The organism is Mesorhizobium sp. B2-7-2, from assembly GCF_006440775.1.
Classification (GTDB): domain Bacteria; phylum Pseudomonadota; class Alphaproteobacteria; order Rhizobiales; family Rhizobiaceae; genus Mesorhizobium.
In genome coordinates, this window is record NZ_VFTZ01000013.1 from 109,356 (window position 1) to 165,503 (window position 56,148).

At 64.2% G+C, this 56,148-nt stretch carries 53 protein-coding genes and 1 pseudogene (2 of these 54 running past the window's edge); 32 read left to right on the top strand and 22 right to left on the bottom strand.

Annotated features, from left to right (window positions below):
• The 3 genes in view from fmt to truA are tightly spaced (at most 23 nt apart) and all read left to right on the top strand, a layout consistent with a single transcriptional unit that may run on beyond the window.
• On the top strand, positions 1–726 hold the 3' portion of the coding sequence (gene fmt / locus FJ425_RS18790; RefSeq protein WP_140725274.1) for a methionyl-tRNA formyltransferase. It extends 210 nt beyond the left edge of the window; the window shows 726 of its 936 coding nt (coding positions 211–936); its start codon lies beyond the left edge, outside the window; it ends in the stop codon at positions 724–726.
• Positions 723–1,229, top strand: coding sequence for an N-acetyltransferase (locus FJ425_RS18795; protein ID WP_140700564.1), 507 nt, complete (start codon positions 723–725; stop codon positions 1,227–1,229). The genes fmt and FJ425_RS18795 overlap by 4 nt, the downstream gene beginning before the upstream one ends.
• A gap of 23 nt (positions 1,230–1,252) precedes the next feature.
• A complete protein-coding gene (truA, locus tag FJ425_RS18800; RefSeq protein ID WP_140725277.1) occupies positions 1,253–2,017 on the top strand; it encodes a tRNA pseudouridine(38-40) synthase TruA in 765 nt (254 codons plus the stop codon).
• A gap of 342 nt (positions 2,018–2,359) precedes the next feature.
• On the opposite strand, the gene FJ425_RS18805 is transcribed toward truA, so the two are convergent.
• The gene (locus FJ425_RS18805; RefSeq protein WP_140725391.1) at positions 2,360–2,965 is read right to left on the bottom strand and encodes a transporter; all 606 of its coding nucleotides are present in this window, start codon (positions 2,963–2,965) and stop codon (positions 2,360–2,362) included.
• Positions 2,966–2,967: 2 nt separating this feature from the next.
• Positions 2,968–4,167 carry a succinyl-diaminopimelate desuccinylase gene (gene dapE, locus FJ425_RS18810; protein WP_140725280.1) on the bottom strand — a complete coding sequence of 400 codons (1,200 nt, stop codon included), beginning with the start codon at positions 4,165–4,167 and terminating at the stop codon, positions 2,968–2,970.
• A 171-nt stretch (positions 4,168–4,338) separates the two neighbouring features.
• Here dapE and FJ425_RS18815 point away from each other — a divergent pair, with 171 nt between their 5' ends.
• A complete protein-coding gene (locus tag FJ425_RS18815) occupies positions 4,339–5,373 on the top strand; it encodes a 2-dehydropantoate 2-reductase (protein WP_140725283.1) in 1,035 nt (344 codons plus the stop codon).
• On the opposite strand, the gene FJ425_RS18820 is transcribed toward FJ425_RS18815, so the two are convergent.
• From FJ425_RS18820 to dapD, 3 genes are read right to left on the bottom strand one after another with little or no spacing between them, the layout of a single operon-like run.
• The gene (locus tag FJ425_RS18820) at positions 5,282–6,049 is read right to left on the bottom strand and encodes a hypothetical protein (protein WP_140725285.1); all 768 of its coding nucleotides are present in this window, start codon (positions 6,047–6,049) and stop codon (positions 5,282–5,284) included. The two genes, FJ425_RS18815 and FJ425_RS18820, sit on opposite strands and share 92 nt — an antisense overlap.
• Before the next feature lie 6 nt (positions 6,050–6,055).
• A complete protein-coding gene (locus FJ425_RS18825) occupies positions 6,056–6,427 on the bottom strand; it encodes a DUF805 domain-containing protein (protein ID WP_140544856.1) in 372 nt (123 codons plus the stop codon).
• Positions 6,428–6,451: 24 nt separating this feature from the next.
• Positions 6,452–7,306: a 2,3,4,5-tetrahydropyridine-2,6-dicarboxylate N-succinyltransferase gene (gene dapD, locus FJ425_RS18830; protein WP_140725288.1), complete on the bottom strand. Its 855-nt coding sequence runs from the start codon at positions 7,304–7,306 to the stop codon at positions 6,452–6,454.
• 144 nt (positions 7,307–7,450) lie between these two features.
• Between dapD and FJ425_RS18835 the strand changes: the two genes are divergently transcribed.
• Positions 7,451–8,290, top strand: a complete 840-nt coding sequence (locus tag FJ425_RS18835) for an LOG family protein (RefSeq protein ID WP_095769522.1) — start codon at positions 7,451–7,453, stop codon at positions 8,288–8,290.
• A gap of 121 nt (positions 8,291–8,411) precedes the next feature.
• On the opposite strand, the gene FJ425_RS18840 is transcribed toward FJ425_RS18835, so the two are convergent.
• Complete coding sequence (locus FJ425_RS18840) at positions 8,412–9,035, bottom strand: response regulator transcription factor (protein WP_246673605.1); 624 nt, start codon at positions 9,033–9,035, stop codon at positions 8,412–8,414.
• Positions 9,036–9,326: 291 nt separating this feature from the next.
• Positions 9,327–10,004, bottom strand: coding sequence for a sensor histidine kinase (locus tag FJ425_RS18845; RefSeq protein WP_140725291.1), 678 nt, complete (start codon positions 10,002–10,004; stop codon positions 9,327–9,329).
• A gap of 265 nt (positions 10,005–10,269) precedes the next feature.
• Here FJ425_RS18845 and FJ425_RS18850 point away from each other — a divergent pair, with 265 nt between their 5' ends.
• The 3 genes from FJ425_RS18850 to FJ425_RS31590 all read left to right on the top strand — a co-directional run bounded on the left by FJ425_RS18850 (position 10,270) and on the right by FJ425_RS31590 (position 11,792).
• Positions 10,270–10,686, top strand: coding sequence for a hypothetical protein (locus FJ425_RS18850; RefSeq protein ID WP_181170835.1), 417 nt, complete (start codon positions 10,270–10,272; stop codon positions 10,684–10,686).
• Between the two features lie 192 nt (positions 10,687–10,878).
• A complete protein-coding gene (locus FJ425_RS18855; protein WP_140547477.1) occupies positions 10,879–11,331 on the top strand; it encodes a hypothetical protein in 453 nt (150 codons plus the stop codon).
• Complete coding sequence (locus tag FJ425_RS31590; RefSeq protein WP_181175967.1) at positions 11,331–11,792, top strand: hypothetical protein; 462 nt, start codon at positions 11,331–11,333, stop codon at positions 11,790–11,792. Before FJ425_RS18855 ends, FJ425_RS31590 begins: the two co-directional genes overlap by 1 nt.
• Positions 11,793–12,475: 683 nt before the next feature.
• Here the strand turns inward: FJ425_RS31590 and FJ425_RS18865 are convergent.
• Positions 12,476–13,183, bottom strand: coding sequence for a pyrimidine 5'-nucleotidase (locus FJ425_RS18865; RefSeq protein ID WP_140725294.1), 708 nt, complete (start codon positions 13,181–13,183; stop codon positions 12,476–12,478).
• A gap of 150 nt (positions 13,184–13,333) precedes the next feature.
• Between FJ425_RS18865 and FJ425_RS18870 the strand changes: the two genes are divergently transcribed.
• From FJ425_RS18870 to FJ425_RS18875, 3 genes are all read left to right on the top strand, one after another.
• On the top strand, positions 13,334–14,095 hold the full coding sequence (locus tag FJ425_RS18870) for a GGDEF domain-containing protein (RefSeq protein ID WP_140700554.1): 762 nt from the start codon (positions 13,334–13,336) through the stop codon (positions 14,093–14,095).
• 278 nt (positions 14,096–14,373) lie between these two features.
• Positions 14,374–14,532 (top strand): hypothetical protein, encoded by a 159-nt coding sequence (locus FJ425_RS31595; RefSeq protein WP_181175969.1) that lies wholly within the window; start codon positions 14,374–14,376, stop codon positions 14,530–14,532.
• The gene (locus FJ425_RS18875; RefSeq protein WP_140725297.1) at positions 14,529–15,968 is read left to right on the top strand and encodes a GMC family oxidoreductase; all 1,440 of its coding nucleotides are present in this window, start codon (positions 14,529–14,531) and stop codon (positions 15,966–15,968) included. Before FJ425_RS31595 ends, FJ425_RS18875 begins: the two co-directional genes overlap by 4 nt.
• A gap of 639 nt (positions 15,969–16,607) precedes the next feature.
• On the opposite strand, the gene phhA is transcribed toward FJ425_RS18875, so the two are convergent.
• Positions 16,608–17,444 carry a phenylalanine 4-monooxygenase gene (gene phhA, locus FJ425_RS18880; protein WP_140725300.1) on the bottom strand — a complete coding sequence of 279 codons (837 nt, stop codon included), beginning with the start codon at positions 17,442–17,444 and terminating at the stop codon, positions 16,608–16,610.
• 135 nt (positions 17,445–17,579) lie between these two features.
• Between phhA and FJ425_RS18885 the strand changes: the two genes are divergently transcribed.
• Positions 17,580–18,056 (top strand): Lrp/AsnC family transcriptional regulator, encoded by a 477-nt coding sequence (locus FJ425_RS18885; protein ID WP_095769494.1) that lies wholly within the window; start codon positions 17,580–17,582, stop codon positions 18,054–18,056.
• A gap of 102 nt (positions 18,057–18,158) precedes the next feature.
• Positions 18,159–19,423 (top strand): annotated as a pseudogene (locus FJ425_RS18890) (cobalamin-dependent protein).
• Between the two features lie 31 nt (positions 19,424–19,454).
• Here FJ425_RS18890 and argB read toward each other — a convergent pair.
• Positions 19,455–20,348, bottom strand: coding sequence for an acetylglutamate kinase (gene argB, locus FJ425_RS18895; RefSeq protein ID WP_140725303.1), 894 nt, complete (start codon positions 20,346–20,348; stop codon positions 19,455–19,457).
• A 716-nt stretch (positions 20,349–21,064) separates the two neighbouring features.
• Positions 21,065–22,579, bottom strand: coding sequence for an amidase (locus tag FJ425_RS18900; RefSeq protein WP_140725308.1), 1,515 nt, complete (start codon positions 22,577–22,579; stop codon positions 21,065–21,067).
• Between the two features lie 203 nt (positions 22,580–22,782).
• On the opposite strand from FJ425_RS18900, the gene FJ425_RS18905 reads away from it, so the two are divergent.
• From FJ425_RS18905 to msrB, 4 genes are all read left to right on the top strand, one after another.
• Complete coding sequence (locus FJ425_RS18905; RefSeq protein ID WP_140725311.1) at positions 22,783–23,322, top strand: sigma-70 family RNA polymerase sigma factor; 540 nt, start codon at positions 22,783–22,785, stop codon at positions 23,320–23,322.
• Positions 23,319–24,026: an anti-sigma factor gene (locus FJ425_RS18910; protein ID WP_140725394.1), complete on the top strand. Its 708-nt coding sequence runs from the start codon at positions 23,319–23,321 to the stop codon at positions 24,024–24,026. The genes FJ425_RS18905 and FJ425_RS18910 overlap by 4 nt, the downstream gene beginning before the upstream one ends.
• A 207-nt stretch (positions 24,027–24,233) precedes the next feature.
• Positions 24,234–24,791 carry a fasciclin domain-containing protein gene (locus FJ425_RS18915; protein WP_140635841.1) on the top strand — a complete coding sequence of 186 codons (558 nt, stop codon included), beginning with the start codon at positions 24,234–24,236 and terminating at the stop codon, positions 24,789–24,791.
• A 231-nt stretch (positions 24,792–25,022) separates the two neighbouring features.
• On the top strand, positions 25,023–25,526 hold the full coding sequence (gene msrB, locus FJ425_RS18920) for a peptide-methionine (R)-S-oxide reductase MsrB (protein ID WP_071069177.1): 504 nt from the start codon (positions 25,023–25,025) through the stop codon (positions 25,524–25,526).
• Positions 25,527–25,765: 239 nt separating this feature from the next.
• Here the strand turns inward: msrB and FJ425_RS18925 are convergent, their stop codons facing one another.
• The gene (locus FJ425_RS18925; protein WP_246673606.1) at positions 25,766–27,349 is read right to left on the bottom strand and encodes a DHA2 family efflux MFS transporter permease subunit; all 1,584 of its coding nucleotides are present in this window, start codon (positions 27,347–27,349) and stop codon (positions 25,766–25,768) included.
• Positions 27,350–27,496: 147 nt separating this feature from the next.
• The gene (locus FJ425_RS18930; protein WP_140725314.1) at positions 27,497–28,690 is read right to left on the bottom strand and encodes an HlyD family secretion protein; all 1,194 of its coding nucleotides are present in this window, start codon (positions 28,688–28,690) and stop codon (positions 27,497–27,499) included.
• Between the two features lie 132 nt (positions 28,691–28,822).
• Here FJ425_RS18930 and FJ425_RS18935 point away from each other — a divergent pair, with 132 nt between their 5' ends.
• The gene (locus FJ425_RS18935) at positions 28,823–29,521 is read left to right on the top strand and encodes a TetR/AcrR family transcriptional regulator (RefSeq protein WP_140635835.1); all 699 of its coding nucleotides are present in this window, start codon (positions 28,823–28,825) and stop codon (positions 29,519–29,521) included.
• Positions 29,522–29,751: 230 nt separating this feature from the next.
• Positions 29,752–32,211 (top strand): DNA translocase FtsK, encoded by a 2,460-nt coding sequence (locus FJ425_RS18940; protein ID WP_246677959.1) that lies wholly within the window; start codon positions 29,752–29,754, stop codon positions 32,209–32,211.
• Between the two features lie 118 nt (positions 32,212–32,329).
• Here the strand turns inward: FJ425_RS18940 and yihA are convergent, their stop codons facing one another.
• The 7 genes from yihA to FJ425_RS18975 form a co-directional block, all read right to left on the bottom strand.
• Positions 32,330–32,998, bottom strand: a complete 669-nt coding sequence (yihA, locus tag FJ425_RS18945) for a ribosome biogenesis GTP-binding protein YihA/YsxC (RefSeq protein ID WP_140725317.1) — start codon at positions 32,996–32,998, stop codon at positions 32,330–32,332.
• Between the two features lie 14 nt (positions 32,999–33,012).
• Positions 33,013–33,651: a CatB-related O-acetyltransferase gene (locus tag FJ425_RS18950; protein WP_140635831.1), complete on the bottom strand. Its 639-nt coding sequence runs from the start codon at positions 33,649–33,651 to the stop codon at positions 33,013–33,015.
• A 223-nt stretch (positions 33,652–33,874) separates the two neighbouring features.
• Positions 33,875–34,579 carry a DNA polymerase III subunit epsilon gene (gene dnaQ / locus FJ425_RS18955; protein ID WP_140546255.1) on the bottom strand — a complete coding sequence of 235 codons (705 nt, stop codon included), beginning with the start codon at positions 34,577–34,579 and terminating at the stop codon, positions 33,875–33,877.
• Between the two features lie 182 nt (positions 34,580–34,761).
• Positions 34,762–35,367: a dephospho-CoA kinase gene (gene coaE, locus FJ425_RS18960; RefSeq protein WP_140725320.1), complete on the bottom strand. Its 606-nt coding sequence runs from the start codon at positions 35,365–35,367 to the stop codon at positions 34,762–34,764.
• Complete coding sequence (locus tag FJ425_RS18965) at positions 35,367–36,200, bottom strand: shikimate dehydrogenase (protein WP_140725323.1); 834 nt, start codon at positions 36,198–36,200, stop codon at positions 35,367–35,369. The genes coaE and FJ425_RS18965 overlap by 1 nt, the downstream gene beginning before the upstream one ends.
• A complete protein-coding gene (locus FJ425_RS18970; RefSeq protein ID WP_140725327.1) occupies positions 36,193–36,792 on the bottom strand; it encodes a Maf-like protein in 600 nt (199 codons plus the stop codon). The genes FJ425_RS18965 and FJ425_RS18970 overlap by 8 nt, the downstream gene beginning before the upstream one ends.
• Positions 36,793–37,034: 242 nt before the next feature.
• Complete coding sequence (locus tag FJ425_RS18975; protein WP_140725332.1) at positions 37,035–37,856, bottom strand: pyruvate, water dikinase regulatory protein; 822 nt, start codon at positions 37,854–37,856, stop codon at positions 37,035–37,037.
• Between the two features lie 401 nt (positions 37,857–38,257).
• Between FJ425_RS18975 and hemE the strand changes: the two genes are divergently transcribed.
• The 3 genes from hemE (at position 38,258) to rho (ending at position 41,282) form a co-directional block, all read left to right on the top strand.
• A complete protein-coding gene (hemE, locus tag FJ425_RS18980) occupies positions 38,258–39,286 on the top strand; it encodes a uroporphyrinogen decarboxylase (protein ID WP_140725335.1) in 1,029 nt (342 codons plus the stop codon).
• Entirely contained in the window at positions 39,283–39,837 is a 555-nt protein-coding gene (hemJ, locus tag FJ425_RS18985) for a protoporphyrinogen oxidase HemJ (RefSeq protein ID WP_140725338.1), read from the top strand. The genes hemE and hemJ overlap by 4 nt, the downstream gene beginning before the upstream one ends.
• A gap of 179 nt (positions 39,838–40,016) precedes the next feature.
• Positions 40,017–41,282, top strand: coding sequence for a transcription termination factor Rho (rho, locus tag FJ425_RS18990; RefSeq protein WP_095769513.1), 1,266 nt, complete (start codon positions 40,017–40,019; stop codon positions 41,280–41,282).
• A 173-nt stretch (positions 41,283–41,455) separates the two neighbouring features.
• Here rho and FJ425_RS19000 read toward each other — a convergent pair whose 3' ends face one another.
• Positions 41,456–43,471: a thioredoxin domain-containing protein gene (locus FJ425_RS19000; RefSeq protein ID WP_140725344.1), complete on the bottom strand. Its 2,016-nt coding sequence runs from the start codon at positions 43,469–43,471 to the stop codon at positions 41,456–41,458.
• Between the two features lie 130 nt (positions 43,472–43,601).
• On the opposite strand from FJ425_RS19000, the gene mnmE reads away from it, so the two are divergent.
• From mnmE to FJ425_RS19035, 7 genes are all read left to right on the top strand, one after another.
• Positions 43,602–44,909, top strand: coding sequence for a tRNA uridine-5-carboxymethylaminomethyl(34) synthesis GTPase MnmE (gene mnmE / locus FJ425_RS19005; protein ID WP_140725348.1), 1,308 nt, complete (start codon positions 43,602–43,604; stop codon positions 44,907–44,909).
• 610 nt (positions 44,910–45,519) lie between these two features.
• Positions 45,520–47,394, top strand: a complete 1,875-nt coding sequence (gene mnmG, locus FJ425_RS19010) for a tRNA uridine-5-carboxymethylaminomethyl(34) synthesis enzyme MnmG (protein WP_140725350.1) — start codon at positions 45,520–45,522, stop codon at positions 47,392–47,394.
• A complete protein-coding gene (rsmG, locus tag FJ425_RS19015) occupies positions 47,391–48,047 on the top strand; it encodes a 16S rRNA (guanine(527)-N(7))-methyltransferase RsmG (protein WP_140725353.1) in 657 nt (218 codons plus the stop codon). The genes mnmG and rsmG overlap by 4 nt, the downstream gene beginning before the upstream one ends.
• Before the next feature lie 17 nt (positions 48,048–48,064).
• Positions 48,065–48,862, top strand: coding sequence for a ParA family protein (locus tag FJ425_RS19020; RefSeq protein ID WP_095769880.1), 798 nt, complete (start codon positions 48,065–48,067; stop codon positions 48,860–48,862).
• Positions 48,863–48,925: 63 nt separating this feature from the next.
• The gene (locus tag FJ425_RS19025) at positions 48,926–49,819 is read left to right on the top strand and encodes a ParB/RepB/Spo0J family partition protein (protein WP_140725356.1); all 894 of its coding nucleotides are present in this window, start codon (positions 48,926–48,928) and stop codon (positions 49,817–49,819) included.
• Positions 49,820–50,310: 491 nt separating this feature from the next.
• Positions 50,311–50,937 carry a DUF1326 domain-containing protein gene (locus FJ425_RS19030; RefSeq protein ID WP_140637172.1) on the top strand — a complete coding sequence of 209 codons (627 nt, stop codon included), beginning with the start codon at positions 50,311–50,313 and terminating at the stop codon, positions 50,935–50,937.
• 31 nt (positions 50,938–50,968) lie between these two features.
• Positions 50,969–51,754, top strand: a complete 786-nt coding sequence (locus FJ425_RS19035; RefSeq protein WP_140637170.1) for a DUF2182 domain-containing protein — start codon at positions 50,969–50,971, stop codon at positions 51,752–51,754.
• 530 nt (positions 51,755–52,284) lie between these two features.
• Here FJ425_RS19035 and holA read toward each other — a convergent pair.
• Positions 52,285–53,328 (bottom strand): DNA polymerase III subunit delta, encoded by a 1,044-nt coding sequence (holA, locus tag FJ425_RS19040; RefSeq protein ID WP_140725358.1) that lies wholly within the window; start codon positions 53,326–53,328, stop codon positions 52,285–52,287.
• A gap of 450 nt (positions 53,329–53,778) precedes the next feature.
• Between holA and FJ425_RS19050 the strand changes: the two genes are divergently transcribed.
• The 3 genes in view from FJ425_RS19050 to FJ425_RS19060 are tightly spaced (at most 17 nt apart) and all read left to right on the top strand, a layout consistent with a single transcriptional unit that may run on beyond the window.
• A complete protein-coding gene (locus FJ425_RS19050; RefSeq protein ID WP_140725363.1) occupies positions 53,779–55,011 on the top strand; it encodes a 3-methyl-2-oxobutanoate dehydrogenase (2-methylpropanoyl-transferring) subunit alpha in 1,233 nt (410 codons plus the stop codon).
• Between the two features lie 2 nt (positions 55,012–55,013).
• On the top strand, positions 55,014–56,027 hold the full coding sequence (locus tag FJ425_RS19055) for an alpha-ketoacid dehydrogenase subunit beta (RefSeq protein ID WP_140636575.1): 1,014 nt from the start codon (positions 55,014–55,016) through the stop codon (positions 56,025–56,027).
• 17 nt (positions 56,028–56,044) lie between these two features.
• Positions 56,045–56,148, top strand: the beginning of a protein-coding gene (locus FJ425_RS19060; RefSeq protein WP_140725366.1) for a dihydrolipoamide acetyltransferase family protein. 1,273 nt of this gene lie beyond the right edge of the window; the window shows 104 of its 1,377 coding nt (coding positions 1–104); its start codon is at positions 56,045–56,047; its stop codon lies beyond the right edge, outside the window.

Genomic DNA, 56,148 nt, shown 5'->3' on the forward strand with positions numbered 1-56,148 from the left:
GAGGTTGAGCAGCAGGCTTTTGCCGGCTTGCAGGCCGATGTCGCGGTGGTCGTCGCCTACGGCCTGCTGCTGCCAAAAGCCGTTCTGGACGCGCCAAGGCTGGGCTGCCTCAACGGCCATGCCTCGCTTTTGCCACGCTGGCGTGGTGCTGCTCCCATCCAGCGCGCCATCATGGCCGGCGATACCGAGACCGGCATGATGGTCATGAAGATGGAAGAGGGTCTGGACACCGGCCCGGTGGCGATGGTTGAAAAAGTCGCCATCGCGCCCGACATGACGGCCGGCGAATTGCATGACCGCCTGATGGTTCGGGGCGCGTCGCTGATGGTTGAGGCGCTCGCGCAGTTGGGGATAAATTGTCTGACATTTACCCAACAGGCAACGGCAGGGGTGACCTACGCCCGAAAGATCGATAAATCGGAGACACGCGTAGACTGGACGCGGCCTTCTGGCGAAGTCCACAATCACATTCGCGGCCTCTCGCCCTTTCCGGGCGCGTGGTGCGAGGTCGACATTGGCGGCCGCATGGAGCGGCTGAAACTGCTTCGCTCGACGCTTTCGGATGGCGTCGGCGAGTCGGGAGGAATTCTCGATGACCGGCTGACGGTCGCCTGCGGGACAGGCGCGGTCAGGCTGGTCGAAGTTCAACGGGCGGGCGGAAAGCCTGCCGCCGCGCAGGAGTTTTTGCGCGGAGCCAAGATCGAAAAAGGAACGAAACTCACATGAGCATGATGTCGATACGCGCGGCGACGCCGCGGGATCGCGAGGCGATCCGCCTCGTCGAAGAACATGCCTTTGGCCAGCAGGCGGAAGCCGGCCTGGTCGACGCGCTTGTCACCGGCGGCGATGCCGTCGTCGAGCTGGTTGCAGAGGAAGACGGGCAGGTCGTCGGCCATATTCTGTTCTCGCGACTGTTCGTTCAGAACGGCACCAAGCAGTTCGCCGCCGTCGCGCTGGCGCCGCTGGCGGTCGAGCCGTCGTTCCACGGTACCGGCATCGGCGGCGCGCTGATCCGCGAGGCGCATGTACGGCTCAAGGAAGCCGGCGAGACGCTGGCCGTGGTTTTGGGCGATCCGACCTATTATGGCCGCTTCGGCTACAGCCATGCCCGCGCCGGGAAGTTCGAGAGCGAGTACCAGGGCGAGGCGCTGCAGGCGCTGGCCTGGGGCGACGCGCCCGAGACCGGCAGGCTGGTCTACGCTTCCGCCTTTACCGCTTTAGCCGCCTAGGCGAGCGGCAAGCGCCGCAGGACATGCCGCGTTTTCGGCTCGATATCGAATATGACGGCAGCCAATTCGCCGGCTGGCAGCATCAGGCCGACCAGCCCTCGGTGCAGCAGGCGATCGAGCAGGCGATCGAGAAATTCTGCGGTGAAGAGGTAAGAATACGTGCCGCCGGCCGCACCGATGCCGGCGTGCACGCCACCGCCCAGGTCGCCCATGTCGACCTGGCCAAAGCGTGGTCGGGCGACAAGGTGCGCGACGCCGTCAACGCGCATCTGCATGCGGCCGGCACGCGTGTCGCCATCCTGAAAGCTGGCGTCGTCCCCGACGGTTTCGACGCGCGGTTTTCCGCCACCGGCCGCCACTATCTCTATCGCATCCTCAATCGTCGGGCGCCGGCGGCGCTGGAAAAGGGCAAGGTCTGGTGGGTGCCGAAGCGGCTCGACGCCGAGGCCATGCATGAGGCGGCCAAGGTGCTGCTCGGAAAGCATGACTTCACCACCTTCCGCTCCACCCAGTGCCAGGCCGAAAGCCCGGTCCGCACGCTTGACCGCCTCGACGTCAGCCGCGATGGAGACTGCATCGAGCTGCGCAGCTCGGCGCGCTCTTTCTTGCACAACCAGGTTCGCTCTATGGTCGGCTCGCTGAAGCGCGTCGGCGACGGCTCCTGGAGCGCCGCCGATCTCAAGGCAGCACTCGAAGCGCGCGACCGCGCCGCCTGCGGCCAGGTTGCGCCGCCGGACGGGTTGTTTCTTGTCGGGGTGGACTATCCGGAGACAGAGACGGCCAGGTGAAGGCCTCTCATTCTGCCAGTGACGCGAGGCAATCGTTTCAGCTTCCAACTTGTGCTGGAGACGGCCAATTGTCCCGCGTCTGCACTGCCCCTCATCGCCCTGCCGTGGCACTTCTCCCCGTATAGTGACGGGGAGAAGGGGCTGGCCGCAGCGCCGACTTCCTTCCTGCACCGTTAGCAATTGGCGAAGCCGCGGATGACAGCGCCCCTCTCCCCGTCACTATACGGGGAGAGGATGCACCGGCAGGCAGGTGAGGGGCAGCGCTGACTTTGAATGGTGAAAAACGAGGATGGATTCAAATCCGAAGCGACTGTTCTGGAAACAGCCGCCCTCGCTGCGACGTCAACCCGTCGTGCCGTCCGGTATGTCGATGCCGAGCAGCGCCTGCAGGCCAAACAGGACCAGCAGCGAGGCGATGAACATGCCGACGAACACGGCCGTGCCCACCGCGGCGCCTTTGCCGATGGTTGTATTGGTCATGCGCCATGTCAGCACCATCGACAGGGCGAACAGCGCCAGCGACAACAGGCTGGCGATCTCGCTGCTGGAGGGGAGGAAGAGCCGGAGCAGCGCCGAGGGCAGCATCAGCCAGGCGATGATCGCCGACGCCCAGTTGGACGCGACGACATAGTGGACGAAGCGGCCGCCGATGCCGGCGCGCGGCGCCACCAGCGCAAGCGCCACCAGCGGCAGCACCCAGGAGCCGATATCGACGGTCGCCAGCCTTATCAGCATGCCGAGGCGCCCGGCGAAGGCATCGGGGTCGCCGACCTCATTGGCTATCCCGACCCAGCCGACGATCAGCGCCGGCGCCGCCACGACGATGGCAAAGAAGGAATTCCAGAAACCGTCGGCCGAAAGGTCGAGCAGGCGCAGGCCGTCGGCCTTGCCGAACATCAGCCGCCAGGCGCCGGTCAGCGAAGCATAGGTTTCGTCCGTCGAAAGCATGGTCACGAAAGGCCTTGTCCGAACCAGTCTTCGATAAAGCGTTCGTAGATTTGCGTCAGCGTCTCTAGGTCGGCAAGCGCGACGCGCTCGTCCACCATATGCATGGTCTTGCCGACCAGCCCGAACTCGACCACCGGGCAATAATCCTTGATGAAGCGTGCGTCCGACGTGCCGCCGGAGGTGGAGAGCGCCGGCCTCTTGCCGACCACTGCCGTGACCGAACCGCTCAGCGTATCGATGAGCTTGTCGTCGCGGGTCAGGAAGACATGGCTCGGCCGATCGCGCCAGACAAGCTCGTAGTCGACCGGCGCCTTCTTGCCCGGCCGGTATTTCTTACGCCCGGCGGCCTGGTCGAGCCTGTTGTGGATCTCGGCCTGGACCGATTCGGCGTCCCAGGTGTCGTTGAAGCGGATGTTGAAAATGGCCGTCGCCTTCGTCGGGATGACGTTGGTCGCCGCGTTGCCGACATCGATCGACGTCACTTCGAGGTTGGTCGGCTGGAAATCCTTCGTGCCCTTGTCGAACACCGGATGGAGCAGCGCGTCGACAAGGCTCATCAGGCCACGCACCGGATTGTCGGCAAGCTGCGGATAGGCGACATGGCCCTGGCGACCGTTGGCGGTCACGCTGCCCGACAGCGAACCGCGCCGGCCGATCTTGATCATGTCGCCGAGCGCGTCGGGATTGGTCGGCTCGCCGACGATCGAGGCGTCCCACTTCTCGCCCTTGGCCGCCGCCCAGTCGAGCAGCTTGGTGGTGCCATTGATGGCCGGGCCTTCCTCGTCGCCGGTGACGAGCAGCGACACCGAGCCTTTCGGGCCGCCATTTTTCGCCACCTGGCGCGCAACCGCGGCGACGAAGCAGGCGATGCCGCCCTTCATGTCGACGGCGCCGCGGCCGTACATCTCGCCATTGGCGATTTCGGCGGCGAAGGGCGGATGCGTCCAGGCCGCCTCATCGCCCACCGGCACAACATCGGTATGGCCGGCAAACATCAGATGCGGGCCGTTGCCCGAGCGCCGCGCATAGAGGTTTTCGATGTCCGGCGTGCCGTCTTCCGAGAAGATTGGACGCTCGACCGAGAAGCCGAGCGGCTTCAGCATGTCTTGCAGCGCCGCGAGCGCGCCACCCTCGGCGGGCGTCACGGACGGGCAGCGGATCAGGGCGGCAAGATTCGCGGCGGGATCGGTAGGCAATGTCATGGGCAAAGCGATAGTCGAAAGCGTTTGTCGTGTCACGGTGGCAGATGATCGCCGCTCATGCCGCCGACAATATGGTTTTCATGACGTATAAATGCATGTCGCCCGGAAGTGCAGCGGTCTGGGAGAACGACCTGCATAATGGCGAATTGCGAGCCGAGCGAGGACGAAAGCATGGCCAGCCAAGCAAGGACCATCGCGATTGCCGGCGCCGGCAGCATCGGCTGCTATGTCGGCGGCTGCCTGGCGCTCGCCGGGCGCAAGGTCGTCTTCCTTGGCCGCGACCGCATCGTCGCGGCCATGCGCGAAAGCGGGCTGCGCGTCAGCGATCTCGACGGCCGCGACCGCCGCATCGAAGCGCAAGCGATTTCGGCCACCGACGATCCGGCGGCAGCACTCGCCGGCGCGGATGTCATCCTGGTGACGGTGAAGAGCGGCGCAACCGGGGAGATGGCCGGGCTGGTCGCCGCCCACGCGCGCGCCGATGCCGTGGTGGTCAGCCTGCAGAACGGCGTCGACAATGCGGACAGGCTGCGCGCCGCGCTCCCTGGACGGCCGGTGCTGACCGGTATGGTGATGTTCAACGTCGTCCTGTCGCCCGATGGCGAGGCGCCGTTGCGTGCGCACCGCGCCAGCCAGGGCGAGGTGATGATCGACGACGGCGTCGACGGCCTTGTCGATCTGCTCGACGTCGACGGGCTTGCCGTCGAAGCGCGCGCCGACATGAAGGCAGTGCAGTGGGGCAAATTGCTGATGAACCTCAACAATGCCCTCGTCGCGCTTTCCGACCTGCCGCTGGCAAGACAACTGGCCGACCAAAGCTGGCGCGTCATCCTGGCTGGCCAGATCGACGAGGCGCTCGCCGCGCTGCGAGCGGCGGGCATTGCGCCGGCGCGCATCACCGGCCTGCCGCCGTCGCTGCTGCCGAAAGTGCTGCGGCTTCCCGACTGGCTGTTCGGGCTTCTGGCGCGCCGCATGCTGGCGATCGACCCTCAAGCCCGCTCGTCGATGTGGGACGACCTGAAACGCGGCCGCCCGACCGAGATCGACGAATTGCAGGGCGCGGTCATTCGCCTGGCCAGGCAAACGGGCGTCCCGACGCCGCTCAACGAACGCGTCACCGCGCTGGTGCGTCAGGCGGAAGCGGAAAAGCGCGGTCCGCCCGGTCTCGGGCCGGAAGCGGTCGGCGGCGGTCCTCGATCAGCGTGATCTTCTGCCAGATCTTGCGCGACAGGTTGGAGCTCAGATTCTCGATATCGTTGACGGCGTTGACGACGACATCGTCATTGACCGATTGCGCGAACAGCGCCGCGACCTTGCCGGCGATCGACAGCATTTCGGAGCAATAGTCGAGATAGCGAGCCAGGTCGGCCGCATCGGTGATGCGGGCGGGCGAGTGCGAAGTTGGCTTGAAATCGGCCGACAAGGTCGCCGGATCCTTGGTCAATTGATGCATGTCGATGACATGGATCAGCGAGCGCAGCCCGTGCAGCTGCCGGAAAACCTTCTTGCGCTTGATCCGCTCCTCGGTGCGGATCAGCGCCAGCAGCCCGAGCACTGCCAGGATGACCGTGTTGATCGTCGCCTCGATGCCTTGCATCGACTGCACGGCGTCGTCGGCGCCCGAAATGCGGTCGAGCGGCAGGATGGTGCCGACGAACAGGAATATCGCCACGCCGGCGACGAAGGCCGCGACGATGACGCCGCGCAACCACCAGATCGGCGCTTCCAGTTCCCTGGCGGCCTTGGCGAGATCTCGCGACAGCGACACCAGTTCGGCGGCAACGGCGCGCAGGCCTCTTTCCGGGAAACGCTCCGCGACGCGCTCCTCCAGCCTTTGGGCGGTCTCGATGATCCGCGTCGGATCGAGCGTGCGATAGCGCATGCGACCTCAGCTATCGCCCGGCGCGTTGGTGCGCCTGCCGTAGCGGTTCGGTCCGGGATCGCTGCGGAAACAGGCGAGGATGATGAGCAGGATGGGACCGATGATGAGCGAGATCAGCGCAAAATAGGTCGGCTTGCCGAAATCATGGAAGCGCTTCGCCGTCACCGCGAACGTGGCCCAGGCTGAGATCAGCAGCACGCCCCAGCATATCATGGCCCAATTCTGGCTGGCGGTCGTGTTCAGCTCCACCCGCGCGAACTGGTAGAACGGGAAAAACTGGACAAGGACCAGCAAAATCCCGGCCAGCGCATAGGCGACCGGGCTCAGCCGCCCCGAAAGGCTGAAGAACAGCCAGAAGAATTGCGATCTTTCAGCCAATGGCGTCCGCTCCGTCGTGGACGATCAATCGCGCAGCAATTCGTTGATCGAGGTCTTGGAGCGGGTCTTGGCGTCGACGCGCTTGACGATGACAGCGCAGTAGAGGCTCGGGCCCGGCTCGCCATTGGGCAGCGGCTTGCCTGGCAGCGATCCGGCGACGACCACCGAGTTCGGTGGCACCTCGCCGTAAAAAACCTCGCCGGTGGCGCGGTCGACGATCTTGGTCGACTGGCCGATGAACACGCCCATGCCGAGCACCGAGCCTTCGCGCACGATGCAGCCTTCGACCACTTCGGAGCGCGCGCCGACAAAGCAATTGTCCTCGATGATGGTCGGGCCGGCCTGCATCGGCTCCAGCACGCCGCCGATGCCGACGCCGCCGGAAAGATGCACGTTCTTGCCGATCTGGGCGCAGGAGCCGACCGAAGCCCAGGTGTCGACCATGGTGCCGGTATCGACATAAGCCCCGACATTGACGAAGGACGGCATCAGCACGGCTCCCGGCGCGACATAGGCCGACCGGCGCACGATCGAGGACGGCACGGCGCGGAAGCCTGCCTTCTCGAAGTCGACGGCGCTCCAGCCGTCGAACTTGGACGGCACCTTGTCCCACCACACGGCCTGGCCGGGACCGCCCTTGATGATCTCCATCGGGTTCAGCCGGAAGGAGAGCAGCACCGCCTTCTTCAGCCACTGGTTGACGTGCCACTTGCCGTCGTCCTGCCGTTCGGCGACGCGGGCGACGCCGCGGTCGAGCAGGTCGAGCGCCGACTGGATGGCGTCGCGCGTCTCGCCGCGCGTCGCGGTCGAAATCGTGTCGCGCTCCTCGAAGGCCTTCTCGATGGTCTTTTCGAGGCTCGCCAGATCGGGCTTCGACATGATTTCGCTCCATTACCAAGCTGTTAAGGGGCCACGCCTTAACCTGTTTAAAAGTCGCGCGGACCCTATGTTAAGGCTCAATGGGGGTCAATCGCGCCTGCGGCACGGGACGGCGCAAGTGAAGGAATTGGACGGGTGGATTCGATGACTCCCATGGAAAAGGCAGGGTGGACGCCGCTGCCGCATTCGGACGAGGATCTGGAGCGCTCGAAAGGCGTGCCGGATACCCCGCAGACGCGTGCCGAGACCTACCGGCTGGCCTGGAACGATCCCGAGTTCATGACGCGTCGCGAATTGCGCGCCGTGCGGCTGCAGCTCGAGCTTCTGAAGCCGGAAATGATCCTGGCCGAACGCGGCATTCATTCGACCGTCATCCTGTTCGGCGGCGCCCGCCTGCCGGAACCCGGCGGCGAAGCCTGGGCGGCCAAGAACGAGACGCAGAAGAAGAACCTCGAGGCGAACAGCAAATATTACGAGGAAGCGCGCAGATTCGCGCGTCTGTGCTCGCAGCAGTCGGCCACCTCCTATTATCGTGAATATGTCGTCGTCACCGGCGGCGGGCCCGGTGTCATGGAGGCCGGCAACCGCGGCGCCGACGATGTCGGCGCGCCGTCGATCGGCTTGAACATCGTGCTGCCGCATGAGCAGGCGCCCAACGCCTATGTCACACCGGAGCTGTGCTTCAACTTCCACTACTTCGCCGTCCGCAAGATGCATTTCGTCATGCGCGCCAAGGCGGTCGCGGTGTTTCCGGGCGGCTTCGGCACGATGGACGAGTTCTTCGAGACGCTGACACTCATCCAGACGGGACGAATGGAGCGCGTCCCGGTCATCCTGTTCGGCAAGGCGTTCTGGCAAAGGGCGATCGATCTCGATTTCCTCGCCGAGCAGGGCACAATCTCGCCCGGCGACCAAGACATCATCGATTTCGTCGACACGGCCGAAGAGGCCTGGGAGATCATCCGCCGCTTCTACAAGTTGTAGGAACTGATGAATTGAAGAACTGAAGAATTGGGGAAAAAGGACCTCCGGATCGTTCGTCAGTTCTTCAATTCCTCAGTTCTCCAATTCCTCTACCCCGGGACGGCATCCCGGCCCGGTCTGCCTACACCGGCAGCTCGACCAGCCAGCCATTCGAGTGCGCGAAACGCACGATGGCCGCCCGGGAGTGCAGCGCGAGCTTCTCGGTTGCCCTGGTGCGATAGGTCTCGATCGTCTTTATGCTGAGGTTGAGCCGGGACGAGATTTCCTTGTTGCTGTAGCCGAGCGCCACCAGCTGGATGACCGACCGTTCCCGTTCGCTGAGATTGCCGGGATCGCCCTGGGTGGCGCCGCGCGGGCTTAATATGCGCGCGGCGAGCGCCGGATCGACATAGTTGTCGCCGGCCAACACGCAGCGGATGGCCTGCAGCAGGTCCGTCGCCGTCGACCGCTTGACCACGAAGCCGCGGCCGCCGGCCGCAAGCACCTGGCGCAGGCAGCCTGGGTCCTCATGCGCCGTCAGCGCTATGCAGCTCACCTCGGGAAAGCGTTCGCCAAGCCGTTCGATCAGCGTGACCCCGTTGACGCCCGGAAGCGATATGTCGACCACGGCGACATCGGGTAGCGTCTTGCCGATCCCTTCAAGGGCATCCTCGGCATTTCCGGCCAGTCCGACGATCGTCAGATCGTCCTGGCTGTCGATCATCGCGCCGACCCCCGACAGGATGATCGGATGGTCATCGACCACGAATATGCGCCTGCAGCACACCTTAACCTCCATCAGTCTGCCAAAGGCCCTGTCACGCGGAAAGGGTCCTCTTGTCCTTGATGGTCTAGGCAACTGGCCCGCCTGGCGCGGGACGCCCGTCTGTTCTGGCGGCCTGAACGGCCGCAACGGGTAAGCCATCCCCCGCCTAACCCAATGAAGCCGGACTGTAAGCCACCGCTAATGTCCGGGATGTGCAGCGCTTCACGTAACCCCACCTGACGCCGAAGATGCCGTTTCATACTGTTCGCGTCTTGTCGGCCGGACCGTCGATCAGCCGGCCAGAGGCACATCGGCGTAAATGGTGGTCCCCTTGCCCCTGGCGGTTTCAACCGACAATTTGCCACCGACCAGCGCCAGCCGCTCCCTCATTCCGGCAAGGCCCAAATGGCCCGGACCGGGTTCGGCGCCGGCGTCGAAGCCGCGGCCGTCATCCTCGATCGTCAGGCGCATCCGATCGTCCTGGATGTGCGCCGTGACGCTGACGCGGCTCGGCGCGGCATGCTTGCCGATATTGGTGAGCGCTTCCTGCGCAATGCGGTACAAAGTGAGCGCGATCTCGGCAGGCGGCGGGCTCGACAGGGCTGCAAGATCCATCTCGCATGCAATGCCGAGTTGACCGCAAAGCATGGTAGTCAGGTCCTCGACCGAAGCTCTGAGGCCTTGGCGATCGAGGTCCGCGGGTCGCAGGCTCCAGGCGGCGTCATGCACCCTGGCGCTCAGCTGGTCGATAAGCATCGCGGCGCGCTCGAGGCGGGCGTCCATCTCCGGCGAGCCGGCGCGAACGATGTGCAATTCGAGCGCGACGCTGGCGAGCAGCTGGCCAAGATCGTCATGCAGCTCGCGCGACAGGCGCAGGCGCTGCTTTTCCTGCACGGCAACCAGATGCCGCGCCAGACCACGGCGCTTTCCCGAGCTTTCACCTTTGCCGGTGTCGATGCCACCCTCCATCGACTTCTTTTCCCGTCAACGCCGCGCCCGCGAGAAGTGGCACAACAGTTGATGCTCCGCGCAATATACACCCGGCATATGCCTTTATGCCTGTCAGTTTTTTCCCGATTGCTTCAACTTTTCCTGACACGGGGTCAGCAGAAAAACCGGCCGCTCCTGCCGATCAGCCCGAATTCATGGGCGCTATTTCCGCGTGCATCCTTAGAGCGTCCTCCCGGTCATCTTGAATTGGCCGGGAAGCTCAACACCAACCAAGGAGAACGTCATGAGAAAGATCATCCTGGCCGCGGCCGTGCTGTCGGCTTTGACCGGTTCGGCATCCGCCTTTTCGGTCGGTAGCGGCAACGGCAACGGCAACGGCAATGTCGGCGTCGGCAACGGCAATGGCAACGGCAATGCCAATACCGGCGCCTTCAACGGCAACTTCAACGGCAACGGCAATTTCGGCTTCGGCAACGGCAACGGGAACGGCAACGCCAATATGGGCGCCTTCAACGGCAACTATAACGGCAATCTCAATGCCGGCGCCGCCAACGGCAACGGCAACGGCAACGGCAATTTCGGCCTCGGCAACGGCAACCTGAACGGCAACGGGAACTGGGGCATCGGAAACGGAAGCGCCAACGGCAACGGCAACGCCGGTCTCGGCAACGGCAACGGAAACGGCAACGGGAACCACTAGTCCCCGCCCAACCGCCGGCGTCGCCAAGCTTCGGCTTGGAAAGACGCTGATGGCTCTGGGACCGTCGAGCCAAGCGCCCGTCCCCCGCGCAAGGCTACCGCGACATGTCGCCGGCGGTCCCAGTCCTTTTCGCCCAATCCTTTTTGAAACAGATCCCAATTTCAAAAGCTAAGCCATGGAAGGAGCTCGCAGATGAAACGCTACGTCATACCGGCGCTATGCCTGGGGTTGTTGAGCGCAACCGCAGCGAAGGCTGACACCACGACGGGCAGCCAGGCCTTCGGCATGTCGGCTGTCCAGGGAGCGGTCGGCAAATACGGCCAATCCATCGGCGCGAACGTCAGGGGCATGAACCCGCTCGGCAATTTCGGCGGCAATGTCGGCTACAAGAACAGCGGTACGGGCAATGTCGGCGCCTTCAACAGCGGCACCGGCAATGTCGGCGCTTTCAACGGCAACTCCAACACCTCGCCGACAAGCGGCAACGGCAACATTGGCGCCTTCAACGGCAACTCCAACACCGGCCAATACAACGGCAACAGCAACATCGGTGCCGGCAACGGCAACTTCAACGGCGGCAACTTCAACGGAAACGGCAATGTCGGCGCCTTCAACGGCAACTCCAATGGCCGGGGAAACCGCTGATGACCGGCTTGAGCACATCCACCCGGCCTCGCAGGCGCCGGGTGGCGGCGAGGCTGCTTGACGGCAACGGCCTCGCGCTCGGCACGCTGCTTGCCGCGTTCCTGGCCGCCGACGCCTCGACCCTGGTCAGGATTGCCGACCTGCCAATCGGGGCCGGTGTCGCCAACGGTCTTGGCAATACCGGAAATTTCAACGGCAACGGAAATTCCGGCAACTTCAACGGCAATGGCAACAGCGGCAATTTCAACGGCAACGGCAATGCCGGAAGTTTTAGCGGCAACTTCAATGGCGGCAGCTTCAACGGTAACGCCAATTGCAGCAACGGCCACGGCAACGGCCACGCGTCGGACGGCAACGGCAACGGCACGAGAGCAGCGGGCAATCCGGACCTGTGCCGGTTCTTGAAGGAGCTGAACGGCCGGCTGGGACTGCCGCCCGGCACGATTCCGGATTTCGATTAGGTCCTCGATACAAGGTCGCAGGACTATCGATAGGCCAGATGTTCACTGCTCATTCGATGAAATCAGCGCAAACGCTGGCGATTGGCCGAAGCCTCTCAACCTCGTCATTCCAGGGCGGAGCAGCCGCGAAGCGGCGTCGCGGAGACCCTGGAATCCATTTCCGTGACCTTGATCAACGTGCAGCGGAGCAGAATTCTGCATCGCGGCAACGCTCATGCGTCACGGAATGGATCCTCGGGTCTGCGCGCGTCGCTACGCTCCTTGCTCCGCCCGTGGATGACGAGGCCGGACTGTTTCGGCCAATCTCCAGCGCATGCCACCTGACAACGCAAACAGAGCCGACCTGTCAAAATTCCTGTGACAGCAGGCCCCGCGGGCAGGCGAGATTATCGCCGTTCATGTCCGTGAAAGTCAGCGCAAACGCTGGCGATTGGCTGAAGCCCCCAGCCTCGTCATTCCAGGGCGGAGCAGCCGCGAAGCGGCGTCGCGGAGACCCTGGAATCCATTTCCGTGACCTGGGGAGTGGAATGCCGCGGAGCAGAATTCTGCACCGCGGCAACGCTCATGTGTCACGGAATGGATCCTTGGGTCTGCGCGCGTCGCTTCGCTCCTTGCTCCGCCCGTGGATGACGATTGCGATGAGCGTTTCGCCAACCGCTAGGGCATACCTATGCAAACACCGTTCAGGCCACGACGTCGACGATCGCGGTCAGGAAGCCCGCGAGGTCGTCGGTGACGAAATCGACATCGTCCTCGTTTGCAGGGTCGCGTTCCCAGATCTCCGAGAAGGTCGGCTCGAAATTGCGCGGCACCACCAGCACCGTCGTCATGCCGAGCGTTTTCGGCACGGCCAGATTGCGCGCCAGATCCTCGAACATCACCGCATTGTGTCCTGTCACCGAGTGCAATTCGGCAAAGCGCTCATAGGTCTGGCGCTCCGGCTTGGGATTCAGCCCCGCCGCGACGATGTCGAAGATGGCGTCGAAATGTTCCAGTATGCCGAGCTGGCGCGCGGTGCGTTCGGCGTGCCTGCGGTCGCCATTGGTGAAGATAAACTTGCGCCCGGGAAGCTGGCGGATCGCCGCGCCCAGCACCGGATCCGGCACCAGCCGCGAATAGTCGATGTCGTGCACCTTCTCGAGGAAATCGTCGGGATCGATGCCGTGCCGCTTCATCAGCCCGTTCAGCGTCGTGCCGTATTCCAGGTAGAGCTCCTTCTGCAGCTTGCGCGCGTCGTCGCGCGAAAGCGTCAGCAGCTCGCCGACATAGGCGGTCATCTTCACGTCGATCTGCGCGAACAGGTTCGAGTGATGCGGATAGAGCGTGTTGTCGAGGTCGAACACCCAGTCCGTGACATGGGCAAAGCGGGCGGGATCGGGTGTCGTTGTCATGGATTTCTTATGGCATGCCGGCCAGGAGTTTATCCACAACTTATACGCGTCACGAATTGCGAAAATGGCGTGTCGCTTCAAATTTTAAAAGTCCCGGAAAGGTCGCCTTTAACGCTTGCTGGCACAGAAGCTTTCCGTTGGGAGCAAGTGATGAGTCGCATATTTCTGAGGGCCGCTGCCGTGGCGTTCGCTTCGGTCGCCGTCTCGCTGTTGTTGACGCTGATTGTGGTTCCGGCAATGGGCTTTGCTATGAGCCGCACCGTCTGGCTGGCCTCGACGGTTTGCCCGCTCGTGCTCGCCTGGGCCGCCAGCGCCAGCAGCTTCTGGCAGAGCGGCCGGCTGAAGAATGCCCATCGCGAGCTTGCCCGGGCCCATGCGCAGCTCGCGGCGGCGCACAGGCGCCTGTCGGAAAAGGCAAGCCGCGACGACATGACCGGCATGCTCAACCGCGAGACCTTTTTCGCCGCGCTCGACGGCTCGCGGCGCAAGAGCGATCGCGGCGCGCTGCTCATCATCGACGCCGATCACTTCAAGAGGATCAATGACAGCTACGGTCATCTGACCGGAGACGAAGCGCTGCTTTTGATTGCCGGCGCCATCGAACGCGGCATTCGCAGCGGCGACGTGCTCGGCCGCATCGGCGGCGAGGAATTCGCGGCTTTCCTGGTCGGCGCCAGCGAACCGGAAGCCAAGCATATCGCCGAACGCATCCGCCGCGAGGTCGAGCTGATCCGTTTCCGCCCGGTCGACGAGCGGACCGTGCCGCTCACGGTGTCGATCGGCGGCGTCTGCTGCGGCGAGAGCGCGACGGTTTCGGATTTGATGCGCGCCGCCGACCGCAGGCTTTACGCGGCAAAGAACCGCGGCCGCAATCTTTCGATCCTCGACCGCGAACTGCCCGAGGCGGCATGAAGCCTCGCCGCAGGCGTCATGCATGTCGCCCAAAAGTGCGCAGCGGTTTTGGGACAACGACATGTATCAAAACAAAAATTCAAAAAGCGCGGCGCCTGAATCGGGTTCAGCGCGACGCGCTTTAGGAATGCCCTAACCATGTCCATATTCAACCGCGCTAAGCTTCCTGGTGTAACGCCGTTTTCACCTGGGTCTGGCACGGAATTGGCCTCCCAGGCGGTATGTGTGCCGTTGAGGAACGGCATGCGTGGATCGAGGCCCCTGTCGAGAGACGTGTCATGAGCAGGTTCATGAGAAAAATGTCGCGCCGCGCGATCGTGCAGGCGCTGCTCGCGCTGCCCGCCCTGTCGCTGTTCCGCAGCCAGCAACCCGTGGCCGACGCCGACGACATCGTCGAGGTCAATGGCTGGATCCTGCGGCGAAGCGACCTCGCATGATCTTCGACAGCTACGAGGCCTACAAGCAGGCCGGCTTCAGACCCAAGGCGTGCATTCTCGGCTCCGGCCCGGCCGGCATGACGATCGCCAGGAAGCTCGGCTCAGCCGGCATCCCGGTCGTCGTCCTCGAAGCGGGTTCGCGCGAGTTCAGCGACGAGTCGCAGGATTTCTACCGCGGCAAGACGGTCGGCGATTTCTATTTCGACCTCGACATCACCAGGCTGCGCTTCATGGGCGGCTCGTCCAACCACTGGGCCGGCTGGTGCCGCGTGCTCGACAGCCAAGACTTCGAGCCCAAGGCCTGGGCGCCGGACACCGGCTGGCCGATCGGCCGCGCCGACATCGAGCCCTATCTTGGCGAGGTCCACGATATCCTCGAGCTTCCAGCCTTCCGTCCCGACGTCCCGGTTTCGGACGACATCCGCTGGGTGCAGTTGATCAAGAGCCCGGCGGTTCGCTTCGGCGAGAAGTTCGCCGACGAGCTCGACAAGAGCAGGAACATCGCCGTCGTGCTCAACACCTATGCGACCGAGCTCACCGGCGACGGCAAGCGCGTCACCGGCGCGAAGCTCTGGTCGAACGGCCAGGATGCCGGCACCTTCGCGGCGGACTATTTCGTCACCTGCACCGGCGGGCTGGAGAACTCGCGGCTGCTGTTGTGGTCGAATGAGCGCTCGAATGGCGGCGCGGTGCCGAACGCGGCGGCGCTCGGCCGCTACTGGATGGAGCATCCGACGTTCCAGGGTGGCAATGCCATCCTCGCCAATTATTCGGAGTTCGAGGTCGACGCCTCGAGCGAAGCCTTCTTCTCGCCGACGCTTGCCGCGATGGAGCGGCTGCAGATCATGAATTTCGGTATCCGCCTGATCGAGTCGCCCTATCCCAATGTCAAGAAATTGATCGCCGATCTCGCCTGCACGGCGCCCGACATGGCGGAATGGATGTCTTCCCAGCTGGACCAGAGGCTGCACTGCGCCGCCCAGCTTTACGTCGCCTGGGAGCAGGCGCCGCTTGCCTCCAACCAGATCGCGCTGTCGAAGGCCGACGTCGACCACGCCGGCGTGCCGCGCATCGAATTGCACTGGAAGAAGTCGCCGCTCGAGCGCCGCACGCTGCTCGAAGGCCTCAGGCTTTTCGGCACGACCATGGCGCAGAAGAATCTCGGCCGCGTCCGCATCGACGACTGGATCGGCAATGGCGGCGATTACCCGACCAATGAGGAAACGGCCGGCCACCACCATATGGGCGGCACCCGCATGGGCACCGACATCTTGAAGAGCGTCGTCGACGCCAATTGCAAGGTGCACGGCATGGACAATCTCTATGTCGGCGGCTCGTCGGTGTTCTGCACGTCGGGCCAGTGCAACCCGACGACGACCATCACCGCGCTTGCCTGCCGCCTGGGCGAGCATCTGGGCAAGGTGATCGTCGTCTGATCTCGACCGTGCTGCGCATTCATCAATGCGGCACACGCCTGCAGAGCGATCAGCTGGCCAGGATCAAGCCCGAGCCTGACAAGGCATAGCCAGAGGATCAGCGCAGGATTTTGAAAAATTGCCGTTTGTCGACGGGCACGATTTTCACCGTTCCTTTCGGTGAAATCAGCGCAGACGCTGGCGATTGGCGGAAGCCTTCCAACCTCGTCATTCCAGGGCGGAGCAGCCGCGAAGCGGCGTCGCGGAGGCCCTGGAATCCATTCCTTGACTCTGATCAAAGAGTGCCGCTGAGCAGAATTCTGCACCGCGGCAGCGCTCATGCGACACGGAATGGATCCTCGGGTCTGCGCGCGTCGCTTCGCTCCTTGCTCCGCCCCGTGGATGACGACTGGGTGGGCGTTTCGGCTAACCGCCAAGGCATGGCATCTGCCAACGCAAACATGGCCAACCGGTCAAAATCCCTGTGCTGGGGAACTAATTGCAAAAAGCACAAAGCGGCTCAGCAGCCTGCCGGCAGCTGAACCGCCCTGGATGTCGGTTGGGCGAGAACCGACCTCAGAGCAATTCCAGGAAAAGTGCGTTGCGGTTTGGGCTCGGCGACTTCGCCGTAGCCTCCGTCCGGAATTGCGTAAACAACACTCAGACCGTCGCCGGGTCGAGCGCCGGCTGGCCCTTGAACCGCGCCACGATGCCGGCAAGGTCGCGATTGGCGAAAGCGTCGCGCAGCGCATCGAAGGACGGCAGCACGAAATAGGCGCGCTGGAACTTGTCGATCTCATAGCCGGTGCGCATCACCGTCTCGAGATCGAACGGCACGTGGTGGGCGTCCTTGCTCTCGACCGCGAATTGCAGCTCGGTGAAGGACGACATCAGCCCGGCGCCGAAAGCTTTCAACGGCTGGCCGGCTTCCTGGATGAGGCCGTATTCGGCGCTGTACCAGTAAAGCCTCGTGATCATCTCGTCGCCGCCGAGCGCGATCAGATCTTCCGCCTTCCGGCCATACATCTGCATGAAATCGGCGAACACCGGCTGGGTCAGGATCGGCACATGGCCGAAGAAATCGTGGAACATGTCCGGCTCGACGATGTAGTCGAGCTCGTTCTTCGTCCGCAGCCAGTTGGTGACCGGGAAGCGCCGGTTGGCGAGATGATCGAAGAATGGGCCGGCGGGAATGAGGCCGGGCACCGCCACGATCTCCCAACCCGTCAGCCTGGCGAGCTTTTCGCTGACGGCATCGAAATCCGGAATCCTGTCGAGCAGCCCGAGCGCCGCGACGCCGTCGAGATATGAGCGGTGCGCGAGCTTCCGCGTCAGCTTCGTCTGGCGATCGCAGAGCGTGCGCCACACCGCCTGTTCCTCGGCGGAGTAGCCGTAGCCCTGCGCCACGGTGAAATCGCTGCGGCAGACCGAATAGTCGCCCCGCAGGCCCTGCGCCGCGCATTCGGCGGCATAATCGGCAACGCTGATCGTCATCATATCCTCCTCAAGATCGTGATCCGGGGATCGTGAAGGGGAGTTTAGAAGCGACCGCTGAGGCAAATCAGCTTTGTTTATGGCACGCCAGCTGATTTGGAGGTAAAAGCACTCAGATCAACGCGAGCCTGAGAAAAAATGCCTCAATTCGACGATTTCGAGATAAGGATGCTCGATATCCTGCAGCGCGACGGCCGCAAGCCCGTCTCGGAGCTGGCGCAGGAGATCGGCCTGTCGACCACGCCTTGCGCGCGCCGCTTCGAGGCCTTGCAGGAAGCCGGTATCATCAAGGGCTTCGCCGCGGTGCTCAGCCGCCGCGCCGTAGGCCTGACCGTCGAGGTGTTCATCCAGGTGCGACTGGTCAGCCACAGCGACGGCTCGCCCGAAAGCTTCATCGCCGCCGTGCAGCGCATGGACGAGGTCTCGTCCTGCTGGACGATGACAGGCGATTACGATTTCCTGCTGCATGTCTTGGTGCCGTCGGTGGACGATTTGAACGCCTTCGTCATGCACCGGCTGATGCGTCTGCCCGGCGTGCGCGACGTCCACACGCAACTGGTGCTGCAGAACATCAAGGGACCCGGCCACGTGCCGCTCAGCCATCTACGGCGCTGATCCGGTCAAATCTGGCGAAAAGCTGCGTGGAAACTGCTGAACCGCGCCAAGGCGGCTTCGACATAGGCGACTAGCACAAGCAGACCAACATGGAGGTCCGCCTTGAACATCGTGCTGATCAATCCGCCGCATACCGCCATCGGCAGCCGTGTGCCCGACGACCACCTGCCGCCGCTCGGTCTTTTGGCTATCGGCGGGCCGCTGATCGATTCCGGCCATCAGGTGCGCCTGGTCGACGCCGAGTTCGGGCCGATGCCGCTTGCGGCGCTAGTAGACGAGGCGCTGCGCGGCGATCCGGATTTCGTGCTGATCGGCCATTCCGGCTCGACCTCGGCGCATCCGACCGCTTTGCGCATAGCCGAGATGATCAAGGCCCGCGCGCCGGAGGTCATCGTCATCTATGGCGGCGTCTTCCCGACCTATCATTGGCGCGATATCCTCGCTGCGACCGACGTCTTCGACTTCATCGTGCGCGGCGAGGGCGAGGCGACCGTGACGGCGCTGGTCGAGGCGATCGAGATGCGCCAGCCGGTGGCGAGCGTTGCCGGCATCGCCTATCGCGACGATTTCGGCCACCCTGTCGCGACGCAGCCGGCGATGACCATAGCCGACCTCGATGCTTACCGCGTCGGCTGGGAGCTGATCGATCATCGCCGCTACTCCTATTGGGGCGGCAAGCGGGCGGTGGTCATGCAGTTCTCGCGCGGCTGCCCGCACCTGTGCAACTATTGCGGCCAGCGCGGCTTCTGGACCCGCTGGCGCCATCGCGACCCGGTCAAATTCGCCAAGGAGATCGCTTGGCTACACCGCGAGCACGGCGTCGATCTGATCAATCTGGCCGACGAGAACCCGACTTCCTCGAAAAAGGCCTGGCGCGCCTCATCGCCTACGATCCGGACCAGATCCAAGCGCTCTATGTCACGCCGCATCGCTGGACGCCGTTCTTCCGCATCGCCAAGGATCGCAAGGTGATCCAAAAGGACGTACGCATGTGGGATTACAAGCACCAGGTTCTGCACATGACCCGGCTGAAGCCATGGATGCTGTTCTTCGCCGTCAAGCTGATCGAGGTCGCGGTGCAGGCGCGGCCTAAGGCGCTGGCGCGCATCCTGTTCCACCCCGATCCCGAGCAGCGCCATTCGATGCGCTGGTACACCAGGATGGGCCGTCGCGTCTGGTTCCGCGAGGTCTGGGGGTTTCTCGCCCGCGATGGCCGCGTCACGGATGGGCCGACATTAGCCGAATTCTGGGGCGCGCCGCAGGACGCCGAGGAGGAATCGATGATCGTCGGGCGCCAGCCACGCAAGTCCGTCGCGCCGGTCATCGAAGATCGACGCGCGCCGGCGGCAAGAAAGTTAGCCGGCTGAATATGACGGCCATTGAAATGGTGAACTTGCCTTACGGAACGATCAGCGTGCCGGCGCCGTGCTCGGTGAAGAGTTCGAGCAGAACGGAGTGCGGCGTCTTGCCGTTGAGGATGACGACGCCCTCGACGCCGCGCTCGATCGCCTCGATGCAGGTCTCGACCTTCGGGATCATGCCGCCCGACACCGTGCCGTCCTTGATCAGCGTCCTGGCCTCGGCGACCGTCAGCTCGTCGATCAGCTTCTTGTTCTTGTCGAGCACGCCGGGCACGTCGGTGAGGAAGAGCAGACGCGAGGCGCGGCAAGCGCCGGCGATCGCACCGGCAAACGTGTCGGCATTGATGTTGTAGGTGTGGCCGTCGCGGCCGGGAGCGACCGGCGCCAGCACCGGGATCATCTCCGAGCGCGCCAAAAGATCGAGCAACGTGCGGTCGACCTCGACCGGCTCGCCGACAAAGCCGAGATCGAGCACCCGCTCAATGTTGGAATCCGGGTCGATCATGGTCTTGCGAGCCTTTTCGGCGAACACCATGTTGCCGTCCTTGCCGCAAAGCCCGATCGCCCACTCGCCCTCGGCGTTGATCAGCGCCACGATCTCCTTGTTGATCGAGCCGGCCAGCACCATCTCGACGATCTCGACCGTCTTCTGATCGGTGACGCGCAGGCCGCCCTCGAACTTGGATTCGATGCCCATCTTGGTGAGCATCGCGCCGATCTGCGGCCCGCCGCCATGCACGACGATCGGATTGACGCCGGATTGTTTCAGAAGCGCAATGTCGCGGGCGAACGCCTTGCCGAGCTCGGTATCACCCATGGCATGCCCGCCATATTTCACCACCACGGTCTTGTTCTCGTAGCGCTGCATATAAGGCAGCGCGCGAGAGAGCAGCGCGGCCTGCATTTCGGCGGTGGCGGCGATGTCCGTCATCGGTGTCGATCCCAGCTAGCGTGAATGGCGGCCTCTTAGCTGGAATTGCCGCAGGCCGCAAACGGCTTTGCGGTCACAATAACGATATCTGCCAGTTCCCCAGCACAGGGAATTCGACCGGCGGCCGTGTTTGTGTTGGCAGGTGGCATGCCTTGGAGATTGGCCGAAACGGCCCAACCTCGTCATCCACGGGCGGAGCAAGGAGCGAAGCGACGCGCGCAGACCCGAGGATCCATTCCGTGACACATGAGCGCTACCACGATGCAGAATTCTGCTCCGCTGCACGTTGATCAAGGTCACGGAATGGATTCCAAGGTCCGCGCGACGCCGCTTGGCGGCTGCTTCGCCCTGGAATGACGAGGTTGGGAGCCTTCAGCCAATCGCCAGCGTTTGCGCTGATTTCACGGACACAATGACGAAATCTGCTTAGTTCGCCAGCACAGTAATTTTGCCCGGGCGGGCCGTGTTCGTGTTGGCAGTTGGCATGGCTGGAGATTGGCCGAAACGCCCAGCCAGTCGTCATCCACGGGCGGAGAAAGGAGCGAAGCGAAGCGCGCAGACCCGAGGATCCATTCCGTGACACATGAGCGCTACCACGATGCAGAATTCTGCTCCGCTGCACTCTTTGACCAACGTCACGGCATGGATTCCAGGGTCTGCGCGACGCCGCTTAGCGGCTGCTCCGCCCTGGAATGACGAGGCTGAACCGGCAGTTTTCAAAATCCCTGCGCAGAACCGCCGGGCACCTTGAGCGGCGCCCGCCGCTTCAGCCATCCCGAAAGCTTCTCCATCTGCGCCGCGAAGGACAAAAGCGTCTCCTCGTCGCCGGGCCGGCCGGCGGCCTGGATGCCGAGCGGCAGGCCGTCCGCCGTGACATGCACCGGCAGCGCGACCGACGGCTGCCCGCTGACGTTCTGGATCGCCGGCCAATGGGTGAACCACAGGCTCTTGTCCATCAGCTGGCCGAACACCGCCTTGACCTTCAGCAAGCGGGTGAGATGCAGTTTGTCGAGCAGGTTCTCGATGAATTCGTCGGCGCCCTTGGGGTCCATCGAACCGCAGGCCAAGGGCGGATGCGCGATCAGCGGCATCAGCACGGCGTCGTAGCGCGCGGTCTCTTCGATCAGCCGCCGCGCCGTGGCGTTGAGCCGCTGCACGCCCTCGTAAACCTCGCCGGCCGACAACATTTCACCGAGACGGGTGAGCACGCGCGTTGCGCGCTCGACCTCGCCGGTCACCGGGCGGCCGACGCGCTGCGCCTCGGCCCGCATCGTGCCGGCAACGGCCGCGGCGACACTCTTGCAGAAATCGGAAATGAAATCGCGGCCGATGAAAGGCAGGTCGATCTCCTCCACCGTGTGGCCGCCTTCGCGCGCCAGCGCCACCGCGGTGTCGAGCGCCGCAAGCGTTTCGGCCGAGATCGGCAGGCCGAGCGGCGACTTGCGGTAGACGGCGAGGCTGAGCTTGCCGGGCTCGCGCGCCGCGGCTGCGGCAAACGAGCCTTTCGGCGCGCGGGCAGCATAGGGCGAGAGCGGATCGGCGCCATGTGTGAGGTCGAGCAGCAGCGCGGTATCGCGCACCGAGCGGCTGACGGCATGGTCGACGACCATGCCGTACCAGCTTTCGCTGACGAGCGGCGTCAGCGGCACGCGGCCGCGCGAGGTCTTCAAGCCGACCAGCCCGCTGCAGGCCGAAGGCACGCGGATCGAGCCGCCGCCGTCGGAAGCATGCGCCGCCGGCACAACGCCCGCGGCGACGAGCGCCGCCGAGCCGCCGGAGGAACCACCGGTCGTATGCCCAGTATTCCAGGGATTGCGGGTGATGCCGAAGCGGGCCGACTCCGTCATCAACCTGAGCCCATGCTCGGGCGAGGTGCTGGTGACGATCGGGATCAAGCCGGCGGCCAAATAGCGCTCGACCATCACCGAGTCGAAATCGGCGGTGAAGGGCGGGATGCGGCTGCCGCCATGGATCGGCACGCCCTTGATGCCGATGCCGAGATCCTTGAGCGCGAAGGGCACACCGGCCAGCGGCAGCGTGCGGTCGACGGTCTTGGCCCGTGCCCGCGCGGCGTCGTAAAGCGGCGTGGCAATCGCGTTGATATCTGGGCTTGTCGCTTCGGCGCGCGCGATCGCCGCATCGACCAGCTCCTGCGGCGCGATTTCCCCTTTGTGGACGAGCTCGGCAAGGCCGGTCGCATCCTGCTCCCAAAGCACGCGTTCGATCGACATCCGCATCCCCCCGGTTTTTCGAGAGGCTAGAGCAATTCCAGGAAAAGTGTGAGCTGTTTTCCGTTTGGAATTGCGTCGGGCAAGGGGCAAGGATTTGCTTGGCAACGATCCAGTGTCGAGACGCCTGGGATCGGCCCGCGGCCGCTGGTGGACAACGCTTCCGCCGCCGTTGCAATTAAATCGCAATCTTCTAATTTGCCTGCATGGGGCCTCAGGACATCAGCAAGCTGATCGTCCGGACTTCGATGAAGGACCGGGCGGCGTTCGATCTGCTCTACAAGCAGACCAGCGCGAAACTTTTCGGTGTCTGCCTTCGTGTATTGCGGGACAGGGGGGATGCGGAAGAAGCGCTGCAGGAGGTCTTCGTCAAAATCTGGACGAAGGCAGATCGGTTCGCGGTTTCCGATCTGAGCCCGATTTCCTGGCTGGTGGCCGTCGCGCGCAACCATGCGATCGATCGCATCCGGTCGCGGCGCAGTCCTTCCGCCAACATCGATATGGCCCTCGACGTCGCCGATCCGGCGCCGGGACCCGAGGCCATGGCTGTGGCGGGCGGCGAGGCCGAACGCATCTACCATTGCCTCGACGAACTGGAACAAGACCGGGCGGCGGCCGTCCGGGGCGCCTATCTGGGCGGCGAAAGCTATGCCGAGCTGGCGGAGCGCTTCAAGGTTCCGCTGAACACGATGCGGACCTGGCTGCGGCGAAGCCTGCTGAAACTGAGAGAATGCCTGGAAAGATGACGCTGGCAGAGGACAACGGACCGGAACGTGGAGGCGACGATCTGCTCGCCGCCGAGTACGTTCTCGGCGTTCTGGCAGCCGACGAGCGCCAGATCGCTTCCCGTCGCATCGATGCCGAGACGGCGTTCGCCCGCCTGGTCGATGCCTGGGAAGCCCATTTCGCGCCCATGGCCGCCGCCTATGCCGCGGTCGAGCCGCCGGATTCGGTGAAAGTGGCAATCGACCGCCGCCTGTTCGCTTCGTCCGCGTCCAGCGGCGGCCTGTGGGCGAGCCTTGTCTTCTGGCGCGGCCTCGCCGCAGCGGCCATCGCCGCTTTGGCCGTCTATGTCGCCCTGCCTTACGTCAACCCGCCGGTCAAGCCGCCCGAGACCAGGCTGGTCGCCTCTCTGGCCGCCGACAACAGCAACGTCAAATATCTTGCCGTCTATGACGCCACCCGCCATGAGGTCGGCCTGTCGCTGGTCTCCGGCGACCGCGGCGCCGGCAAGGACTTCGAGCTGTGGATGATCGAGGGCAAGAACGCGCCGGTTTCGATGGGCGTCATCCCCGCCGGGCCGACCGCGCGCATGGCGGTGACGCCCGCCGTCCAGCAGAAGCTGGCGCAAGGCGCCGTGCTCGCCGTCAGCCTCGAGCCCTCTGGCGGTTCGCCGACCGGCCAGCCGACCGGTCCGGTCGTCGCCGCGGGTGACCTGAAGGGCATCTGACCCTGGTCAGCCGGTTATCGAAGACTAACTGAAGTCTATATCCTGCCTTTGCCAGGCGAGACAAGTTCTCTGTCGCCATCGGCGACGCAGACGCAATAAAGCACTGGAATAAAAAATCGCGCGCCCTTCATGAAACTAACGTTTTTCGGACTCGTATCTCCTCGCGTTCCCAAGGATGGGAAGAAACAACCCGAGGAGACTGACACCATGCGTAAGCTCGCCACCCTTTTGCTTGCCTCTACACTTGGCCTTTCGGCGCTCGGCGCCGTTGCCTACGCTGCCAATCCGATGGTCGGCGGCGCGCCGATGTATGCCAAGAAGAACATCATTGAGAACGCCGTCAATTCGAAGGACCACACCACGCTGGTCGCCGCCGTCAAGGCCGCCGGCCTGGTCGACACGCTGCAGGGCGCCGGTCCGTTCACCGTCTTCGCGCCGACCAACGAGGCCTTTGCGGCGCTGCCCGCCGGCACGGTCGACACGCTGCTCAAGCCCGAGAACAAGGACAAGCTGACCAAGGTGCTGACCTGCCACGTCGTCGCCGCCAAGGCGCTGGCGGCCGACGTCGCCAAGATGGCCAAGGCCGATGGCGGCGCCCATCAGGTCAAGACCGTCGGCGGTTGCGAGCTGACGCTGAAGGCGGAGAAGGGCAAGGTCACCGTCACCGACGAGAACGGCAATGTCGCCCATGTCACCATCGCCGATGTCCGCCAGTCGAACGGCGTCATCCACGTCATCGACAAGGTTCTCTTGCCGAAGATGTAACAAAGCGGACCCGGCCGGCGAAGACATGGCTGAGCGCCGGCCGCGACATCCAAGATCCGCGCCGCCGGCAAGGATTGCTCCGCACCATCCCGCAAGGGCGGCGCGGAGCAGCATCCGGAACGTTCCAGGAAGGTTCTGTCCGGAATTGCTCGAACGAGGAGATGGGGCGTCACCGGCTTTTGATTTCCGGCCCGGGCTCTATCTTGGCAAAATGCGTCAGGAGGAACGGCCATGAACCGTCGCGATTTTCTCTGGAGCGGGGCCGCCGCCACCGCTCTCATCGTCGGATCCGCAGCGATGCTGCGTGCCGGCGGACCGAAACCCGCTCTCGCCGCCGAGACGTTCGAAGTCACCAAGACCGATGCCGAATGGCACGCCATTCTGTCGGACGAGGCCTTCGACGTGCTGCGCAAGCAAGGCACCGAATATCCAGGTACCAGCCCGCTGCTCAACGAGCATCGCAAGGGCATCTTCGCCTGTGCCGGCTGCGACCTGCCGGTCTATTCGTCCGAGACGAAATTCGATTCCGGCACCGGCTGGCCGAGCTTCTACCAGGAGATCGCCAATTCCATCGGCAAGACCGTGGACAATTCTCTCGGCATGACCCGCACCGAGGTCCACTGCCGGCGCTGCGGAGGCCATCTCGGTCATGTCTTCGACGACGGCCCGCCGCCCACCGGCCTGCGCCACTGCATCAACGGCGTGGCGCTAAGCTTCAAGCCGGCTTCAGCCTGAGGTGGGTTGATGTTCAGGTGAGGCCGGCCTGCAAATGGCGGTTTCCTGCGCTTCCGGTGCTCACGTACGTTAAGTACGCTCCGCTCCGGTTCTCGGAACCCACCATTTTCGACTCGGCCTGACCTGAATCTCAACCCACCTTGCAGTCGCTTTCAATCTCTCCAAAGAGAATGACCCCGGAAATCGTCACCGATTTCCGGGGTCACGCGTTGAGGACGCCAGGCGGGGGTTCCGGCTCCTCAATGGCCTCCGCCGCCACCGCCGCCCTGCGGGGCCGGCTTGTTGATGAACAGCACGAAAAATCCGAGCGAGGCGAACAGCACCGTCAGCATCACGAACACGTCCATGAAGGACAAAAGCGCCGCCTGCTGGTGCACCATGCCGGACAGCTTCGAGATCGCAGCGCTTGCTGCGTCGAGACCGGCGGTCTGCTCGAAATTCTGCGTCATGTTCTGCAGCCTGGTCTGCGCGGTCTCGCTGCCCCACTGCACATGCTCGGAGAGCCGCGCATAGTGGAAGGCGTTGCGGTCGATCAGCACCGTGTTGATCACCGCGAGGCCGACGGCGCCGCCGAGGTTGCGGGTCAGGTTGAACAGGCCCGACGCGTTCTTCAGCCTTTCCGGCGGCAGCGTGCCGAGCGCGATGTTGTTGATCGGCACCATGCACAACATCATCGAGCAGCCGCGCAGGATCTGCGGGATCAACAGCTCATAGAAATCCCAGTCGGCGGTAAGATGCGTCATCCACCAGGTGCCGGTGGCGAAGCCGACGAAGCCGATCATCATCATCAGCCTGAGGTCGATCTTGTTCGACAGGATGCCGGCAACGGGCGCGGTGAAGAACATCGCCAGGCCGCTGACGAACAGCGCCTCACCGATCATCATCGAATCGTAGCCGCGGATACGCCCCAGGAACACCGGATAGAGATAGGTGAGCCCGTAGAGGCCGATGCCGACGACGAAGGAGAACAGCGAGCCGAAGGCGAAGTTGATGTTGCTGAAGGCCCTGAGGTCGACGATCGGCTCCTCGGCGGTGAAGACGCGCCAGAAGAAGATGACGCCGCCGATGGTCATGATGATGGCGCAGGCGAACACCGCCGGCTCCTGCAGCCAGTCGTGGTTCGGGCCTTCCTCCAGCACATATTCCATGCAGCCGAGGAAAGCGGCCATGCCGATCAGGCCCCACCAGTCGAACTTCGAGAACAGTTTCAGGTTGGGCTTGTCGAAGTCGATCAGCGACCAGGCTGCCGTCGCCACCAGGATGCCGGGCACGACATTGATCAGGAACAGCCAGTGCCAGGACATGGCGTGGCTGATATAGCCGCCCACCGTCGGGCCGATCGTCGGCGCCAGCGTCGCCACCAGGCCGATCATCGGCGAGACGATGGCGCGCTTGGAGGGCGGAAAGATGGTGAAGGCGGCCGCGAAGACGCTGGGGATCATACCGCCGCCGATAAAGCCCTGGATGGCGCGGTAGACGATCATCTGGTCGATATTGGTGGCGGTGGCGGCGAGCGCGCTGGCCGCGGTGAAGCCGGCCGCCGCGGTGGTGAACAGCACGCGCGTCGACAGCATGCGGCTGAGAAAGCCGGACAGCGGGATCATCACCACCTCGGCGATCAGGTAGGCGGTCTGCACCCACGGGATCTCGTCGGAGCTGGCGCTCAGGCCCGCCTGGATTTCCGAGAGCGAGGCCGAGACGATCTGGATGTCGAGGATCGCCATGAACATGCCGAACACCATCGCCAGGAAGGCGACGACGCGGCGCACCGGCATATGGTCCGCGGGCAGGGCCGGCGCGGCGGCGACCGGACGTCCGGGCATTGATCCTGCGGTGATGGTTGCGGTTGCCATGTCATGGCCTCCCTGGGCAATTCCTGGGACGAGCGCGTGGCGGTCCCGGACTGCGTCGAAAACGATAAGGCAGGCTGGACGGCCCGGCGCTCAATCGGCCGCCAGGCCGCCCCCCAATCAGTTGGTCGTCGAGGCCGGCGCGGTGCGGCTGTCGACCGCGACGACGACGCTCAGCCCGGCGCGCAGCTTGCCGGCCTTCAGCACGTCGGCCGGCACGTCGATGCGCACGGGCACGCGCTGCACCACCTTGGTGAAGTTGCCGGTGGCGTTTTCCGGCGGCAGCAGCGAGAACACCGCGCCCGAAGCCGGCGCCAGTGAGGAAACCGTGCCTTCGAAGGTCTGGCCGTCAATGGCGTCGACTGTGATGCGGACCTTCTCGCCGGGCACCATCCGGCCGAGCTGCGTCTCCTTGAAGTTGCCGACGATGTAGAGCTTGTCCATCGGCACGACGACGGCGAGCTTCTGGCCGGGGCTGACGAGATCGCCCTGCTCGACCGAGCGATTGCCGACGACGCCGTCATAGGGCGCCTTCAGCACGGTGAAGGACAGGTCGCGCTGGGCCTTGTCGCGGGTGAGCTGCAGCGACGCGAGCGTCGAGGCCTGCTCCGCGCGCTGGGCTTCCAGAACGCCGATATTGGCTTGCGCCGCGGCGATCTGCGCATCGGCGCCGACAAGCGCCGCCTTGGCCTGGTCGAGCGCGGTCTGGGCGTCGTCGAGCTGGGCCTGCGTGCCGACATGGGTCTTGACGAGTTGCGCCGCCCGCACCTGGGCGCGCGCCGCATTGTCGGCAGCGGCCTGGTCCGCGACCTTCTGCGCCTGGGCCTGCGACAGCGAGGCCTGGGCCGCCTTGGTCTGGGCGTCGATGCGGTCGAGCGTCTTCGCCAAGGTGGCGATCTGCGCCTCGGCCTGGGCGACGGCGATCTTGTAGTCGCCATTGTCGATGACGAACAGCGGATCGCCGGCCTTCACCCGCTGATTCTCGCTCACCAGCACCTTGTCGATATAACCGGATATTTTCGGCGAGACGAACGACATATCGGCCTGGACATAGGCGTCGTCGGTGGAGATCATGAACCGGCCGTCGGTCCAATAGTTATACCCATACCAGGAACCGGCGCCGAGCAGGGCAAGCCCGATGATCGGTAACAGGAAAGAGCGGACAGAGCGCTTCTTCTTGGCGGGTGCTTCAGCCGCCGGCGTCGCAACGGGAGCGGCGGGCTGGACAGGAACTTCCGGCGCTTCGGTCGAAGGCTGGACCTTGGCGTTGGGAAAAGAGCGGACTTCGGCGGTGGCGGGCGCGTTCGAGGACATAGCGATCTCTCTGGATGTCAGTCAGACTGAACCGTTCGGTTCGAATTGGAGATTGACATAGCGCGGAAAGAGGACCATATCAAGAGGAAATCGAACCGAGCGGTTCGAAATATTTTTCAAGGAACGACTTCCATGGTCGACACGACAGCCGATAGCGATCTGCTCGACTTACGCAAGGGCCGCCCGGCGGCCGGGCAGGATCCCGTAAAACGGGCCCAGATCATCGAGGGCGCCCGCCGCGTCTTTATAGATAAGGGTTTTGAAGCGGCCTCGATGAACGACATCACGCGCGAGGCCGGCGTCTCCAAAGGCACGATCTACGTCTATTTCGAGAACAAGGAAGAGCTGTTCGAGGCTCTGATTGAGGAAGAGCGCGGCACCATCTTCAAGAACATGTATGAGGTGCTCGACCATTTCGACGACCTGCGCAAGACGCTGGTGAAATTTGGCACCGTGCTTTCCGTCAAGATCACCTCGGCCAAGGTCATCCAGGCCCAGCGCACGGTGGTCGGGGCGTCCGACAGGATACCCGAGCTCGGCGCGCGGTTTTACGAGCGCGGCCCGAAGCGCGGCCACGACAGGGTCATGGCCTTCCTCAATGAAGCCGTCGAACGCGGCCTGCTCAAGATCGACGATGTCGACCTTGCCGCCTATCAGTTCACCGAGCTCTGTCTCGCCGGCCTGTTCCGGCAGTGCATCTTTTCCTACCGCACCAAGGCGCCGAGCCAGGCGGAGATCGAGCACATCGTGACCTCCGGTGTCGATGTCTTCCTCAAGGCCTACGGCACGGAAAAATTCCTCGCCGAGGAAAGGGCGCTGCAATCGGCCTGACCGTTCGGGCATGCGGATCCCGGAGCGCAAAGGGCGAAGCTGAAGGGGTCGCGAGGCGTCTTTGCGAAGTCCATCGGCGCGGTCTGCCTCGGCCGCGAAGACCGGCCTGAAGACCCCCCTCTCAAAATATCGATCGGCATCGTCCGGCAGGCGCTTTCGGAAGGACCTGTTAACCATCGCTTCCTATGTCTCGGGAGACGTTCAATCGGCGAGTCTCGAGTATGACATCCATGCGTTTCCCCCGTGCCACTCATCCCGGCGCCTCAGCCCACAACAGCGACGACGAACATCGCAATCCGCGGGAAACCGGGCGCCATGGCGCGGTCCCGCAAGCAGGGCAGGTCGTGCCGCTGCGAGTCCTGCCCGGGGCCGAATCGAGCGCAGCTCGTAACGCATCGTCCGAATCGGCCGGCGACGATTTCGGCCTCCCCGCCTGGCAGAACTATTTCTTCCTTGCGCCCAATGTGCGTTTCACGCGCACGCCGGACACCGACCTCGCCAGGCGGGCCGCCCCGCCGGAGGATGCGCCGGCCAAGACTACCGCGCGCGAGCCCGTACGGCCTGCGCCGCCGGCTCCGCCGCCAGCCGCTCCGGTCCGGAAAAGTTCGGCCGCTCCCGCCACGGCGCCGATGCAAACCCAGCCGGTCCGCGCACCAGCCACTGTTGCCCCAGCCGCCGTCCCGAGCTCTCCGACCGCGCCGAGCCAGGCTGCCGCTGCTGCGACGCCAAAACCGCGCCCGAGCGGACTGCGCTGGTCCTATCTTTCCGATCATGCCTTTTTCGAGTTCGGCATGCCCTTCCTGGCCGAGCGCCTGGCGCGGGCGCGTCTGACTGAGGCCGCGCAGGCGCCTGCCGTTCCGGCGAAGCCACTGATGCGGCCGATGCCGGCGCAACGTCCGGCCGCGCAACCGGTCCAGCCCCGTGCCGCCTTCCTGGGCGAAGCGACGTCATTTTACCGGGTCATCGAATGGCGCTCCAACGCGGTTGAGGCAAGTCCGATCTTGGCGCCCGTGCCGGCTCCGGCGGCCGCCCAACCGGCGCCTGCCAAGCCCATGCCGATCTCCGCCCCGGTAAGCGCAAGGAAAGCCAGGCAGGTATCATCGTTGCCCATGGCCGGCGAAGTCGTGCCGCTGCCAGAGTCCGCCGGCTACGAGCTTCCTTCGGAAGAGCTTCTGCAGATGCCGCCCGAGGGCCAAGGCTTCTACATGTCGCAGGAGCGGATGGAGCAGAATGCCGACCTGCTCGAAAGCGTGCTGGAGGATTTCGGCGTCAAGGGCGAGATCATCCATGTCCGGCCGGGGCCGGTCGTCACGCTCTACGAGTTCGAGCCGGCGCCGGGCGTGAAATCCAGCCGCGTCATCGGGCTCGCCGACGATATCGCCCGCTCCATGTCGGCCGTCTCGGCGCGTGTGGCCGTGGTGCCGGGCCGCAATGTCATCGGCATCGAGCTGCCCAACGAGACGCGGGAGACGGTCTATTTCCGCGAGCTGATCGGCTCGGCCGGCTTCCGCAACACCTCCTGCAAGCTGGCGCTCGGCCTCGGCAAGACCATCGGCGGCGAGCCGGTCATCGCCGAGCTCGCCAAGATGCCGCATCTCCTGGTGGCGGGCACCACCGGCTCCGGCAAGTCGGTCGCCATCAACACCATGATCCTGTCGCTGCTCTTCAGGATGAAACCGCAGGAATGCCGTCTCATCATGGTCGACCCCAAGATGCTGGAGCTCTCCGTCTATGACGGCATCCCGCATCTTTTGACGCCGGTCGTCACCGATCCGAAGAAGGCCGTCACGGCGCTGAAATGGGCGGTGCGCGAGATGGAAGACCGCTATCGCAAGATGGCGCGCCTCGGCGTGCGCAACATCGACGGCTACAACCAGCGCGCGGCCGGCGCCCGCGACAAAGGCGAGGTCGTGACCATGCAGGTGCAGGCCGGCTTCGAGAGAGGCACGGGCGAGCCGCTGTTCGAGGAGCGCGCGATCGACCTCGCGCCCATGCCCTATATCGTCATCATCGTCGACGAGATGGCCGACCTGATGATGGTGGCCGGCAAGGAGATCGAAGGCGCCATCCAGCGGCTGGCGCAGATGGCGCGCGCCGCCGGAATCCATCTGATCATGGCGACGCAACGCCCGTCCGTCGACGTCATCACCGGCACGATCAAGGCCAATTTCCCCACCCGCATCTCCTTCCAGGTGACGTCGAAGATCGACAGCCGCACCATCCTCGGCGAGCAGGGCGCCGAGCAGTTGCTTGGCCAGGGCGACATGCTGCACATGGCCGGCGGCGGGCGCATTTCGCGCGTGCACGGCCCCTTCGTTTCCGATGTCGAGGTCGAGCATGTCGTGGCGCATCTGAAAGCGCAGGGACGTCCCGAATATCTCGACACCGTCACCGCCGACGAGGAAGAGGAACAGGAAGCAGCCGACACCGGCCCGGTCTTCGATAAAAGCGCGATGGCCGAGGAGGATGGCGACGCGCTCTATGAGGAAGCCGTCAAAGTGGTCAAGCGCGACAAGAAGTGCTCGACCTCCTACATCCAGCGCCGCCTCGGCGTCGGCTACAACCGCGCCGCCTCATTGGTCGAGCGCATGGAAAAGGAAGGCCTGGTCGGCGCCCCCAACCATGTCGGCAAGCGCGAGATCCTCAGCGGCCGGCGCGATCGCGAGCCGGAACGCGACGAGATGGATTGAGCGAGGCGCGCCAGCGCCGGCCATATCCTCTCCCCTCGGGGGAGGCAGGCCGAGCCAAGCGGAGGCTGGGTGGGGGGGAGTGCCTACGCGGCAGGCTCGCTCAACGGCAATAACGGCGTCAGCCGCCGTTCGCCACCAAAGCGATGGCGGCACGCAGCTCGTCCAAGCCCTCGGCTTTTTCCGACGAGGTGGCCAGCACCAGTGGAAACGCCGCCGGCCGCTTCTTGATCTTGGCCAGCGTCTCCTCGACCAGCCTCGGCACGCCGGCGGCCTTGATCTTGTCGGTCTTGGTCAGCACCACCTGGTAGGACACTGCCGCCTTGTCGAGCAGGGTCAGCACTTCCTCGTCCTTGGCCTTGATGCCGTGGCGCGCGTCGATCAGCACATAGACGCGCTTCAGCGTCACGCGGCCCTGCAGATATTCGTAGATCAGCTTGGTCCACTCATCGACCTTGTCCTTCGGCGCGCTGGCATAGCCGTAGCCCGGCATGTCGACCAACGCCATCGGCGGCAGGTCGGCGCCCTCGCCGGAAAAGCCGTCGGGCACGAAATAATTGAGCTCCTGCGTGCGCCCCGGCGTGTTCGAGGTGCGCGCCAGGCCCTTGTGCCCGACCAGCGCGTTGATCAGCGACGATTTGCCGACATTGGAACGACCGGCGAAGGCGATCTCCGGCGGGCCTTCCGGCGGCAGGAACTTCATCGACGGCACGCCGCGGATGAAGACCCAGCCACGGGTGAACAGCTCCGGGCTGATCGCCGTTTGGTTCGGGGTCTTGTCGTTTGTCATTTTTTCGGGCGCGTTCAAACCGCTGCCTCCAGCCTTGAAATGTCGGCGCCGCGAATGGCGTTGAGGTTGCGGCTGATCTTGTCGACCGGCCAGTCCCACCAGGCCGCCTTGAGCAGCCGCCGCACCGTGAATTCGTCGAAGCGCATCTTCACCACCCTGGCCGCATTGCCGGCCACGATCGCATAAGGCGGCACGTCGTGCGTGACAACCGATTTCGCGGCGACAATGGCGCCGTCGCCCACCGTCACGCCCGGCATGATCACCGCATCCATGCCGATCCACACGTCATTGCGGATCGTGGTGTCGCCGCGGATCTCCTTCGACCAGGTCTGCGGGTCAAAGCCTTCCTCCCAGCCATGGCCGAAGATGTTGAACGGATAGGTCGAGAAGCCCGACATGGCGTGGTTGGCGCCGTTCATGATAAAACGCGCGCCTTCGGCGATGGCGCAGAACTTGCCGATGATCAGCTTGTCGCCGATGAAGTCGTAGTGATGCAGCACGCATTTCTCGGCGAATTTGTCGGGACCGTCGGGGTCGTCATAGTAGGTGAAGTCGCCGATCTCGATGTTGGGCGACGTCACCAATCCCTTCAGGAAACCGACGCGCGGATGCATCGCAATCGGATGCTTGACGTTGGGATTGGGTCCGGTCATCGCGGTCCTTTGCAGGCGGGTTTGGGCGCGGTCGGCGCGCGCGATCAAACTAACGCGATCCTTCGACAGCACCAACCGTTCAATGGCTTGCCGCGACAGATCGCGAACAGGTTGGAAGCAGGGCAATCGCATATGGGTTTATCGGCGAAGGCCAACACAAGCCCGAGTATGACGACGTCACGGAGGTTTTGGCCGATCTCCAACGTCAGCGCCAATAGCGCCCTCAACCCACCGCCACTTTCAGCCACAGCGCCTTTTCGCCGAGCGTCGCGACCAGCCCGGCATGCGCCGCCCGATCCGTTTCACTGAGCCGCGGCGGCAGGGCGATCGGTCTCGCGCCGATCGAGATGTCGATATCGGCCACCTCGCCGGCGCCGTTCATGTGGACCGCCACGGACTCCAGCACCAGCGCCGCCTGCTTGCCGCCGATGAGCTCGATATAGACCTCGGCCAGCAATTCGGAGTCGAGCAGCGCGCCGTGCTTGGTGCGGCGGGTGTTGTCGATGCCGTAGCGCCGGCAGAGCGCGTCGAGCGAGTTCGGTCCCATCGGATGCTTGCGGCGCGCCAGCGCCAGCGTGTCGACCACGCGGCCGGGATCGATGGCTGCTTGCTCGAGCCGGCTGAATTCGAGGTTGAGGAAGCCGATATCGAAAGTGGCGTTGTGGGCGATCAGCCGGGCGCCGTCGGTGAAGTCCAGCCATTCCTGCGCGATTTCGGCGAAGGTCGGCTTGCCGACCAGGTCGGCGGCGCTGATGCCGTGCACGGCCTGCGCCTCGGCATGGATTGCGCGCCCCTGCGGATTGATGAATTTGTGGAAGGTGCGGCCGGTCGGGAAGCGGTTGACCAGCTCGACGCCGCCAAGCTCGATGATGCGGTCGTCGCGCAAATCGAGGCCGGTGGTTTCCGTATCGAAGATGATCTCACGCATTCGAATCAGTTCGCTTCCCAAACGAGCAGAATCATACACCGGAACAAAATGGCAATGGGGACTGGTGACGGCCTAACGCATGACCTGCGAAAATCGGAATCGATTTTCGGAAAATGATCATGCGCAAAATCAAAGCGTTACAGCGTCCTTTGCGCGTTCGAACGGACGCGCGGCGCTGTATGTCAGGAGCCGGCTTTGTCGGACTTTTCCCCTGAGAGTTCGGCGACGATCGCCTCGACCGCCTTTCGCGCGGCGTCGAAGCCATGGCCGGTGTCGATGATGAAATCGGCCTGGCGACGCTTTTCGGCGTCGGGCACCTGCCTGGCGAGGATGGATGAAAACTTCTCCTCGCTCATGCCCGGCCTCGCAAGCACGCGCGCGCGCTGGATTTCGGGCGACGCGGTGACGACCACGACCTTGTCGACGCGGCTGCGGCCGCCGGTTTCGAACAGCAGCGGGATGTCGAGCACGGCGAGCGGCGCGGCGGCGGCGCGATGCGTTGCGAGAAACGCGTCGGCGTCGGCGCGCACCAGCGGGTGAATGATTGCCTCGAGCCGCTTCAGCGCGGCCGGATCGGCGAGCACCTTTTCTGCAAGCTTGGCCCGATCGACCGCGCCCGCTTGCGTCGTGCCCGGAAAGGCCGCCTCGACCAGAGGGGCTGCCTTGCCGGAATAAAGGCGATGCACGGTCTCGTCGGAATCATGCACCGGCACGCCGGCCTCGGCGAACATTTTCGCCGTGGTGGACTTGCCCATGCCGATCGATCCGGTGAGGCCGAGCACGATCATCAACGGCCCTCGATGTCGGCGACGATCATGCGCCGCAATTCGGGCGTCACTTCGGGTTTCCTGCCGAACCAGCGTTCGAAACCGGGCACGGCCTGATGCAGCAGCATGCCGAGACCGTCGACCGTCTTCAGGCCGCGCGCCCTGGCGGCGGCAAGCAAAGGCGTTTCCAACGGCACATAGACAATGTCGGTGACGATGGCGTGGCCGGGCAAGCCGGCCGGATCGGCTGCCAAGCTCTCATTGCCATGCATGCCGAGCGAGGTGGTGTTGACGAGCAGGCCGGCATCGGCAATCAGCTCACTGAGCGCGCCCGCGCCATGCGCCGAGACTCCGGCGCCGAAATGGCGGCTGAGTTCCTCGGCTCTCGCGAGCGTCCGATTGACGATGCGGATATCCTTGATGCCACGCTCCTTCAGCGCGTGGATGACCGCGCGGGAGGCGCCGCCGGCACCCAGAACCACGGCCGGCCCATTGACCGCCCAGCCCGGCGCATGCTCGTCGAGATTGGCGGCGAAACCGTAGCCGTCGGTGTTGCCGCCCCACAGAAGGCCATCCTCGAACCACAACGTGTTGACCGCGCCGATTTCATCGGCCGCATGGTCGCGTCGGGCCACGCCGGCGAAGGCCGCCTCCTTGTGCGGGATGGTGACGTTGCCGCCGCGGTAGCCGTTCTCGCCGAGAGATTTGAGAAAGGCGGCGAAATCCGCCGGCGCGACATCGATCGCCTGGTAGCTGCCGTGGATGCCGTATTTCGCCAGCCAGTAGCCGTGGATCTTCGGCGAGCGCGAATGTGCGATCGGATGTCCCGTGACGAAGGCCTTTTTCTCAGCCATCGATGGCTCCCAATGCGCGCAGCTCTTTCAGCAGCGGCAGCAGCGGCAGGCCGACGATGGTGAAATAATCGCCCTCGATCTTCTCGAACAGCTGAATGCCTTCGCCCTCGATCTGGTAGGCGCCGACACTGGAGAGCGCCTTGGCGCCGACGCGCGCCAGATGCCTGCCGATGAAGCCGGGGTCGAGCTCGCGCATGGTCAGGCTGGCGACGCCGACATGGCGCCACAGCACCTCGCCGTCGCGGCAAAGCACGGCGGCGCTGTTCAACTGATGCGTCTTGCCGGACAAGGCCAGGAGGTGGCGGCGGGCGCCTTCCATGTCGGCGGGCTTGTGAAAAATCTCATCGCCCAGCGACAGGGTCTGGTCGCAGCCGAGCACCAGGGCGCCAGGCTTGCGCTCGCTGACCTCGGTCGCCTTGGCCTCGGCCAGGATCGACGCGACATCCTCCGGTGAAACACCGCTGTCCTTCAGCGGAGCCTCGAGCGCGCGCTCGTCGACATTTGCCGGCACCGCCTCGATGTCGAGGCCGGCGCTGGCGAGCATGGCTTTTCGGAATGGGCTGCCGGAGGCGAGGATGATCTTTTCAGGCATGATGGTTCATCCAACGGTTGCGATCCGTCCAGCACCCCTCATCCGTCTCGGCGCTATCGCGCCGATCCACCTTCTCCCACAAGGGGAGAAGGAAAGTCCAACGTCACCGCAAATCGCCGCCTAGCGGCAATCACAGGACGCTGGCGCCGCGTTCTTCCTTCTCCCCTTGTGGGAGAAGGTGGCCGAGCGAAGCTCGGTCGGATGAGGGGTGCTGGACGGAGTGCTCACTTATGTCGCTTGCCCTAGCGCGTCTTGCCCCGCAGGGCAACGATGGCCGCCGCCGTTTCCTCGATGGAGCGGCGGCTGACGTCGATCATAGGCCAGCCATGCCGCGTGCAGAGCTGGCGGGCATAGGCGAGTTCCTCGTTGATCGCGGCGCGGTCGACATAATCGGTCGGCACGAAGGCGGCGCTGTTGCCGAGGATGCGGTTTTGCCTCACATGCGAGATGCGCTCGGCCGTGGCGACCAGGCCGACGACCAAAGGCGTCTTGGCGGCGACCAGGCTTTCGGGCAGCGGCACGCCGAGCACGATCGGGATATTGGCGGTCTTGATGCCGCGATTGGCGAGATAGATGCTGGTCGGCGTCTTCGAGGTGCGCGAGATGCCGATCAGCACGATGTCGGCATCGTCCATATTGGCCGGCAGCTGGCCGTCGTCATGCTCCATGGTAAAGTTCAGCGCATCGATGCGGCGGAAATATTCGGCGTCGAGCACGTGCTGGGCGCCGACGCGGCGACCGGCCGGCGTGCCGAGATAGGACTGGAAGACGGTCAGCACCGGTTCCAGCACCGAGACGCAAGGCAGGCCCATCGTCGCGCAGCGCTCGTCGATCGAGCGCGCCAGCTTCTGGTCGACCACCGTATAGAGAATGATGCCGGGCTCCTCCTCGATGTCCTCGAAGACCTTGGCTATCTGCTTTTCGGTGCGGATCAGCGGATAGATGTGCTCGATGGCGCGCGCATCCTTGTATTGCGCGGATGCCGCGCGGCCGGCCGCCAGCAGCGTCTCGCCGGTGGCGTCGGAGATCAGATGCAGATGGAAGAAGCTCTGAGGTTTGTTCACAGGGGATGGGTCCAGGCTGTGGGCAATTGTGGACAAGGCTGGATGGGCAAGCCTTGGGCAAGGAGGCGACTGTATCAGATGGCCGCTTGTCCACAATTCGACCCGCTGTAGGCTTTGTCGCGGCGCTGGGGACAAAACCGGGGATCAACTTTTCCTGGCCGATCTCGTCCACAGGGCGAAGCTCGGAACGGAAATCCCAAGCTTTTGACTCCAAAGCTGGAATCCGGTTCGTCCCCAGAGCCCTCCAAATTGCGAAAGCGAGTACGCGACAATATGCTGACTGGCCTTTTCGGCTCTGAGGCTGGACAGGTCGCAACCATCACAACCAACAGACTCTTAGAATCAGAAGACTCTTTTAAAATAGATATTTGATTTAAGAGAAGCGGAGAGGACGAGCCTGGATGGCTGGGAAACGGATCGTGCTGGACGTCCTCAAGGGCGAGACGGTTTCGCCGCCGCCGCTCTGGATGATGCGCCAGGCAGGCCGCTATCTTCCCGAATATCGCGAGACAAGGAAGCGGGCGGGATCCTTCCTCGATCTCTGCTACGATCCGGACCTCGCCGTCGAGGTGACGCTGCAGCCGATCGAACGCTTCGGCTTCGACGCTTCGATCCTGTTCTCCGACATTCTCGTGGTGCCCAATGCCCTGGGGCGGGATGTCCGCTTCGAAGAAGGCCGCGGACCGGTCCTGAAGCCGATCTCGGCGGCCGAGATTGCGGCGCTGAACGGCGACATGTTTCACGTGAATCTCGAACCGGTCTACGAGACCGTGCGCCGGCTGCGGGCGAAACTGCCCGATGAGACGACGCTGCTCGGCTTCTGCGGCGCGCCCTGGACGGTGGCGACCTATATGATCGCCGGCCACGGCACGCCCGACCAGGGCCCTGCCCGGCTATTCGCCTATCGCGAGCCCGTCGCCTTCGCGCGGCTTCTGAAGATATTGGCCGATCATTCGGCCGCCTATCTCATCCGTCAGATCGAAGCCGGCGCCGATGCGGTGCAGATTTTCGATTCGTGGTCGGGTGTGCTGGACGAGCCGTCCTTCGAGGCCTTCTGCGTCGAGCCGGTGGCCGAGATCGTCGCCCAAGTGAAGGCGGTTCACCCCGACGTGCCGGTGATCGGTTTTCCGAAGGGAGCAGGCGAACGCTACCGCGACTACAGGAGAAAGACCGGCATTGCCGGTCTCGGTCTCGACTGGACCGTGCCGCTGTCGATGGCGAAGGAACTGCAGCGCGACGGAGCGGTGCAAGGCAATCTCGATCCGTTGCGCCTGGTCGCCGGCGGCAAGGCGCTCTCTGACGGCGTCGAGGCAATCCTGAGGACTTTGGGTGGCGGGCCGCTGATCTTCAATCTCGGCCACGGCATCACGCCGGAGACGCCGGTGGCGCATGTCGAGGCGATGGTGAAAATGGTGAGAAGCCGGCAATGAGGGATGTAAGCAAAGAGAACAGTGCGAGCAGCGAGAACAGCACTGGCCAGGCGATGAAGCGCATGGCGATCGGCATTGCCCTGCTCGTCGTGCTGACGGCGCTGCTTTATCTCGCGGCACCCGACAGCTTCTATCCGTGGGCCAAGGCGATCCATGTGATTGCGGTCATTTCCTGGATGGCCGGCATGCTCTATCTGCCGCGTCTCTTCGTCTATCACGTCGATGCCGAAAGGGGCTCGGTGCAGTCCGAAACCTTCAAGGTGATGGAGCGCCGGCTGCTGCGGGGGATCATCAATCCGGCGATGACCGCGACCTGGGTGTTCGGGCTTTGGCTTGCCTGGAAAGGCTTTGGGTTCCAGGGCGGCTGGCTGCACGCCAAGATCGCGCTGGTGCTCATTATGTCGGGGCTGCATGGCTATCTCGCCGGCGCGGTCAGGAAATTTGCCGAGGACAAGAACGAAAAGCCGGCGAGGCACTGGCGGATCGTCAATGAGATCCCCACATTGCTGATGATCGTCATCGTCATCCTGGTCATCGTGAAGCCGTTCTGAGGCTTTCCCGGACCTGGTCCCTGCCCCGCAAAAGGCGGCTTGCTCTTTCAGTCGAGCGACGATACAAGACGGGTCTTCCTTCCCGTCATGCGCCGCCCCTTTCACTCGCTTTCGGCCGCGCCCGACATTTGTCGCATCCAGCCGATTTCCCTCTCCAAAGCCTACCCAGAGTCTATCTAATGCAAGAAATGAAACTCGCAGAGTTCAAGAACAAGAAGCCGCCGGAGCTGATCGCTTATGCCGAGACGCTCGAGGTGGAGAACGCCAGCGTCATGCGCAAGCAGGAGCTGATGTTCGCGATCCTGAAGAAGCTCGCCGCCCAGGACGTCGAGATCATCGGCGAAGGCGTGGTCGAGGTGCTGCAGGACGGTTTCGGCTTCCTGCGCTCGGCCAACGCAAACTACCTGCCGGGTCCGGACGACATCTATATCTCGCCGTCGCAAATAAGGCGCTTTTCGCTCAAGACCGGCGATACGGTCGAAGGACCGATCCGCAGCCCGAAAGAGGGCGAGCGCTATTTCGCGCTGCTGAAAGTCAACACCATCAATTTCGACGACCCGGAGAAGATCCGGCACAAGATCCATTTCGACAATCTGACGCCGCTCTACCCGACCAAGCGGCTGAAGATGGAGATCGACAATTCGACCTCCAAGGACATCTCGCCGCGCGTGATCGACCTTGTCGCGCCGATCGGCAAGGGACAGCGCGCGCTGATCAACGCGCAGCCACGCACCGGCAAGACGGTGCTGATGCAGAACATCGCCCATTCGATCACCGCCAACCATCCGGAATGCTATCTGATCGTGCTTCTGATCGACGAGCGTCCGGAGGAAGTGACCGACATGCAGCGCTCGGTGAAGGGCGAGGTGATCTCCTCGACCTTCGACGAGCCGGCGGCGCGCCACGTGCAGGTCGCCGAGATGGTGATCGAGAAGGCCAAGCGCCTGGTCGAACACGGCCGCGACGTCGTCATCCTGCTCGATTCGATCACGCGCCTCGGCCGCGCCTACAACACCGTGGTGCCGTCATCCGGCAAAGTGCTGACCGGCGGTGTCGATGCCAACGCGCTGCAGCGCCCGAAGCGCTTCTTCGGCGCCGCCCGCAACATCGAGGAAGGCGGCTCGCTGACCATCATCGCGACTGCGCTGATCGATACGGGCAGCCGCATGGACGAAGTCATCTTCGAAGAGTTCAAGGGCACCGGCAACTGCGAGATCCAGCTCGACCGCAAGGTGGCCGACAAGCGCATCTACCCGGCGATGGACATCCTCAAGTCCGGCACCCGCAAGGAAGACCTGCTTGTGCCGCGCGCGGACCTGCAGAAGATCTTCGTGCTGCGCCGCATCCTCGCGCCGATGGGCACGACCGATGCGATCGAGTTCCTCATCGACAAGCTCAAGCAGACCAAGACCAACGCGGACTTCTTCGATTCGATGAATACGTGATTGGGGCTGAGGCCCTTCCTCCTTCTCCCCTTGTGGGAGAAGGTGGATCGGCGCGCAGCGCCGAGACGGATGAGGGGTGTTCCAGCGGAATGAGACGCTGGCTTTCCCTGGAGCACCCCTCATCCGTCGCCTTCGGCGACACCTTCTCCCACAAGGGGAGAAGGGGAAAGGCGCTATCGCCGCAACAGCTTCTCCAATTCACCCGCATCCGTCACCACCGGTAGACACACCCGCCCGCTGCAGAACCAGGCGCCCGCCTTGTCCGTCGGCGGCAACGCGCCGCCCGGCAATAACGGTCGATTCGCTTCCGAACCGACCGGAACGACAATGTCGACCCGGCGCGGGTCCGGGTTTCGATTCGCAACCGGAACGAGGCTTGGTGAATCCAGCTTGTCTACAATGACGAGCTTCAGCGGCTCGAGCGCCAGGGCACATGCGTTGACGATGCCGGCTTGGCCGTAGGCCTGCTGCGCGGCGCGGCCCATCGCATGCTCGGCGGTCGACCACGCCTTTTCCCAGAGAGCGAGGTCGCCGGTGAGCGATGATAGCCGCACCAGCGCCTCGACGATCTGGCTGGTGGCGGACGGGATTGCTTCATCCACATCACCGCGGATGCGGATCGGAACGTCGCCGCTGTCCGACGCCGTCAGCCAGTAGCCGGTCTTTTGTTCATCCAGGTGCCAGCGGTCGAGCTCGTCGATGAAGCGCTTGGCGCGATCGGAATAGGCGGGATCGCCGGTCGCCTCGAACAGCGCGATCGCGGCATTGGTCATGGCGGCGTAATCGCTCGACAGCGCCGGGAAAAGCCTCTTCGCGCCTAGCATGGAATGCGGCAGCCGTTCGTCGTGGCCCGCCTCGACGATGTGGCCGAAGGCTTTTGCGGCGGCGTTAATCCAGTCGCGCCGCCCAAGCGAGCGGCCCGCCTCGGCGAGCGCTGCGATCATCAGCCCGTTCCAGTCGGTGAGCGCCTTGCCGTCGCGGCCCGGCCTGACGCGGCGTTCGCGGACGCCCAACAGTTTTGCCTTCAGAGTTGCCAATTGCGCGTAGTCGGCGATGCCTTGAGCTTGCTGCGCCTCGCTCTGGCGAATGATCGGCTTGCCTTCCCAACCATGCGGCGCGGCGAGCTCGAAATACCGAAAGAAGGCCGACGTATCGTCGCCGAGCGCGGCTTCGACTTCGTCGCGGTTCCATGTGTAGAAAAGCCCCTCCTCGCCATCGCTGTCGGCATCGAGGCTGGCGGCGAAGGCGCCGCCTTCGACCAGCATCTCGCGCAGCAGCCAGCCGACGCTCTCTTCGATTCGTATCCCGAACAAGCCGTTGCCGGTGGCCGCGTGGGCCCAGTTGCACAGGCGGATGAGCTGGGCGTTGTCGTAGAGCATCTTCTCGAAATGCGGCACCAGCCATTCGGCGTCGGTCGAGTAGCGGCTGAGACCGCCGCCGACATGATCGTAGATGCCGCCGGCGAGCATTTTTTCGAGGCTGGCAAGCACCGCGTCGCGATGCGCGGCCTCGCCGTCACGCAGCCAGGACAGCCAAAGCGTGTGCATGAAGGGCGCGTTGGGGAATTTTGGCGCGCCCTTCAAGCCGCCGAGATCGCGGTCGATCATGCCGCCGATGCGGGTGGCGAGATCGGCCAGCGTGCCGCGGTCGAGCACCGCCTTGCCCGTCGCGCCGGCAAGCCGCTGCTCGACATGGGCGGTCAGCCCGTCGGCGCTTTCGGCGAGGCTCTGCTGCTTCTCGCGCCAGGCCTTGTCGACCGCTTCCAGCACCTGGATGAAGCCGGGCCTTCCGTAACGCGCCTCGCGCGGGAAATAGGTACCGCCCCAGAAAGGCTTGCCGTCGGGCGTCAGAAACATGGTGAGCGGCCAGCCGCCCTGCTCGCCCATGGCATGCAGCGCGGCCATATAGATCTGGTCGATGTCGGGCCGCTCTTCGCGATCGACCTTGATATTCACGTAGAGCCGGTTCATGACGGCGGCCGCGGCGTCGTTCTCGAAACTTTCGTGGGCCATGACATGGCACCAGTGGCAGGCGGCATAACCGATGGAGAGCAGGATCGGCCGCCCGAGCTGCTTCGCTTCGGCAAGGGCCGCAGGCGACCAGCCGCGCCAATGGACAGGATTGTCGCTGTGCTGCTGCAGATAGGGGCTGGCCTCTTCGGCAAGCAGGTTTCGTGCGGGTAAGGTCACGATGGGCGGCTCATTTTTGGGTCTGATGCATCAACGCTGGAGCATGATGCCGAAAAGTGTGAAGCGGCTTTCGGCCGTGCTCTATCTTTCAATCTAGGCGGTTCGGCAGGTCCGGCAAATGGTTTCCCCAATGGCTTCAAAGGATTCGATCGTTGCGCTGTCGAGCGGCCGCTTGCCGGCCGGTCTTGCCGTCATACGTATTTCTGGCCCCAAGACTCGATTCGTGGTCGAAACGATTGCGGGACCTGTTAAGGGTCGGTTTACCACGTTACGGAAGCTCAAGGCAGCAGACGGCTCGACGATCGACCACGGGCTTGTCCTTTTCTTTCCGGGTCCCGGCAGCTTCACCGGCGAAGACGTCGCCGAATTCCAGGTCCATGGCAGCCGAGCCGTTACGGCCAAGATGCTGGAGACGATCACGCAGTTCGATGGGGTGCGGCATGCGGAACCGGGCGAGTTTACTCGGCGCGCCTTTCTCAACGGCAAGCTCGACCTGGTCGAGACCGAGGCGCTCGCCGATCTGGTCAATTCAGAGACGGAAGCGCAGCGCCGCTTCGCCTTGCGCAATGCGGACGGCGCGCAGAGCGAGCTTTATTCGAGCTGGCGCCGCCGGCTGATCCATGCGCGAGCCATGATCGAAGCGGAGATCGACTTCGCCGAAGAAGAGGATGTGCCGGGCTCCGTTTCGGAGGCGGTCTGGTCCGACGTCGCTACGATGATCGGCGAGATCGAACGGCATGTCGAAGGGTTCAAGGCGGCCGAGATCATTCGCGACGGTTTTGAGGTCGTAATCCTGGGTGCGCCGAATGCCGGCAAGTCGAGCCTGTTCAACGCGCTGGCCAGGCGCGAAGCAGCGATCGTCACCGACGAACCGGGCACGACGCGCGATCTGCTCGAAGTCGTGATGGACCTTAACGGACTGAAAGTGCGCATTGTCGATACGGCCGGGTTGCGCGAGGCCGCGGGCAAAGTCGAATCGATCGGCATCGATCGTGCTATGGCCAAGGCCGGCGAGACGGACCTGATCCTGTTGCTGGAGGATATGGTCGATCCGGTTCCCGTCGGCGAGGTCGCGAGCGGCGCTCCGCTGCTGCGGATCGGGACCAAGTCGGATATCGCGAAAGCCGGCGCTGGCCACTATGACCTCGTGATTTCGTCCAGGGACGGCACCGGCCTCGGCGCGCTTCTCGACGAGATCGGAGAACGCGCCACCAAGGCAACCGGCGACGCGAGCGAGGTTCTCCCGTCGAGGTTGCGCCACGTCGAATTGCTCAAGGAGACGACGGGCTTTCTGCGAGCGGCGCTGGCCGGAGATAGCCAGGAATTGCGGGCCGAGGATCTACGACTGGCGGCGGACCGGCTCGGCCGGATCATCGGCGCGGTCGATGTCGAGGATCTGCTCGACGTCATCTTTTCGCAGTTCTGCATCGGTAAATGATTCACGTGAAACACGGGCTGGGGCGCTACCCTGCAATGATTCACGTGAAACACCGCCGGCGCTGCAAAGGGGGCTGGAACTGTGTCAGCCGAGATCGCCGCGTTCCTTCGCGCCCCATCTGCCCTGCCAGGCATCTCCCCCACAAGGGCAGGGCAGTCGCATATGGCTTTGGGAGTTCGGACAACCTTGCATGTCTTGGCGTCATCCTCGGGCTTGTCCCGAGGATCTACCGGGGTCGCGCTATATCCGCGTGCGACGGCAGATCCTCGGGACAAGCCCGAGGATGACGGTCTTGTGTTGGCCTTCGCCGATGAACCTCATATGCGATTGCCCTGCACAAGGGGGGAGATCAGATGTCACCGCGGTCGTCGCCAAATCGCCAACGGTGCAGGGAAATGGTTCCTCGGCGGAGCTGCCAATCTCCCCCCTCGTGGGGGAGATGTCCGGGAGGACAGAGGGGGGCGCTGTCCCGCCGGCTTCTCAGTTTGTCCGCTGGGGATGGCAAAGCTCGCCGTTCATTGTTTCACGTGAAACGAGTCCACCTCTCCTTGACACCAGCCGCCGTCGAGGACATCTGTCAACCCAATCTCTGAAAGCGGATTCTTGGAAAATGACCAATCACTATGATGTGGTGGTGGTGGGCGGCGGCCATGCCGGTTGCGAGGCGGCGAGTGCTGCCGCGCGCGCCGGCGCCAGGACCGCGCTGGTGACGCTGCGTTTTCAGACGATCGGCGTCATGTCGTGCAATCCTGCGATCGGCGGTCTCGGCAAGGGGCATCTCGTGCGCGAGATCGACGCCATGGACGGGCTGATGGGCCGCATCGCCGACGCCGCCGGGATCCAGTTTCGCCTGCTAAACCGCCGCAAGGGGCCGGCCGTGCGCGGTCCGCGCACCCAGGCCGACCGCAAGCTTTATCGCTTGGCCATGCAGGAAGCGATTCTGCAACAGAACGATCTCGACGTGATCGAAGGCGAGGTTCTCGACTTTGAAATCGTGGAAGGACGAGTGGCGGCCGTACAGATATCAGGCGACCGGCGCCTGGCCTGCGGCGCGGTTGTGCTGACCACCGGCACGTTCCTGCGCGGTTTGATCCATATCGGCGAAAAGAAGATCGTCGCCGGCCGCATGAACGAGCAGGCAAGCATGGGCTTGTCAGTGACCATGGCGCGTGCGGGTTTCAAGCTCGGGCGCTTGAAGACCGGCACGCCCCCTCGCCTCGACGGCCGCACCATCGACTGGGCGTCGCTGGACGCCCAAGCGGCCGACGAGGATCCGGTGCCGTTCTCGCTGATGACGGACAAAATCGCAAACCCGCAGATCCATTGCGGCATCACACGCACCATGCTGGCAACGCATGAGCTGATCCGCGCCAATCTCGGTCGTTCGGCGATGTATTCCGGCTCGATCGAAGGCATCGGGCCGCGCTACTGTCCCTCGATCGAGGACAAGATCGTCAAGTTCGGCGACCGCGAGGGCCATCAGATCTTCCTCGAGCCGGAGGGCCTCGACGACGACACCGTCTATCCGAACGGCATCTCGACCTCGCTGCCGGAAGACGTGCAGCTCGACATGCTGAAAACGATTCCGGGGCTGGAGAAGGCGACGATGCTGCAGCCCGGCTACGCCATCGAATACGATCATGTCGATCCGCGCGAGCTGAAGACGACGCTGGAGACGAAGCGGGTCGCCGGCCTGTTCTTGGCCGGGCAGATCAACGGCACGACCGGTTATGAAGAGGCCGGCGCGCAAGGGTTGCTTGCCGGCATCAACGCGGCGCGCAAGGCATCTGGCGAAGAGCCGTTCGTGCTCAGCCGCACCGAGGCCTATATCGGCGTGATGGTCGATGACCTGACCAGCCGGGGTATTGCCGAGCCCTATCGCATGTTCACCTCGCGCGCGGAGTTCCGGTTGTCGCTGCGTGCCGACAACGCCGACGAGCGGCTGACGCCGCTGGCGGAAAAGCTCTGCATCGCGTCGTCGGAACGGCTGCAGCGTTTTGGCGCGATGGCGCAGAAGCTCGACAAGGCCCGCGCGCTGGCAAAGTCCGTGACGCTTACGCCGAATGAAGCGGCGCGGCACGGGCTGGAGATCAACAAGGACGGCGTGCGCCGCTCGGCCTATGCGCTTTTGGCGCATCCGGGCGTCGACATGGCCTGGCTGACAAGGGTCGAGCCGCGCCTTGCCGAACTGGACACCAAGACGGCCGAGCGGCTCGAAACGGAGGCGAAATATTCTGTTTACCTCGATCGCCAGCAGGCCGACGCCGCGCAAATCAGGCATGAGGAATCGCGGCTCATCCCCGAGGCGCTTGATTTCACGGACGTTCCGGGACTTTCAAACGAGCTGAAGCAGAAGATGAAGGCGCGCCAGCCGCGTTCGATCGCCGATGCGCAGCGCATGGAAGGCATGACGCCCGCCGCGCTTGCCATCATTGTCGCGCATGTCCGCAACGCCGAGTTCGCGGCGCGAAGGGACGTGGCGTGAGCGCGGATGGCCTTGACGCCAATGTTTGGGCGGACCTGCAAAAAGCAGCGGGTTCGGTTTCACGTGAAACATTCGAGCGGCTGCAGGCTTTCGAACAGCTGTTCCTGAAATGGAACCGCAGCATCAATCTGGCGGCGCCGTCGACGCTGGACGATGTCTGGCGCCGTCATATCCTGGACAGCGCCCAGCTTGCGCGAATCGCACCCACCGCGACGCGCTGGGTCGATCTCGGCTCGGGCGGCGGTTTTCCCGGCCTGGTGCTGGCTTTCCTGTTGGCGGAGCGCCCCGGCGCATCGATCGCCCTGGTCGAAAGCAACCGCAAGAAGGCGTCGTTCCTGCAATCCGTCATAGGCCAGTTCAGTTTGCCGGCGCGTGTCGTCGCAAGGCGCATCGACGACAGCTATGCGCTTGTTTCCACACCGGAAATCGTCACGGCCAGGGCGCTGGCGGCGCTTCCGGACCTGCTCGACCTCTCGGCGCCCTGGCTGACCAAGGGCGCACGCGCGCTCTTTCACAAAGGCCGGGATTACCGCGCCGAGGTGGAAGAAAGCACTCACCGCTGGGGCTTCGATCTGGTAGAACATTCGAGCATGACCGACGCCGAAGGCGTCATCCTCGACATCGCCGACTTGCGCCCAGCGAAACAGCAATGAATTACTGGCATAAATCCATGAAAACCGGACCGCGTATCATCACTGTCGCCAACCAGAAAGGCGGGGTCGGCAAGACGACGACGGCCATCAACCTGGCCACGGCGCTGGCCGCGATCGGCGAGCGCGTCCTAATCGTCGACCTCGACCCGCAGGGGAATGCCAGCACCGGGCTCGGCATCGATCGCAAGGATCGCACGGTGTCGTCCTATGACGTGCTGACCGGCGAGCTCGAGCTGGAGCAGGCGGCAGTGCCGACGGCCGTGCCTGGCCTCTCCATCATACCCTCGACGCTCGACCTTCTCGGCATCGAGATGGAAATCGCCTCGGCGCCCGACCGTGTGCTCAAGTTGCGCAATGCGCTGCGCGCCGCATCCGAGCGTTCGGCCCCGTTCGGCTACGTGCTGATCGACTGCCCGCCCTCACTCAACCTTTTGACTTTGAATTCAATGGCGGCGGCCGATTCCGTTCTCGTGCCACTGCAATGCGAGTTCTTCGCGCTGGAGGGTCTCAGCCAGTTGCTGGAGACGGTCGAGCAGGTGCGCAACACCATCAATCCGGACCTCACCATCCAGGGCATCGTGCTGACCATGTATGACGGGCGCAACAACCTCGCCAACCAGGTGGTGCAGGATGTGCGCACCCATATGGGCGACAAGGTCTATGAGACGATCATCCCACGCAACGTCCGCGTGTCGGAGGCGCCGTCCTACGGCAAGCCGGCGATCCTCTACGACCTGAAGTGCTCAGGCAGCCAGGCTTATCTGCAGCTCGCCTCCGAGGTGATCCGCCGCGAGCGGAAGCTGCGCGCCGCCTGAGCTACATCATCGCACGGCTTGGTTAACTAGCCGATTCGATTCCGAAACGATCTGGACAAACTCATGAGCGAAGACCAATCGAGAAAAAGACTGGGCCGTGGCCTCGCGGCGCTGATCGGCGAGATCGACCGTCCGGCGGCGCCCGAAAAGCCCGGCGCGGCAGTGGCGGCCGACGGCAAGGTGCCGATCGAGTTCGTCAGCCCGAACCCGAAGAACCCGCGCCGGCATTTCGGCGATGCCGAGCTCACCGATCTGGCCCAGTCGATCCGCGAGCACGGCGTGGTGCAGCCGGTCGTGGCGCGCCCCTCGCCGTCGCAGCCCGGCCGCTACGAGATCATCGCCGGCGAGCGGCGCTGGCGGGCGGCGCAGCGCGCCGGCCTGACCGAGATCCCGATCATCGTGCGCGACGTCAACGACCGCACCGCGCTGGAACTGGCGATCATCGAGAACGTCCAGCGCGCCGACCTCAATCCGGTCGAGGAGGCGCAAGGCTATCAGCAGCTCATCGACGAGCATGGCTACACGCAGGCCGATCTCGGCCAGGTGATCGGCAAGAGCCGCAGCCATGTCGCCAACACGCTGAGGCTGTTGAAGCTGCCCAACGTCATTCACGACATGCTGGTCGACGGCGATTTGTCGGCCGGTCATGCCCGAACGCTGGTCACCGCGGAAGACCCGGCCGGGCTCGCCAAGCGCATCGTCAAGGAAGGGCTTTCGGTGCGTCAGGCCGAAGCGCTGGCGCAAATGCCCGCCGGCCCGACGCCGGCCAAGACCAAGACCTCGGCCGGCACTCCGGACAAGGACCCCGACACGCTGGCGCTCGAGAAGCTGATGACCGACACGATCGGCATGATCGTCAGCATCGAGCACAAGGGCAAGGGCGGCACGCTCAAGGTCAATTATCGCTCGCTGGAACAGCTCGACGAGCTCTGCCGGCGGCTGAAGGACGAGCGGTAGGCGACTGCGGCGCCATGGTATTTGGCGGTAGCTGAGGTTTTAGCTCAAGGCTGGATACGCCTGATATATCGGTGATAGATAACGAAGGGCTGGCGATGCGCCGGCCCTTTTTGTTGGCGGTGCTGAAATGGCGAAGGCGGCGGCAAGGGCAGAGCGGGCCGTGAAGGAGCGCCGTTCCCTCTATCGTCATCCTGGGGTCTGCGCGCGTCGCTTCGCTCCTTGCTCGCCCTAGAATGACGAAGGATACGTTACGGCCGCCGGTTTCCATCGGGCCGCCCATCACCTGTCTCGCCAGCGCTTGCCCACCGCCGAGGCACCGCAGCCCTCCGCTTGACAGTGCCGGACAACGGCGTACGCTCTATTAGCCTAAACTTAAATTACTGCCCCGGCGTGCCGATCAGTCGCGGTGCGGGCTATCTGCCGTTATCACGATCCGTGAAACGGCACCGCCTCGCCAAAGCCGGACACGCCTGACACAATGGGAGGTGTAAATGGCAGTCAGTTGGCGATTGTCTGGAAGTTATTTCGAGAATTGCAGCTGCGATGTCGTATGTCCTTGCCTGCTGTCGACCAAGGCGCAGCTGACATCGAAGCCGACGAAAGGCGTTTGCGACGTCGCTCTGGTCTTTCATATCGACAAGGGCAGTTTCGGGGACGTTCGATTGGACGGGCTCAATGTCGCGATGGTTGCTCACACGCCAGGCCCGATGGCGGAGGGCAATTGGACGGCTGCCGCCTACATCGACGACCATGCAGATGATAGGCAGACCGAAGCGCTGGGCGCTATCTTCACCGGCGCCGCGGGCGGGCCGATGGCCGCCTTCGCGCCGATGATCAGCACCAATCTCGGAGCCAAGAAGGTGCCGATCAAATACCAGGCCGACGGCAAGAAGCGGTCGGTGGAGATTGCCGGCGTGATGCAGTTGGCGGTCGAACCGTTGCCGACAATGCGCGAGGACGGTGAGATGTGGGCGGCTACCGGCCATCCCGTCAATCCCGACTGGCTCGGTTTTGCGATGGGCGTGGAAGGCAATACTTTCAGCGACCATGGCATGAGTTGGGACAATTCCCGCCGAAACGCGCACTACGCTCCGATCAATTGGTCCGGCCAGCAATAGTCCCGCACGCATGGTCGCAACGGCCTCGCCCATGACGCTGACTTTGCAGCGAAACATCATTCTCGCCCTGTTGGGCGCTGTCGCCGCGGCGGCGTGGGTCTTGCTCATCCGGCAGCAGATCGGCATGGACGCGGACATGCGCATGAAGATGTACTCACCCACCATGGGCATGGGGGCGCCGCTGTTTCTTGCCATCTGGATGATCATGATGATTGCCATGATGTTTCCGACGGCGGCGCCCATGATTCTGACCTTCCACCAGGTCCAAGCCGGCAAACGGGGTCGCGGCGAAGCCTTTGTTGCCACCTGGGTGTTCGTGGCAGGCTATATGCTGGTTTGGGGCACGGTGGGCGTTTTGGCCTTTGCCGGTGCCGCAGGCGCCGAGACGCTTGCCGATCATGCGGGATTGTCCACGGCGACTGCCGCCCGCATCGGCGGCGTCCTGCTGATCGTTGCAGGCGCCTACCAGCTCTCGCCACTGAAGGATCTGTGCCTGGCCAAATGCCGCACGCCAATCGGTTTTATCCTGACCTCCTGGCGCGACGGTCAATGGGGGGCGGTCCGCATGGGCCTCGAGCACGGCGCCTTTTGTCTGGGCTGTTGCTGGCTCCTGTTTCTGGCACTTTTCCCGCTCGGGATCATGAATGTCGCCGCAATGGCCGTGGTCACCTTGCTGATCTTTGCGGAAAAGACCCTCCCGGCGGGAAAGGGCATAGCCAAGGTGTCGGGCGTCGCCCTGCTCCTCTACGGCGCGGCGGTGCTGGTCTTTCCCCAGGCGCTGCCGACCTTCCAGCCGGCGGACATGGTGATGAATTGAGCAGCGGCAGGGCAGAACGTATCCTTCGTCATTCTAGGGCGGAGCAAGGAGCGAAGCGACGCGCGCAGACCCTAGAATCCGTGCCGTGACGGTCGAGAGCCACCACGGTTCAAGGCGTTCACCAGCCAATTCCACGAAAGAGCTCGAACTATTAAGGGTAGGCTTTCTCCATGAGCTCGACCTTCCATCGGCGAGGCCAGCGCTTCAATGACGCGCGCGCTGAATGGCATCGGCGAATGCTTGCGGTTATGTAGACAGAGCCGGTCATCTGGCGATCTTGGCTGGCGCAGTTATCGGCGGCTATTCTGGACTGTTGCATCCTATGGCCAATGTCACGGCATGGATTCTAGGGTCTGCGCGCGTCGCTTCGCTCCTTGCTCCGCCCTAGAATGACGAAGTCGGATCGGCGGGACAGCGCCCACTGGCCTGCCCGTCCTTCGCAGCAGCTGCGCTGCAGCTCCCGGAGGGAAGACCGTCCCCTACAAGGAGGGACGTCAGCTGTCGCCCCGGCCGTCGCCAATCGCCGGCGTTTACCTTTGCCCCAGCCTCGCGCTCTCGATCGCGATGCCCAGCAGCGCCTGCCGTGCCAGCGCTTCCGACAGGTCCGGGCGCTTGCGGGTCTGCAGCACCGCCGTCTGCAGCCGGCCGAGCGCACGTGCGAGCGCCTCGACAGTCCAGCGCTCGAGCGTCTTCTCCACCAGCTTGCGGCGCGAGAAGAAGACCGGGGGGCGGGCGCCGGCGACGACCGAGGCGGCGTTGCGGCCGCCGGTCTCCATCTGGCCGCGCATCGCCTGGATTGCCTGCAACTGGCGCATCGCCGATGACAGCACCAGGAATGGATGGCCGCCGGACTGGCAGTGGCGGTTGAAGGCGATGTCGAAATCGCCGACCTTGCCGTCCAGCATGGCGTCGACCGCGGCATCGAAGGAAGCACCGGAGACGTCGCCCGACAGCGCATTGACGTCGTCGATGCCGATCTCCTTGTGGCCATGCGCGTAGAGCACCAGCTTCTCGATCTCGCCGCGCGAGGCGAGGCGGTCGCCGCCGAGGTTGCGGCGCAGCGCTTGCCTGGCGTCCAAGGTCATCGACATGCCGGCCTTGCGCAATTCGTCGTCGATCACTGAGTCCAGATCGCGGGCCTCGTCGGCATAGCAAGGCAAGGCAATGGCGTTGCCGGCGGCCTCGACGATGGCGCGCAGGCCGGTGCCTTTCTTCAGGTCGCCGGCTTCGATGAGGATGATCGCGTCGCGCGCGGGCTCGGCGGTCAGCGCCTTGATGTCGTCGGCCAGCGCCTTCTGGCCGCTGGCGTTGCGCACCCAAAGCAGCCGCCGGTCGGAAAACATCGGCACCGTGCGCGCCTCATCGAGCAGCCGGCCTTCGTCGCGGTCGACTTCGGCGCCGTCCAGCCTGACGACCGAGAAGGGGTCGTCGAGCGGCAGCCCGGTTTTCGCGGCGAAGGTTTTCGCCCGCTCGGCGACAAGGCCCCGGTCGGGGCCGTAAAGCAGGACGATTCCCATGGCCGGATCCGGCTTCGCCAGCCACGAATCGACCTCGTATCCTTTCTTCTGTGCCATGCGGGGTGAGTTAGCACGGGGCGGGGTGACGGAACCAGCGTCTTCCCCTTCTCCCCCTGTGGGAGAAGGTGGCCGCGAAGCGGCCGGATGAGGGGTGCTCCAGGGAACGCCAACGTCTCACTCTGCTGGAACACCCCTCATCCGTCTCGGCGCTGCGCGCCGATCCACCTTCTCCCACAAGGGGAGAAGGGGAAGGCCGCGCCCGGGTCCACCTCCCAATCGCATTTTCTGGCGGCAATCGCCCCGCAAACTTCCGCCAAATTGCGTGCGAGCCAAAAACATCGACAAGAAATTTCGCCGCCATATCTGCATCTTGGCGCTTGCGTGCCGCATTGTTCAGCCGAGCTGACGGCCCGGGAGGAAGGCCGTGGCCAGGCCCGGCGAATTGGCACTGGTCTGGCCGCGCGGATGTGCAAATATCGCACCGGCAACATTGGAGGATGTGAGCTCATGGCCGACGCTGGATTGTTGCGCTTCCATGTGCCCGAGCCCGAGGTGCGGCCCGGCGGCACGCCGGATTTCTCGAATGTGACCATTCCCAAGGCGGGCTCGGTGCCGCGTCCGGAGATCGAGGTCGATCCGCGCAGCATCCGCGACATGGCTTTCTCCATCATCCGGGTGCTGAACCGCGCCGGTGAAGCGGTCGGGCCTTGGACCGGGCTGCTTTCGGACGAGGAGCTGCTCGAAGGCCTGCGCCATATGATGACGCTGAGGACCTTCGACGCGCGCATGCAGATGGCGCAGCGCCAGGGCAAGACCTCCTTCTACATGCAGCATCTGGGCGAAGAGGCGGTGAGCTGCGCTTTCCGCAAGGCGCTGGCGCCCGGCGACATGAATTTCCCGACCTATCGGCAAGCCGGTCTTTTGATTGCCGACGGCTATCCGATGGTCACGATGATGAACCAGATCTATTCCAACGAGGCCGACCCGCTGAAGGGCCGGCAGCTGCCGATCATGTATTCGTCGAAGGAGCACGGCTTCTTCTCGATCTCCGGCAATCTGGCGACGCAGTATATCCAGGCGGTCGGCTGGGCGATGGCCTCGGCGATCTCCAATGATTCCAAGATTGCGGCAGCATGGATCGGCGACGGCTCGACGGCGGAGTCCGACTTCCATTCCGCGCTGGTCTTCGCCTCGACCTACAAGGCGCCGGTCATTCTCAACGTCGTCAACAACCAGTGGGCGATCTCGACCTTCCAGGGCATCGCGCGCGGCGGCTCCGGCACGTTCGCCGCGCGTGGGCTCGGCTTCGGGATCCCGTCGCTGCGCGTCGACGGCAACGACTATCTCGCCGTGCATGCCGTGGCGAAGTGGGCGGCGGAGCGGGCGCGAAAGAATCTCGGGCCGACGCTGGTCGAATATGTCACCTACCGCGCCGGCGCGCATTCGAGCTCGGACGATCCGTCTGCCTACCGGCCGAAGGCAGAATCCGATGCCTGGCCGCTCGGCGATCCGGTGATTCGGCTGAAGAACCACCTCATCCACAAGCAAGTCTGGTCGGAGGAGCGCCACACCCAAGCGGAGGCCGAGATCCTCGAAACGGTGATCGCGGCGCAGAAGGAGGCCGAGAGCCACGGCACGCTGCATGCCGGCGGCAAGCCGTCGACACGCGACATGTTCGAGGGCGTCTATGCCGAGATGCCGCCGCATCTCAGGCGCCAGCGCCAGCAGGCGGGGGTCTGACCATGCCGAGACGCACGATGATCGAGGCGATCCGTGACGCCATGGACGTGTCGATGGGGCGCGACAGCCAAGTCATCGTCTATGGCGAGGATGTCGGCTTCTTCGGCGGCGTCTTCCGCGCCACGCAGGGCCTGCAGGCCAAATACGGCAAGAGCCGCTGCTTCGACGCGCCGATCAGCGAATCCGGCATCGTCGGCTCGGCCATCGGCATGGCCGCCTATGGGCTGAAGCCCTGCGTCGAGGTGCAATTCGCCGATTATGTTTATCCGGCTTACGACCAGATCGTCTCGGAAGCGGCGCGGCTGCGCTATCGCTCCAACGGCGACTTCACCTGCCCGATCGTGGTGCGGATGCCGACCGGCGGCGGCATCTTCGGCGGCCAGACGCACAGCCAGAGCCCGGAAGCGCTGTTCACGCATGTCTCGGGCCTGAAGGTGATCGTGCCGTCCAATCCGCACGACGCCAAGGGTCTGCTGATCGCGGCGATCGAGGACCCGGACCCGGTGATCTTCCTCGAGCCGAAGCGGCTCTACAACGGCCCGTTCGACGGCCACCACGACAAGCCGGTGACGCCGTGGTCGAAGCATGAGTTGGGCGAGGTCGCCGACGGCCATTACACGATCCCGCTCGGCAAGGCGGCGATCCGCAGGCCGGGATCGGCGGTCACCGTGCTTGCCTATGGCACGATGGTCTATGTCGCGCAGGCCGCGGCCGAGGAGACCGGCATCGACGCCGAGGTGATCGATCTCAGGACGCTGCTGCCGCTCGACCTCGAGGCGATCGTCGCCTCGGTGAAGAAGACCGGGCGCTGCGTCGTCGTGCACGAGGCGACGCTCACCTCCGGCTTCGGCGCCGAGCTGGCCGCGCTGGTGCAGGAGAACTGCTTCTACCATCTGGAAGCGCCGGTGGCGCGGGTGGCCGGCTGGGACACGCCCTATCCGCACGCGCAGGAATGGGACTATTTCCCCGGCCCGGCGCGGGTCGGGCGCGCGCTCGTCGAAACATTGGAAGCTTAGAGTGGGGGAGGCCTGAGATGGGCGAGCACGTCATCAAGCTGCCCGATGTCGGCGAAGGCGTTGCCGAGGCCGAGCTTGTCGAGTGGCACGTCAAGGTCGGCGACCTCGTGCGCGAGGACAC

Excerpts from the sequence above, each read along its gene's own strand:
- holA (WP_140725358.1), bottom strand. The coding sequence starts at position 53,328 with ATGGCACAGAAGAAAGGATACGAGGTCGATTCGTGGCTGGCGAAGCCG.
- msrB (WP_071069177.1), top strand. The coding sequence starts at position 25,023 with ATGAACCGTCGCGATTTTCTCTGGAGCGGGGCCGCCGCCACCGCTCTC.
- hemE (WP_140725335.1), top strand. The coding sequence starts at position 38,258 with ATGGCTGGGAAACGGATCGTGCTGGACGTCCTCAAGGGCGAGACGGTT.
- truA (WP_140725277.1), top strand. The coding sequence starts at position 1,253 with ATGCCGCGTTTTCGGCTCGATATCGAATATGACGGCAGCCAATTCGCC.
- hemJ (WP_140725338.1), top strand. The coding sequence starts at position 39,283 with ATGAGGGATGTAAGCAAAGAGAACAGTGCGAGCAGCGAGAACAGCACT.
- FJ425_RS19035 (WP_140637170.1), top strand. The coding sequence starts at position 50,969 with ATGACGCTGACTTTGCAGCGAAACATCATTCTCGCCCTGTTGGGCGCT.
- FJ425_RS18935 (WP_140635835.1), top strand. The coding sequence starts at position 28,823 with ATGGTCGACACGACAGCCGATAGCGATCTGCTCGACTTACGCAAGGGC.
- argB (WP_140725303.1), bottom strand. The coding sequence starts at position 20,348 with ATGACGGACATCGCCGCCACCGCCGAAATGCAGGCCGCGCTGCTCTCT.
- FJ425_RS18950 (WP_140635831.1), bottom strand. The coding sequence starts at position 33,651 with ATGACCGGACCCAATCCCAACGTCAAGCATCCGATTGCGATGCATCCG.
- FJ425_RS19050 (WP_140725363.1), top strand. The coding sequence starts at position 53,779 with ATGGCCGACGCTGGATTGTTGCGCTTCCATGTGCCCGAGCCCGAGGTG.
- FJ425_RS18915 (WP_140635841.1), top strand. The coding sequence starts at position 24,234 with ATGCGTAAGCTCGCCACCCTTTTGCTTGCCTCTACACTTGGCCTTTCG.
- FJ425_RS18795 (WP_140700564.1), top strand. The coding sequence starts at position 723 with ATGAGCATGATGTCGATACGCGCGGCGACGCCGCGGGATCGCGAGGCG.
- dnaQ (WP_140546255.1), bottom strand. The coding sequence starts at position 34,579 with ATGCGTGAGATCATCTTCGATACGGAAACCACCGGCCTCGATTTGCGC.
- FJ425_RS19030 (WP_140637172.1), top strand. The coding sequence starts at position 50,311 with ATGGCAGTCAGTTGGCGATTGTCTGGAAGTTATTTCGAGAATTGCAGC.
- FJ425_RS18870 (WP_140700554.1), top strand. The coding sequence starts at position 13,334 with ATGAGTCGCATATTTCTGAGGGCCGCTGCCGTGGCGTTCGCTTCGGTC.
- FJ425_RS18855 (WP_140547477.1), top strand. The coding sequence starts at position 10,879 with ATGAAACGCTACGTCATACCGGCGCTATGCCTGGGGTTGTTGAGCGCA.
- FJ425_RS18900 (WP_140725308.1), bottom strand. The coding sequence starts at position 22,579 with ATGTCGATCGAACGCGTGCTTTGGGAGCAGGATGCGACCGGCCTTGCC.
- mnmE (WP_140725348.1), top strand. The coding sequence starts at position 43,602 with ATGGCTTCAAAGGATTCGATCGTTGCGCTGTCGAGCGGCCGCTTGCCG.
- FJ425_RS18835 (WP_095769522.1), top strand. The coding sequence starts at position 7,451 with ATGACTCCCATGGAAAAGGCAGGGTGGACGCCGCTGCCGCATTCGGAC.
- FJ425_RS19020 (WP_095769880.1), top strand. The coding sequence starts at position 48,065 with ATGAAAACCGGACCGCGTATCATCACTGTCGCCAACCAGAAAGGCGGG.
- FJ425_RS18815 (WP_140725283.1), top strand. The coding sequence starts at position 4,339 with ATGGCCAGCCAAGCAAGGACCATCGCGATTGCCGGCGCCGGCAGCATC.
- FJ425_RS31590 (WP_181175967.1), top strand. The coding sequence starts at position 11,331 with ATGACCGGCTTGAGCACATCCACCCGGCCTCGCAGGCGCCGGGTGGCG.
- FJ425_RS19025 (WP_140725356.1), top strand. The coding sequence starts at position 48,926 with ATGAGCGAAGACCAATCGAGAAAAAGACTGGGCCGTGGCCTCGCGGCG.
- mnmG (WP_140725350.1), top strand. The coding sequence starts at position 45,520 with ATGACCAATCACTATGATGTGGTGGTGGTGGGCGGCGGCCATGCCGGT.
- coaE (WP_140725320.1), bottom strand. The coding sequence starts at position 35,367 with ATGATCGTGCTCGGCCTCACCGGATCGATCGGCATGGGCAAGTCCACC.
- FJ425_RS18925 (WP_246673606.1), bottom strand. The coding sequence starts at position 27,349 with ATGCCCGGACGTCCGGTCGCCGCCGCGCCGGCCCTGCCCGCGGACCAT.
- FJ425_RS18875 (WP_140725297.1), top strand. The coding sequence starts at position 14,529 with ATGATCTTCGACAGCTACGAGGCCTACAAGCAGGCCGGCTTCAGACCC.
- yihA (WP_140725317.1), bottom strand. The coding sequence starts at position 32,998 with ATGACAAACGACAAGACCCCGAACCAAACGGCGATCAGCCCGGAGCTG.
- FJ425_RS18850 (WP_181170835.1), top strand. The coding sequence starts at position 10,270 with ATGAGAAAGATCATCCTGGCCGCGGCCGTGCTGTCGGCTTTGACCGGT.
- FJ425_RS18910 (WP_140725394.1), top strand. The coding sequence starts at position 23,319 with ATGACGCTGGCAGAGGACAACGGACCGGAACGTGGAGGCGACGATCTG.
- FJ425_RS31595 (WP_181175969.1), top strand. The coding sequence starts at position 14,374 with ATGAGCAGGTTCATGAGAAAAATGTCGCGCCGCGCGATCGTGCAGGCG.
- phhA (WP_140725300.1), bottom strand. The coding sequence starts at position 17,444 with ATGATGACGATCAGCGTTGCCGATTATGCCGCCGAATGCGCGGCGCAG.
- dapE (WP_140725280.1), bottom strand. The coding sequence starts at position 4,167 with ATGACATTGCCTACCGATCCCGCCGCGAATCTTGCCGCCCTGATCCGC.
- FJ425_RS18820 (WP_140725285.1), bottom strand. The coding sequence starts at position 6,049 with ATGCGCTATCGCACGCTCGATCCGACGCGGATCATCGAGACCGCCCAA.
- FJ425_RS18965 (WP_140725323.1), bottom strand. The coding sequence starts at position 36,200 with ATGGCTGAGAAAAAGGCCTTCGTCACGGGACATCCGATCGCACATTCG.
- rho (WP_095769513.1), top strand. The coding sequence starts at position 40,017 with ATGCAAGAAATGAAACTCGCAGAGTTCAAGAACAAGAAGCCGCCGGAG.
- FJ425_RS18865 (WP_140725294.1), bottom strand. The coding sequence starts at position 13,183 with ATGACAACGACACCCGATCCCGCCCGCTTTGCCCATGTCACGGACTGG.
- FJ425_RS18970 (WP_140725327.1), bottom strand. The coding sequence starts at position 36,792 with ATGCCTGAAAAGATCATCCTCGCCTCCGGCAGCCCATTCCGAAAAGCC.
- FJ425_RS19055 (WP_140636575.1), top strand. The coding sequence starts at position 55,014 with ATGCCGAGACGCACGATGATCGAGGCGATCCGTGACGCCATGGACGTG.
- FJ425_RS18940 (WP_246677959.1), top strand. The coding sequence starts at position 29,752 with ATGCGTTTCCCCCGTGCCACTCATCCCGGCGCCTCAGCCCACAACAGC.
- dapD (WP_140725288.1), bottom strand. The coding sequence starts at position 7,306 with ATGTCGAAGCCCGATCTGGCGAGCCTCGAAAAGACCATCGAGAAGGCC.
- FJ425_RS18805 (WP_140725391.1), bottom strand. The coding sequence starts at position 2,965 with ATGCTTTCGACGGACGAAACCTATGCTTCGCTGACCGGCGCCTGGCGG.
- FJ425_RS18845 (WP_140725291.1), bottom strand. The coding sequence starts at position 10,004 with ATGGAGGGTGGCATCGACACCGGCAAAGGTGAAAGCTCGGGAAAGCGC.
- FJ425_RS18885 (WP_095769494.1), top strand. The coding sequence starts at position 17,580 with ATGCCTCAATTCGACGATTTCGAGATAAGGATGCTCGATATCCTGCAG.
- FJ425_RS18905 (WP_140725311.1), top strand. The coding sequence starts at position 22,783 with ATGGGGCCTCAGGACATCAGCAAGCTGATCGTCCGGACTTCGATGAAG.
- FJ425_RS18930 (WP_140725314.1), bottom strand. The coding sequence starts at position 28,690 with ATGTCCTCGAACGCGCCCGCCACCGCCGAAGTCCGCTCTTTTCCCAAC.